The organism is Tahibacter soli, from assembly GCF_025717065.2.
GTDB lineage: Bacteria > Pseudomonadota > Gammaproteobacteria > Xanthomonadales > Rhodanobacteraceae > Tahibacter > Tahibacter soli.
The window spans coordinates 517,390-575,060 of the sequence record NZ_JAOVZO020000018.1; the positions used below are offsets into that span (position 1 = coordinate 517,390).

General features: G+C 69.1%; 39 protein-coding genes and 1 pseudogene (2 of these 40 only partly in view). 15 read left to right on the top strand and 25 right to left on the bottom strand.

Annotated features, from left to right (window positions below):
- From OD750_RS15790 to OD750_RS15800, 3 genes are all read right to left on the bottom strand, one after another.
- Positions 1-7,758, bottom strand: partial view of a putative Ig domain-containing protein gene (locus tag OD750_RS15790; RefSeq protein WP_272842012.1) — the 5' portion only. It extends 987 nt beyond the left edge of the window; the window shows 7,758 of its 8,745 coding nt (coding positions 1-7,758); the start codon lies at positions 7,756-7,758; its stop codon lies beyond the left edge, outside the window.
- A gap of 171 nt (positions 7,759-7,929) precedes the next feature.
- A complete protein-coding gene (locus tag OD750_RS15795; protein ID WP_263541652.1) occupies positions 7,930-10,164 on the bottom strand; it encodes a TonB-dependent receptor in 2,235 nt (744 codons plus the stop codon).
- A 119-nt stretch (positions 10,165-10,283) separates the two neighbouring features.
- Complete coding sequence (locus OD750_RS15800) at positions 10,284-11,606, bottom strand: alkaline phosphatase family protein (protein ID WP_263541653.1); 1,323 nt, start codon at positions 11,604-11,606, stop codon at positions 10,284-10,286.
- Positions 11,607-11,795: 189 nt separating this feature from the next.
- On the opposite strand from OD750_RS15800, the gene OD750_RS15805 reads away from it, so the two are divergent.
- Positions 11,796-12,905: a hypothetical protein gene (locus OD750_RS15805; protein ID WP_263541654.1), complete on the top strand. Its 1,110-nt coding sequence runs from the start codon at positions 11,796-11,798 to the stop codon at positions 12,903-12,905.
- A gap of 232 nt (positions 12,906-13,137) precedes the next feature.
- Here OD750_RS15805 and OD750_RS15810 read toward each other — a convergent pair whose 3' ends face one another.
- The 9 genes and pseudogenes from OD750_RS15810 to OD750_RS15855 form a co-directional block, all read right to left on the bottom strand.
- Positions 13,138-13,701: an ankyrin repeat domain-containing protein gene (locus tag OD750_RS15810; RefSeq protein ID WP_263541655.1), complete on the bottom strand. Its 564-nt coding sequence runs from the start codon at positions 13,699-13,701 to the stop codon at positions 13,138-13,140.
- 89 nt (positions 13,702-13,790) lie between these two features.
- On the bottom strand, positions 13,791-15,299 hold the full coding sequence (locus OD750_RS15815; RefSeq protein WP_263542107.1) for a catalase: 1,509 nt from the start codon (positions 15,297-15,299) through the stop codon (positions 13,791-13,793).
- 128 nt (positions 15,300-15,427) lie between these two features.
- Positions 15,428-16,624 (bottom strand): VWA domain-containing protein, encoded by a 1,197-nt coding sequence (locus OD750_RS15820; protein ID WP_263541656.1) that lies wholly within the window; start codon positions 16,622-16,624, stop codon positions 15,428-15,430.
- A pseudogene (locus OD750_RS15825) lies at positions 16,614-18,925 on the bottom strand (DUF5682 family protein). Before OD750_RS15825 ends, OD750_RS15820 begins: the two are co-directional and overlap by 11 nt.
- A 1-nt stretch (position 18,926) precedes the next feature.
- A complete protein-coding gene (locus OD750_RS15835; protein WP_263541658.1) occupies positions 18,927-20,009 on the bottom strand; it encodes an ATP-binding protein in 1,083 nt (360 codons plus the stop codon).
- 29 nt (positions 20,010-20,038) lie between these two features.
- On the bottom strand, positions 20,039-21,538 hold the full coding sequence (locus OD750_RS15840) for a DUF5691 domain-containing protein (protein ID WP_263541659.1): 1,500 nt from the start codon (positions 21,536-21,538) through the stop codon (positions 20,039-20,041).
- On the bottom strand, positions 21,535-22,887 hold the full coding sequence (locus OD750_RS15845) for an SWIM zinc finger family protein (protein ID WP_263541660.1): 1,353 nt from the start codon (positions 22,885-22,887) through the stop codon (positions 21,535-21,537). The genes OD750_RS15840 and OD750_RS15845 overlap by 4 nt, the downstream gene beginning before the upstream one ends.
- 70 nt (positions 22,888-22,957) lie before the next feature.
- Entirely contained in the window at positions 22,958-23,365 is a 408-nt protein-coding gene (locus OD750_RS15850) for a VOC family protein (protein WP_263541661.1), read from the bottom strand.
- Positions 23,366-23,452: 87 nt separating this feature from the next.
- Positions 23,453-23,665, bottom strand: a complete 213-nt coding sequence (locus OD750_RS15855; RefSeq protein ID WP_263541662.1) for a type I toxin-antitoxin system SymE family toxin — start codon at positions 23,663-23,665, stop codon at positions 23,453-23,455.
- 480 nt (positions 23,666-24,145) lie between these two features.
- Here OD750_RS15855 and OD750_RS15860 point away from each other — a divergent pair, with 480 nt between their 5' ends.
- Positions 24,146-25,027 (top strand): haloalkane dehalogenase, encoded by an 882-nt coding sequence (locus tag OD750_RS15860; protein WP_263541663.1) that lies wholly within the window; start codon positions 24,146-24,148, stop codon positions 25,025-25,027.
- Here the strand turns inward: OD750_RS15860 and OD750_RS15865 are convergent.
- Together OD750_RS15865 and OD750_RS15870 are read right to left on the bottom strand one after the other, a co-directional pair.
- Positions 25,024-27,060 (bottom strand): amidohydrolase, encoded by a 2,037-nt coding sequence (locus OD750_RS15865; RefSeq protein WP_263541664.1) that lies wholly within the window; start codon positions 27,058-27,060, stop codon positions 25,024-25,026. The genes OD750_RS15860 and OD750_RS15865 overlap by 4 nt on opposite strands.
- 251 nt (positions 27,061-27,311) lie before the next feature.
- Positions 27,312-28,061 carry an FAD-binding oxidoreductase gene (locus OD750_RS15870; RefSeq protein ID WP_263541665.1) on the bottom strand — a complete coding sequence of 250 codons (750 nt, stop codon included), beginning with the start codon at positions 28,059-28,061 and terminating at the stop codon, positions 27,312-27,314.
- Between the two features lie 65 nt (positions 28,062-28,126).
- On the opposite strand from OD750_RS15870, the gene OD750_RS15875 reads away from it, so the two are divergent.
- From OD750_RS15875 to OD750_RS15885, 3 genes are all read left to right on the top strand, one after another.
- Complete coding sequence (locus OD750_RS15875) at positions 28,127-29,065, top strand: ABC transporter ATP-binding protein (RefSeq protein ID WP_263541666.1); 939 nt, start codon at positions 28,127-28,129, stop codon at positions 29,063-29,065.
- A 22-nt stretch (positions 29,066-29,087) separates the two neighbouring features.
- Positions 29,088-29,858: an ABC transporter permease gene (locus tag OD750_RS15880; protein ID WP_263541667.1), complete on the top strand. Its 771-nt coding sequence runs from the start codon at positions 29,088-29,090 to the stop codon at positions 29,856-29,858.
- 66 nt (positions 29,859-29,924) lie between these two features.
- The gene (locus tag OD750_RS15885; RefSeq protein WP_263541668.1) at positions 29,925-30,806 is read left to right on the top strand and encodes a DUF2167 domain-containing protein; all 882 of its coding nucleotides are present in this window, start codon (positions 29,925-29,927) and stop codon (positions 30,804-30,806) included.
- Between the two features lie 3 nt (positions 30,807-30,809).
- Here the strand turns inward: OD750_RS15885 and OD750_RS15890 are convergent, their stop codons facing one another.
- The 3 genes from OD750_RS15890 to OD750_RS15900 form a co-directional block, all read right to left on the bottom strand.
- The gene (locus OD750_RS15890; RefSeq protein WP_263541669.1) at positions 30,810-33,623 is read right to left on the bottom strand and encodes an EAL domain-containing protein; all 2,814 of its coding nucleotides are present in this window, start codon (positions 33,621-33,623) and stop codon (positions 30,810-30,812) included.
- Between the two features lie 231 nt (positions 33,624-33,854).
- On the bottom strand, positions 33,855-36,371 hold the full coding sequence (hrpB, locus tag OD750_RS15895) for an ATP-dependent helicase HrpB (RefSeq protein ID WP_263541670.1): 2,517 nt from the start codon (positions 36,369-36,371) through the stop codon (positions 33,855-33,857).
- A gap of 69 nt (positions 36,372-36,440) precedes the next feature.
- Positions 36,441-37,688, bottom strand: a complete 1,248-nt coding sequence (locus tag OD750_RS15900; protein ID WP_263541671.1) for a hypothetical protein — start codon at positions 37,686-37,688, stop codon at positions 36,441-36,443.
- Positions 37,689-37,872: 184 nt separating this feature from the next.
- Between OD750_RS15900 and OD750_RS15905 the strand changes: the two genes are divergently transcribed.
- The 3 genes from OD750_RS15905 (at position 37,873) to OD750_RS15915 (ending at position 40,921) form a co-directional block, all read left to right on the top strand.
- On the top strand, positions 37,873-38,685 hold the full coding sequence (locus OD750_RS15905) for a TatD family hydrolase (protein WP_263541672.1): 813 nt from the start codon (positions 37,873-37,875) through the stop codon (positions 38,683-38,685).
- A gap of 62 nt (positions 38,686-38,747) precedes the next feature.
- Positions 38,748-39,836 (top strand): flagellar motor protein MotA, encoded by a 1,089-nt coding sequence (locus OD750_RS15910; RefSeq protein ID WP_263541673.1) that lies wholly within the window; start codon positions 38,748-38,750, stop codon positions 39,834-39,836.
- On the top strand, positions 39,836-40,921 hold the full coding sequence (locus OD750_RS15915; RefSeq protein ID WP_263541674.1) for a peptidoglycan -binding protein: 1,086 nt from the start codon (positions 39,836-39,838) through the stop codon (positions 40,919-40,921). The genes OD750_RS15910 and OD750_RS15915 overlap by 1 nt, the downstream gene beginning before the upstream one ends.
- Positions 40,922-41,186: 265 nt before the next feature.
- On the opposite strand, the gene OD750_RS15920 is transcribed toward OD750_RS15915, so the two are convergent.
- Together OD750_RS15920 and OD750_RS15925 are read right to left on the bottom strand one after the other, a co-directional pair.
- Positions 41,187-41,936 (bottom strand): class I SAM-dependent methyltransferase, encoded by a 750-nt coding sequence (locus OD750_RS15920; RefSeq protein WP_263541675.1) that lies wholly within the window; start codon positions 41,934-41,936, stop codon positions 41,187-41,189.
- Between the two features lie 12 nt (positions 41,937-41,948).
- On the bottom strand, positions 41,949-42,791 hold the full coding sequence (locus OD750_RS15925; RefSeq protein ID WP_263541676.1) for an AAA family ATPase: 843 nt from the start codon (positions 42,789-42,791) through the stop codon (positions 41,949-41,951).
- A gap of 159 nt (positions 42,792-42,950) precedes the next feature.
- Here OD750_RS15925 and OD750_RS15930 point away from each other — a divergent pair, with 159 nt between their 5' ends.
- Entirely contained in the window at positions 42,951-43,634 is a 684-nt protein-coding gene (locus OD750_RS15930; RefSeq protein ID WP_263541677.1) for a hypothetical protein, read from the top strand.
- A 42-nt stretch (positions 43,635-43,676) separates the two neighbouring features.
- Here OD750_RS15930 and OD750_RS15935 read toward each other — a convergent pair whose 3' ends face one another.
- Both OD750_RS15935 and mnmG read right to left on the bottom strand, forming a co-directional pair.
- On the bottom strand, positions 43,677-46,004 hold the full coding sequence (locus tag OD750_RS15935; RefSeq protein WP_263541678.1) for a Tex family protein: 2,328 nt from the start codon (positions 46,002-46,004) through the stop codon (positions 43,677-43,679).
- A gap of 73 nt (positions 46,005-46,077) precedes the next feature.
- The gene (gene mnmG, locus OD750_RS15940; protein WP_263541679.1) at positions 46,078-47,961 is read right to left on the bottom strand and encodes a tRNA uridine-5-carboxymethylaminomethyl(34) synthesis enzyme MnmG; all 1,884 of its coding nucleotides are present in this window, start codon (positions 47,959-47,961) and stop codon (positions 46,078-46,080) included.
- A 598-nt stretch (positions 47,962-48,559) separates the two neighbouring features.
- Between mnmG and OD750_RS15945 the strand changes: the two genes are divergently transcribed.
- On the top strand, positions 48,560-48,757 hold the full coding sequence (locus OD750_RS15945; RefSeq protein ID WP_263541680.1) for a hypothetical protein: 198 nt from the start codon (positions 48,560-48,562) through the stop codon (positions 48,755-48,757).
- A gap of 132 nt (positions 48,758-48,889) precedes the next feature.
- Here OD750_RS15945 and OD750_RS15950 read toward each other — a convergent pair whose 3' ends face one another.
- Positions 48,890-49,975 carry a membrane lipoprotein lipid attachment site-containing protein gene (locus tag OD750_RS15950; RefSeq protein WP_263541681.1) on the bottom strand — a complete coding sequence of 362 codons (1,086 nt, stop codon included), beginning with the start codon at positions 49,973-49,975 and terminating at the stop codon, positions 48,890-48,892.
- A gap of 131 nt (positions 49,976-50,106) precedes the next feature.
- Positions 50,107-52,740, bottom strand: coding sequence for an aminopeptidase N (gene pepN / locus OD750_RS15955; RefSeq protein WP_263541682.1), 2,634 nt, complete (start codon positions 52,738-52,740; stop codon positions 50,107-50,109).
- Positions 52,741-52,809: 69 nt separating this feature from the next.
- Between pepN and OD750_RS15960 the strand changes: the two genes are divergently transcribed.
- The gene (locus OD750_RS15960) at positions 52,810-53,766 is read left to right on the top strand and encodes a pyridoxal-phosphate dependent enzyme (RefSeq protein ID WP_263541683.1); all 957 of its coding nucleotides are present in this window, start codon (positions 52,810-52,812) and stop codon (positions 53,764-53,766) included.
- Positions 53,767-53,769: 3 nt separating this feature from the next.
- Here the strand turns inward: OD750_RS15960 and OD750_RS15965 are convergent, their stop codons facing one another.
- The gene (locus OD750_RS15965) at positions 53,770-54,642 is read right to left on the bottom strand and encodes a DMT family transporter (protein ID WP_263541684.1); all 873 of its coding nucleotides are present in this window, start codon (positions 54,640-54,642) and stop codon (positions 53,770-53,772) included.
- Positions 54,643-54,737: 95 nt separating this feature from the next.
- Here OD750_RS15965 and OD750_RS15970 point away from each other — a divergent pair, with 95 nt between their 5' ends.
- Genes OD750_RS15970 through OD750_RS15985 form a run of 4 tightly spaced genes read left to right on the top strand, consistent with a single transcriptional unit; the run spans position 54,738 to position 56,742 of the window.
- A complete protein-coding gene (locus tag OD750_RS15970; RefSeq protein WP_263541685.1) occupies positions 54,738-55,196 on the top strand; it encodes a DUF2214 family protein in 459 nt (152 codons plus the stop codon).
- A gap of 13 nt (positions 55,197-55,209) precedes the next feature.
- The gene (locus tag OD750_RS15975; RefSeq protein WP_263541686.1) at positions 55,210-55,638 is read left to right on the top strand and encodes a ketosteroid isomerase-related protein; all 429 of its coding nucleotides are present in this window, start codon (positions 55,210-55,212) and stop codon (positions 55,636-55,638) included.
- Positions 55,635-56,195, top strand: coding sequence for a DNA-3-methyladenine glycosylase I (locus OD750_RS15980; RefSeq protein ID WP_263541687.1), 561 nt, complete (start codon positions 55,635-55,637; stop codon positions 56,193-56,195). Before OD750_RS15975 ends, OD750_RS15980 begins: the two co-directional genes overlap by 4 nt.
- A gap of 7 nt (positions 56,196-56,202) precedes the next feature.
- Entirely contained in the window at positions 56,203-56,742 is a 540-nt protein-coding gene (locus OD750_RS15985; RefSeq protein ID WP_263541688.1) for a cytochrome b, read from the top strand.
- A gap of 7 nt (positions 56,743-56,749) precedes the next feature.
- Here OD750_RS15985 and OD750_RS15990 read toward each other — a convergent pair whose 3' ends face one another.
- Positions 56,750-57,671 carry the 3' portion of a multidrug resistance efflux transporter family protein gene (locus OD750_RS15990; protein ID WP_263541689.1) on the bottom strand. Its footprint extends 65 nt past the window's final position, so the window shows 922 of its 987 coding nt (coding positions 66-987); its start codon lies off the right edge, out of view — the gene reads right to left on this strand; the stop codon is at positions 56,750-56,752.

Below are 57,671 nucleotides of genomic sequence, written 5' to 3' on the forward strand. Positions count from 1 at the left end.
CGATTCCTTCGCGCGGCGCGTGTCGTACGTGCGCGTGACGCGCACCGGGATGCCGGCGACGTCGATGCTCGCGTCCTCGAGCGTGATCGAGAAATGGCCCACCTTCATGTCGCCGTCGACGAGCACCACGCGCACGACGGTCGTGCGATGGCCCTGCGCGTCGGTCGCGCGCAGCGTGACGTGGTACTGGCCGTTGAGCAGCAGCGTCGGATCGATGCGGCCGATCACCGCGTCGGTGACCGTCGTCGTGCCGCTCGATATCGGCGTCGGCGTGCCGCCGTTCGCGTCGACGATCGTCAGCGTCCACTCGACGAGGTCTTCGTCGGCGATCGTCACGCGCACGTCGGTCGGCGCGGTGATGCGCGCGTCGCCGTCCGGCGCGCTCAGCGACACGCGCGGCGCGGTGACGTCTTCGGGCGCGCGCACGAGGAACCGGCCGCTCGCGTTCGCGAGTTCCACGCCGTCGCTGACGCTCGCGGCGAGCGTGTGCAGGCCCGGCGCGGCCGAGGTCACGACGGCCGACAGATCGTCGAGCGTCACCGGCACGCCGTCGAGCTGCAGCGTCGCGTAGAGCTGGCCCGACGCGTTCGTCGGGATCAGGTGTACCGTCACCGGTTCGTTCGGGTTCACGGTGTCGGGCGCGAACGACAGGTTCAGCGCGAGCGCGCCGGCCGGCACCACCGTCAGCGTCCAGCCCTGCTCGACCCACGCGCGGCCGTCGCTGGCGCGCACGCGCACCGGGTAGTCGCCGGTCGCCGCGGGGTTCCAGTCGATGCGGCCGGTCGCGCTGTTGATGGTCATGCCCGACGGCGCCGCTTCGAGCGAGTACACGAGCGTGTCGCCGTCGGCGTCGGTCGCGACGGCGTCGTAGCGGTACGCGCGACCAAGCTTGCCGCCGGTCGGCGGCGTGCTGGCGAACTCGGGTTCGGCGTTCGGTCCGGTGCCGCCACCGCCGCCGGTCGCGACGACGATGTCGTACGCCTGCCACGCGCCGCCGCCATGCCCGTCGGTCACCTCCACGCGCACGGCGTGGGTGCCGACCTGCGACGCGACCGGCGTCCACGCGATCGCGCCGTTCGCGGCAATCGTCATGCCGGTCGGCTTCGTCGTCAGGCGGTACGTCAGCGCGTCGTTGTCGGGATCGGTCGCGATCACGGCGTACGTGTAACTCTGCCCGGCCGTCGCGGCCGTCGGCGCGGTGCTCGTGATGTCCGGCGCGCCGTTCGCGGTCGCGTCGTTGACGAACACGGTGTACGTCTGCCGCGCGACGCCGCCGCGGCCGTCGCGCACTTCGACGTCGAACGCGTGCTCGCCGATCTGTCCCGCGGTCGGCGTCCACGCGATGCCGCTCGCGTCGCCGGTCGCGCCGGCGGGCAGCGTCAGCCAGTGCGTCGTCAGCGTGTCGCCGTCGGGGTCGGTCGCCGTGAGCGCGTACGTGTACGCGACGGTCGGCGACGCGGTCAGCGCCGGCGTGCTCGTGATCGTCGGCGCATGGTTCGCGTTGGCGTGCACGCGCAGCTCGTACGTCTGCGTCGTGCTCGCGTCGCGCGCGTCGGTGGCCTTGACCGTGACGGTGACCGTCGCGGGCGTCGCCGACGTCGGCGTCCAGCGGATCGCGCCGCCGGCCGCGCCGATCGTCATGCCCGTCGGTGCCGCGGTCAGCGTGTAGGTAATCGCATGGCCTTCGTCGTCGACCGCGACGACCGGATACTCGTACGCCTCGCCGACCGTCGCATGCAGCGGCGCGGTCGACGTGATGCGCGGCGCGGTGTTCGGATCGGTCGAGCGCGCGACCGTCACCCACCACGTCTGGATGTACGACAGGCCCGACAGGCTCGTCGCGCGCACCTGGAAGCCCGTGCCGCCCGGAAAGCCCCAGCGCGGCGTCCACGTGATGACGCCGGTATGCGGATCGATCGTCGCGCCGTCGGGCGCCGCCTCGAACCAGTAGATCAGCGAGTCGCCGATGTTCGCCGACGTCGCCTGCACCGTGTAGACGTAAGGCACGTTCTCGGTCGCGGCGGTCGGCGGCGTCGACACGAACGTTGGCGTCGCGAACGTGCCGCGGTCGTAGCCGATCGCCCAGGTCTGGCGCGTGCGCAGGCCGTCGCGGTCGGTCACCGCGATCTGCATCGGCACGCCGGACGACGCGTTGTTGCGCGTCTCGCATTCGGTTTCCTCGGGCGCCGTGACCACGCGCGCGACGAGCGTGCCGGTGCCGAGCTCGCCGGCCGGCAGCGGCGGCAGGATCGCCGTCGCGCTCTTGCCGGGGCCGAGCGCTTCGAGTTCGACGCGGCCGAGCAGATTGCCCGGCGACGCCGGCGTGCCGTTGTGGAACTCGACCGCGAACGCGCGGCTCGCGCCGGTGCCGCGATTGACGACGTCGGCCTTGAGCGTCACCTCGTCCGGGCTGCCGGCCGAATACGGGCCGAACACGCGCAGGTCCGGCAGGTAGCGCGTCGGATCGTGCGCGGTGCTCGGCGCGCCGAACACGTACAGCGGCGCGGGAATCGCGCCGGGCATCGCCGGCGGCACGCGCATGTCGGGGCCGATGCGGTCGGCCGCATACGCCTGCTGGTGCACGAAGCGCGCGCCGATCGACCACGTGCCGAGCGCCGGCCGGTACGCGCTCATGCCGAGCCCGTCGCCGAGCCACAGGCGCGCGTCGCCGCTGCCGGTCGGGTCGGCGAACGTCGCCACCTGCCCGGTGTAGCTGAAGTTCGCGTTGCCGATGCGCGCGGCGGTGACGTAGCCGGTTTCGGGATTGACCACGTTGAGGCCGTCGTCGGCCCAGGTATAGATTTCCAGTCGGCCGTCCGCGTCGGCGTCGGCCGCGCTCGCGCTCATGCCGTTGAAGTAGCGCCAGCCCGACGTGCCGGCCAGCGTCCACAAGAGGCGTCCGTCCGACGCGTACATCTGCTCGGTCGCGGCGAGGAAGATTTCCGGGCCGGGCGAACTTTCCACGAAGTCGGCCACGAGCGGCGGACCGGTGCGCGTGACGCTGCCCCCGGCGATGCGCCACACGGTCGTGCCGTCCGGGCGCAGCAGCGACAGGCGATAGCCCGCGCTCGTCTCTTCGCTGACGACGACGCCGATGCGCGCGCCGCCGTCGACCGGGATCGGCGCGTAGTACGCCGCGTACATCGACTCGTTCGCGGCGAGGCTCGGCGTCGACCACCACAGCGTGCCGTCCGCGCGTCGCGTCTGGCCGCGGTGCAGCACTTCCTGCATGCCGTCGCCATCGAGATCGAGCGCGAGCGGCCGGCCGTATTCGGTGGCGCCGGCCGGGAACCGCCAGCGCAGCGCGCCGTCGGCGTCGAACACCGAGCGGCCGATCAGGATTTCGGCCCGGCCGTCGCGATCGAGATCGGCCAGCTGGAGCGCGTTGTAGTACATGCCGCTCGCGACGGACACGCTCGACCGCCAGCGCAGGCTGCCGTCCGCGCGCAGCGCGACGACGTGGCCCTGCGTGTCGAGATAGACGATCGTCACCTCGCCCGAGCCGTCGATGTCGGCCATCGCCGGCGCGTTGGTCGCGTCGGCGGTGTTCTGCGCCGTCGTCCACCACTCGTCGCCGGTCGCCGCGTCCAGCGCGCGCACGCGCGCATCGCCGCCGCCGGCCGCGATCGACACGACCGCGATGCGGTCGCTCGCGTCCAGACGTCCGTCGTCGTTCGTATCCGACAGCGGGCCGATCAGCGCCTGCGTGCCCGGCGCGCGCGCGGCGACGCGCCACGCGGCGACCGGCTGGAACGGCTTCACCGCCGCGTCGGTCTGCAGGCAGTAGCGGTTGAACACCGCCAGTTCCGCCGGCATCGCGCTTTCCGATGCCCAACCGGGCCAGCTCAGCGTCGGCGGCGTGCCGTTCGTCAGCGTGACGCCGGACGGCACGATCAGCGCGTCCCACACTTGCGTTTCGAACAGGTTCGCGTCGATCGCGGCCGGCGTGTACGTCAGGCCATAGCCGGTCAGCACGCGCGTCGGCGGCACCGTCGTGATCGTCGGCGCCTCGTTCGGCACGTCGCCGAGCAAGGTATAGAACTGCAGATGGTAGCCGCCGAACTGATCGTTCACGCGCAGCGCGATGCGCTCGGCGTCGTCGTCGAAGTCGGCCGGCGCGCCCCAGGTCACGACGCCGCTGACCGCGTCCATCGTCATGCCGGCCGGACCCTCGACCAGCGTGTAGCGCAGCACCGCGTCGGGCTCGCCGGCCGCGGTCGCGGTATACGTGTAGATTTCTCCCTGCACCGCACGGCGGTTCGGCGTCGAGGTGAAGCGCGGCGGCGCGCGGCCCGCGCCGACGGTCAGCGTCACGGTCTGCGTGTCGCTCGCGCCGGCGAGGTCGCGCACGCGCACGGCGACGCTGTGCGGACCGGACTGGTTCGCGGTCGGCTGGAACCGGATCACGCCGGTCAGGCGGTCGATCGTCATGCCGTCGGGCGCGGCGTCGAGCAGATATTCGAGCGCGTCGCCGCGGTCCGGATCGGTCGCGGTCACGGTGTACAGATAGCGGTCGCCGAGCGCGACCGTCGTCGGCGCGGTCGAAGTGATGTCTGGCGCGTCGTTGACGTCGGTCACCGCGACGCTGAACGCGCGTTCGGCCGTGAGCCCGCCGGCATCGGTCACGCGCACGCGCGCCCATGCGGCGGTCAGATCGTTGTTGTCGTTCCGGCACTCGACCGTGCCGGGCGCCTCGATGCGCGCCGAGACGCGCGCCGGTTCGGCGAGATCGGCGGGCCAGTCGACGCTGCGCTCGACCGACGCGCCGGCGGCGAGCGCATCGACCGTCACGCGCGCGAAAGTGGTGCCGTCGGCCGACAGCGCGAGCACGAACGGGCGGTCGACGGCGGCGAGGCCGCGGTTGCGCAGCGTCGCGTGCACCTGTCCGTCTTCGACGCGCAGCGCGTGCACGGTGAGGTCGGCCTGCTCGGCCGTCGGCTGCTGCGACAGGATCTCGCGCACCTTCAGCGCGATCAGCGCGTTGGTGAACGACTCGGCGTAGTGGCCGCCGTCGCGCAGCACTTCGATGTCCCACGCCGCGCCGCCGGTCGCGAGCGCGAGGTTCACGTAGTCGGCGATCGACGTGTCGCCCGGCACCGCGACGGCGCTCGCGTTCGCGCACGTCACGTAGCCGCCGCTGCCGTCGTGCTTGTAGCCGGTGCCGTCGGCGCCGAGGCCCATCGCCGCGCTGCCGTCGCCGCAGCGCAGGCGCACGTTGACCACCGCGTTGAGCATCGTCTTGCTCGACGCGAGCGCGGCGAGCACCGACGCGTACGACAGCGACGTGTCGACCGCGTCGCGGTCCTCGTCGGATACGAACAACACGTTGCGCGCGACCGTCGTGCGCCACGGATACTGCGTCAGCGCGTGCATGATCGCGCGCCAGCCGTCTTCCTCGGCGACGCCGTCGGGAATGTACAACTGACCGGTCGCGCCGATCAGCGCGCGGTAGTCGCCAAACGGCACGCCGCCGACCGGAATCGTCGCGGCCGTGCGCGTGAACCCGACGAGGCCGTAGCGATTGGGCTCGCCGCCGTCGCCGACGCCGTTCGCCGTGAGGTAGGCCTGGAACGGCACCGCGATGTCAGCGATCCACGCGTGCTCGCCGATCATCGACGCCGATTCGTCGACCACCATCGCGATGTCCGCCGCCGGCGGCACCGCGCTGACGGACGTGCCGCCGCCGAAGCACAGCGCGTTGTCCAACCGGCTCGAACCGACCAGCGTATCGTCGGCCGGCCAGTTCAGCGCGCCGCTCGACGCGCCGACCGTCATGCCCGACGGCGCGCGCACGAGACTGAAGCCCAGCGTGTCGCCGGCATTCGGGTCGCTCGCGTCGAGCGTGTGCGCGTACGTGCCGCGCTCGGGCACTTCGGACGGCGGCGTCGCCACCGTCGGCGCGCGGTTCGACGCGGTCACCGTGATCGCGACCGTCGCGGCGGCCGAGTCGACCGTGCCGTCGTTGGCCACAAAGGTAAAGGTATCCGAACCGACGTAGCCGGCATCCGGCGAGTACGTGAGATTCGGTGCGGTACCCGACAGCGTGCCGTGCTGCGGCGCCGTGACGACGCGGTAGGTCAGCGTGTCGCCGTCGGCGTCGCTCGCGTCGAGCACGATCGCCGCCGTGCCGCCGCCGGCCACCGCGACGCTCGCCGCGCGCGCGACGGGGGCCACGTTGCACACCGACGCCACGCTCGCCGTCGCCGCATTGTTCGCCGATCCGCCCGGCGCCGGCGTCGCGTAGCCCGCCTGCACCGACGTGCCTTCGGTGTAGCCCGCGGGCATCGCGATCTGCGCGGTCAGGCCGATCGCGGCGCACTGCGTCGGCGCGATCGTCGCGCCCACGGTGAAGCTGACGGTTGCGCCGGCCGGCAGCGTCACGGCTCCGGCGATCGCGCCGCTGCCGCCGACCGTCGCGTCGGGCGCGCCGCCGGGGCAGCGCGCGCCGCCGGTCGCGGCGCACGTCCAGCCGTTGATCGTCAGGCCCGCGGGCACCGCCTCGGCGAGCAGCGTCGCGATCGTGCGGCTCGCGGTATCGCCGACGGTCGGCGCCGCGGTGCGGTTCTCGTACGTCGCGACGTACACGAGCGGTCCGCCGGCGCGCGCGCTCGCGGGCGCGGCGAGCGACACGGCGAGATCGGCGTCGTTGTCGAGCACGGTCACGCTCGTCGCGGTGATCGGCGCCGCGCCGCAGGTGCGCGTCGAGCTCAACACGTAATTCGTCGGCGACGAGGTGATCGCGAGCGAGATCGTCTCGTTGTCCTCGATCGCCGCGTCGTCGAGCATCGTCAGCGGCAGCGCGAAGTTCGTGCCGTCGTAGACGCCGGCCGGCACCGTCACGCTCAGCGTGTTCGTGCCGCTCGCGGTCGCGTAGTCGCTGCCGCGCGCCGCGGTGCCGCCGTCGATCGCGAGCGTCACGGCGATGCCGCCGGCCGGCACCGTGCCGACCACGCGCAGCTGCGGCAATGCGTCGTTCGCGCCTTCGCGCACCGACGCCTGCGCGCTCGTCAGTTCGACGAACGGGCGCAAGGTCACCTGGATGTCGTCGATGAAGTTGCCGATCGTCGCGGTCGACGCGGTGCCCTTGGCCTCGAAGCCGATCGCCTGCACGCCGGTCGGGCCGTTCCAGGTGAACTGGCCGGAGTAGTCGCGCCAGCCGTTCGGCGCCGCCGCGTTCGCGCAGGTGTTGTTGCCGACGCCCGTCGTCGATGCCGCGGTGCCGTAGCACGTGTGCGCGCCGACGCCCGAGTTCGTCGTCTGCGCGCGCACCACCTGGTTGACGTCGCCGGTGCTGCCGATGCGGAATTCGGCCTGGTCTTTCACGCTCGCGCTCGCGCGACCGCGGTGGCTGAACCGCCAGCCGATCGGCTCGCCGTTCGCGAGGCACACGTTCTGGAAGATCCGCGACGACGCTTCCGCGTTGAGTTCGGCGAACTGCTTGCCGTGGCGCGCCATCACGCCGCTGAAGCCGTTCGCCCAGATCTCGATCAGCGGGCCGGTCGTGTGCGCGATGTTCGGCGCGCAGGCCGCGCCGGCCTGACTCGGATGATTCGTCGTCCAGCCCGGCACGGCGTTTTCGGCGATCTGGAAATAGCAGGTCGACGTGCCCGCGTCGGGCAGTTCGAAACCGAGATTGACGAAGGTGCGCTGCACCTGCGCGGGTGCGGCGGACGCGCCGAGCAGCGCGGCGGCGATGGCGAGACAGCGCGCGGCAAAGCCGACGCGCCGCGATGAGTAACGGCTTCCGGGGTCGTGCATGGCTGGGTCCCTGTTGGGTCGTACTGCGCTCTAAACGAGAATCGGCAGTAAACGTGATCAGGGTCTCAGCGGACGCGACGCAAGCTCAATAATTGTCTACTTTTCAATACGTTGTGGTATGCGCGAACCCGCCGCACCGATTCCGGCACGGCGGATTCGCTCCCGCGTCGATCAGAATTTCGCGTCGACGGTGAAGAACAGCTGGCGCGGCGCGCCCTGCAGCAGCGTGTAGTTGAGGCCCGTCGGGTCCGAAGCCACGAAGCCGTTCGAACCGACCGTGCCGAAGTACTGCTTGTCGGCGAGATTCGTGATGTTCGCCGAGAATTTCAGGTCCGACAGCGGGCCGACTTCGCCGAGCGTGTAGCTCGCGCCCGCGTCGACGACCCAGAAGCCCGGCACCGACGAATCGTTGATGTACGTGATGTAACGCTTGCCCGTGTACTTCGCGCCGACGCTGACCTCGAAGCCGTCGAAGCCGTACTTGAGCTCCGTCGCGAACAGACGGCGCGGCGTGTCGACGACGTCCTTGCCGTCGGTCGGGATCGTGTTCGTGCCGTCCTGGTAGTTCGCGTCGTACTGCGAATCGGTGAACGTCAGCGCGTTGAACCACGAGAAGCCGTCGAACGGCCGCCACACGAACGTCGCTTCGGCGCCCTTCGTGGTCACCGAGCCGACGTTCGCGAACACCGTCGGGCAGCCGGCGATGCCGCTGCACTGCGCGATCGCGAGCAGGCGGTTGTCGAACTTCACCGAGTACAGCGCGAGCGACGCGTCGAACGTCTCGTGCGACGAGCGGATGCCGCCTTCGAACGTCTTCGAACGCTCGGGCTTCAGGCTGCCGCGGATCGCGTTGAACGCATCCTGCGACGCGGAGAACGGACCGCTCACGCCGGGCTGGAACGCGGCCTGGTTTTGCGCGTACGAGAAGAATAGTTCTTCGTTGTCGGCGACGCGGAAGTTCACGCCGGCCTGCGGCAGGAAGTTCTTGTCGGCCTTGAGCGTGCCGCTCGCGCGCGTGCCGATGAGGTTCGTCGCGTCGGTCTTGACGTCCTGGCTCTTGAAACCGACGTCGACCTTCACCTTGTCGTCGAACAGGCTGATGCGGTCCTGCAGGTAGAACTGCGTCGTGTCGGTGTCGAAGCGCTGGCGGAAGCCGCGCGCGTCCGGGTTGCGCAGGAAATAGTCGTCGTCGACCGGGCCGTCGACGAAGTAGAAATTGCGCTGCAGGCCGTGGACGCTCGTTTCGGTCCAGAAGCCGCCTTCGATCGTGTGGTTGTCGATCTGCCAGTTCAGCGCGCCGGTATAGCCCGTGCGCTCGATGTCGTATTCGGTCGTGCGCAGCGAGATCGGCACCGTCGCGGACGACGGCGTGTACGGCGTGAACCAGTGGCCCTGGCCCTTGTTCTGGTGGTAGTAGCTGCCGAGGCGCAGCGTCAGGCCTTCGGCGAGACCGAACTCGCCGGAGAGGCCCACGAGGTCGTCGTCGCGCAGACCGCGGCCGAGGTAGTACGCATCGTCGAGGCTCGTGACGCCGCCGGTGTACACGCCGCGCGCGGCGGCGACGGCGCGATCCCAGTCGGCCGCGTAGTTGTCCCAGTCCCAGCCGAGACGGCGCTGCGAGTCGAGCGAATAGTCCGCATAGTCCACTTCGCTACGGCGCGACGTGGACACGAGCAGCGCCAGGTGGTTGGCGCCGAAGTCGTACACGGCCTTGCCGTTGAACTGCGTCTGTTCCTGGTCGCCCCAGCCCTTCCACTTGTCGGTGTTCGAATACGCGCCCGACACGTACATCGCGAAACCCGCGTGGTCGCCGGTATCCAGGCGCGCATAGGTGCGGCGCGTGGCGTCGCTGCCGACGGTCTGCGCGAGGCGCACCTGATAGTTCGCGAGCGGGTCGGACGAGGCGAACGAGATCGTGCCGCCGAGGTTGCCGGTCGACGCCGTGCCGAGCGCGCCGCTGCCCTGCGCGACTTCGGCGATGCCGAGGTTTTCGGCGATCAGCGCGCGGCTGATGTGCAGGCCGTTGGTGTTGCCGTAGCTCATGTCGCCGAGCGGGATGCCGTCGAGCGTGAAGCCGAGGCGGTTCTGGTTGAAGCCGCGCAGGCTGATGCGCGTCGACCACTCGTAGTTGCCCCACGGGTCGGCGGCTTCGACGTGCACGCCGGGCAGCTTGTCGAGCAGCTTGAGCGGGCTCGTGCCGGCCGGCTTGTCGATCACCTGTTCCGGCAGCACGCGCTGGACCTGGCGCGTTTCGCCCTGGCCGATCACCGAGACGGTGTCGAGCGTCTGCGTGGCCGCTTCGGCCGAGGTTTCCGGTGCGGCTTCGACGGCGACGTTGGTTTCGGCGTGCGCGACGCCGGCGATCATCACGGCGACGATCGCAAGATGCAAAGGATGGCGTTTCATTGTTGTGGTTTTCCGGGGCCAAAGTCAGCGCGCGACGATGCGCGCCGAACGTGACACCCGCTTTGCGCGGCGATTGCACCGCCGCGTTCGTTGCATTTGGACGGATGGACGGCTGGCCGTCAGAACAGCGTCTTGCCTTCCGCGTCGCCAAGTGTGACGCCGAGCACCTTTGCGAGCGTCGGCGCGATGTCGCGCATGTCGATCGCACCGAGATCGCGGCGCGGCACGCCCTTGCCCGCGATCAGAAAACTCGCCTGCATCTGCGGCAGCGCGGGATCGTAGCCGTGCATGCCGCGGCGGCGGCTCGGCGTCAGGAGCGGCGCTTTCGGATCGGGCGACGTTTCGAAGCCGGGTTTGAAATCGACGTGGAAGTCGGCCTGCGGATTGGCGCCGGCCGTCGCGATCGCGTCGCGTTCGATCACGCGCGCGATGCCGTTCGCCGCGTCGTTCGCGAGGCTTGCGAGCAACCCGCGCACGCGTTCGCGCAACGCTGCGTCGGCGCCGTCGCGCAGCACGACGTCGGCAGAGCCGCCGGCGATCCACGGCGCGGCGTCCCAGGCGACGACGTTGCCGGCCGCGTCGAAACGCATGAGGCCCGCCTTCGCGAACGCGTCGACGAGATTCACGTCGACCGACACGCGCGCGAAGCCGTGATCGGACACGACCGCGACGACGGTCTCGGAATCGACCTTGCGCGCGGCGTCGACGAGACGTCCGACGATCGCGTCGATGCGCGCGAGCACCGCGTAGCCCTCGGCGCTGTCCGGGCCGCGCTCGTGCTGTTCGTGGTCGAACGCCGTGAAGTACGCGGTCATGAATTGCGGTTTCTTGCGCTCGATCAGCGCGATCGCGTGGCGCGCGCGCGTCTCGTCGCCGGCGATGCTCTCGTCGATGCCGTCGGCATACGGGCCGGCCGCCGCTTCGAGTTCGTCGACGAGGCCCGGCGTCGCGAGCGCGCGCAGGAGCTTGCGATCGTCGGGCATGCCGGTGCGCCAGATCTGCGGCAGGTTCGCGTCGATCGCGGCGCCGACGCTCGTCGGCCAGTGCACGTTCGCGGTCGCGAGGCCCGCCTTGCGCGCGGCGTCCCACAGCGTCGGCACGCGCACGTCGCTCGCGTACCAGTACCAGCCCTGCGCGTTTTTCAACGACGGATCGAACGTGAGATTCGACACGATGCCGTGGCGCGCCGGCGCGACGCCGGTCAGGAGCGTCGCGTGGCTCGGATAGGTCAGCGTGGGCATCACGCCGCGCACGCCGCTCGCGTGTGCGCCCTCGGCGCGCAGGCGGCGCAGGTTCGGCAGCGGCGCGTCGGCCGGCTTGCGCGCGAGTTCCACCGGGCGCAGGCCGTCGATCGAAATCAGCAGCACGCGCGCGGCCGACGCGGGCGTCGCGAATGCGAGCGCGGCAACGGCGAGCGGTACGAACAGGCGGCGTAGCGTCATGATGGCGGACTCGTGCGGAAAGCGCGCATCGATAGCAGCGGCGCGTGAAACCGCGATGACGCGCGTGCCTTGCGGCTGACATCCGCGCGATCGACACTGCGGGCGGTCCTTCCCCGAGAGCGACCTCGGCACGGGCCGCCCTTCCCGCGCGGGCGGCCCGTGCCGCGCTGTCGCGCGTACACTCGACGCATGAACGCAACGCCGCTACGCATCGAATCCGGCGAACTCGTCGCGCTGCGACTGTTCGACGTCGCGTATGCGATCGACCTCGCGCACGCGCAACGGTGCTGGGCCGAACACCTCGGCGAAGGCGGCAGCCGATCGCGGCTGCGCGCCGCGCCCGACAAGGCGCTCGCGTTCGACGTGCCGCCGCTGCTGCTGACCGTGCGCACGGTCGACGTCGCGCTCGGCGCCTGGCGCGCGCAGGCGACGGTCACCGCGCGGCTGTACGACTTCGGCGTCGTCGCACTCGCGTTGCGCGTCGCGGTCGCAGGTGTGTCGTGGGACGAATTCTCGGCGCGCTTCAACGCGCTCGACGCGGCGGCGAACGACGCGCCGTGGCCGCAATGGCTGGCCGAAGTGCGCGCGATCGTCGCGCCGGCGCTGCAGCGGCCGAGCGTGTCGAGCCTGCAGGAAGACTATCTGTTCGGCATCGTGCAGGCGCTCGACCGCCCGCGCAGCGCGGCCGAACTGCGCGACGAGGCCGATCTCGTGGCGCTGCTCGGCGGCGAGACGCGGCCGTTGTCGGAAGGCGCCGCGCGCGAACTGACGCAGCGCAGCTTTTCGTACTACGCCGACGACCTCGTCGTGCTGACCTGGGATCGCGCATTCATCTACGAGCCGCGCGGCGACTCGGACGTCGCCAACGTCATCGAGGTCGCGAACGCGCAGCTCGTCGAACTGCGCTACTACGACGAACTGCTCGACGACGAACTGCCGCTGATGTACGACCGCGTCGAACACGCGCGGGGCGCCTCGTCGCTGTTCGCGTCGCGCCGCTTCGCGCATCTGGCGCGGCGCCTGTACACGCTCGTCGCCGAAGTGACCGAGCTGACCGAAAAAGTGGACAACGCGCTGCAGGTGACCGAGGACGTGTACCTCGCACGCGTCTACAGCGCGGCGCTCGAACAGTTTCGCGTGCCGACCGTGGGCGCCGCGGTCGACCGCAAGCTCGCGATCATCCGCGACACGTATACGGCGCTGTACGACGAGGCGTCGAGCCGGCGGGCGGAGATACTGGAAATTGCGATCGTGCTGTTGATCGTGACGGAGATCGTGTTGGCGTTGGTGAGGCATTAGCCGTCATAACGGCGAGAACCCGATTCCGATGCGATCGTGGGCGTCGCTCCCTCATCCCGACCTTCTCCCCCAACACGGTTGGGGGAGAAGGCGCCGAGTGTTCAGGCACTGCGTCGCTTAAGCCCTCTCCCCCAAGCTTGTCTTGGGGGAGAGGGTTTGGGTGAGGGGGCGACGCCGAGGTATTCGTTGTGCCAAACCGCAGCGGGCGCAGGCCGGAATGACAAGTGGAGCCTTACCGCCGAGTCAGCTCGCCAATCTTCACCGCAAGCGGTTCATTCCCCTGCTGCACAGCCAGCTTCTGCGCCGTCTGCCCCGCCGCATCCGCGATCGAGAAATCCGCCCCGCGCGCCGCGAGCGCGTCGATCACCGCGTCCTTGCCGAACAGCGCGGCGAACATCGCCGCCGTCTGTCCCGCCGCGTTGCGCGCATCGACCGCCGTGCGCGGTTCGCGCAGCAGCCGCAGCACGATCGCTTCCTCGCCCTTGAAGATCGCGCCCATCAGCGCCGTGTTGCCGCGCTTGTCGCCGACGTTCGGATCGGCGCCGGCGGCGAGCAGCACGTCGACCGACGCCGTGCGGCCGTTGTACGCGGCGAGGATAAGCGCGGTGTAGCCGCTCTCGTCCTGTGCGTCGACGCGTGCGCCGGCGCCGATCAGCTCGACCACGAGCGACGCGTCGCCGGCGCGCGCCGTTTCAAAAAGATACTTCTGCACCTTGTCGGCCTCGATCGACGCCGACGTCGCCGCCGTCGCGATGACGCCCGACCACGCCGCGAACACGAATGCTACGAGTTTCATGGGGAGTTCCTGTCATGCGGCAAAGGTTGCCCGGCGGCGCCGCACCGTCCTGGGAGAGCGGCCACGCGACGCCGCCGGGCTACGCCCGGTTACTCGGTCAGCGCGTCGGACGCGCGGCGCACCGCCGCGAGATCGCCCTTCACCGCCTGCGTCAGACGCGTGCCGTAGTCGGCATCGGCCTTGTAGAAATGCGACAGCATCGCGAGCTTCGTCGCGGCGTCGTCGACCTGGCCCAGGTCGCCCGCGAGATTCGCGATCAAGTGCTTCTTCGCGGTCGCGTCGAGCGTGCGATAGAACTCGCCGGCCTGGCGGAAATTCAGCGTGCGATGAACGCGCGTCTGCTGCGTCGTGCCCGACAGCGGCAGCGCGCTGTACTTCGCGCCGGCCTGCTCGGTCATCGGCACGCGCCGGCTGGGCTGGTAGTTCACGTCGGTGACGGTCGTGCCGACATTCGCCGCGCCGTCCTGGTTGCCGTTGAGCACCGCCGCGCGCGGCCGGTTGATCGGCAGCTGCAGGCCGTTCGTGCCGACGCGGTACAGCTGCGTGTCGGCGTACGAAAAGATGCGGCCCTGCAGCAGGCGGTCTTCCGACGGTTCGATGCCCGGTACGAGGTTCGCCGGCGCGAACGCGCTCTGTTCGGTTTCCTGGAACACGTTCGACGGATTGCGGTTCAGCGTGAGCGTGCCGATCTTCGTTTCCGGCACGCCGGTCCAGATCTTCGTCGCGTCGAGCGGGTCGTAGTCGAACGCGGCGAGTTCATCGGGTTTGAGCACCTGGATGTACAAATCCCATTGCGGGTATTCCTTGCGCGCGATGGCGTCGACGAGATCGCGCGTCAGATGATTGAAGTCGCGCGACTGCACGTCGGCCACGCCTTTGGCGTCGAGCGTCTTGACGCCCTGCCGGCTCGCCCAGCGGAATTTCACGTAGCGGTAGTCGCCGGCCGCGTTGACGAACTTGTAGGCGTGCACCGAGCTGCCGTCCATGAACCGGTAGCCGACGGGCGTGCCGAAGTCGGTGTAGACGCGCGTGAGCATGTGCGTCGATTCGGGCACGTGCGAGAAGAAATCGAATACGCGGCGCGGGTCCTGGATGTTCGTCGCCGGCGACGGCTTCAACGAATGCACCATGTCCGGAAACTTGATCGCGTCGCGGATGAAGAACACCGGCAGGTTGTTGCCGACGAGATCCCAGTTGCCTTCGCTCGTATAGAACTTCGTCGCGAAGCCGTGTGGATCGCGCAGCGTTTCGGGCGAGTGCTGGCCGTGGATGACGGTCGAGAAACGCACGAACACCGGCGTCGTCGTGCCGTTGACGAATACCTTCGCCCTGGTCAGCGCCGAAATGTCGGCCGTCGCGACGAACTCGCCGTGCGCGCCGGTGCCGCGCGCATGCACGACGCGTTCGGGTATCCGCTCGCGGTCGAAGCGCTGCAGCTTTTGAATCAGTTGCACGTCCTGCAACAGCGTCGGCCCGTTCGGACCGGCCGTCTGCGAGTTCTGGTTGTCGCCGACCGGCGCGCCGTTGTCGCGCGTCAGCGTACCTTCCGCGGCGGCCGTTGCCGTGGCGGCGATCATGACCAGCGCCGCCCACCGCATCGTATTCGTCATCAACATGGCATTCCTCAGTGGTGTATCGAGGCGATGCCGCTCTCCCGGTGGCGAGTATCGGCGGTGCGCACGCGCACCGGGAAATCAATTGATGCGATGACTTCGATAGCCGACGACTATCGCTCTGCGCGCGTCGGCACGAGCCCGTTGCCGGACGCCCACTGGTTGACGTCGTCGCGCCGGATCGCCGCGGCCATGAGGCCGGGGAACGCGTCGGGCGTGCACGCGAACGACGGCACGCCGAGCGCCGCGAGTTTCGCCGCGAGCGATTTGTCGTACGCGGGCCTGCCCTCGTCGCTCAACGCGAGCAGGCAGATGAACTGCACGCCCGCGTCGACGAGCTCCTGCGCGCGCGCGAGCAGCTTCGTCTCGACGCCGCCTTCGTACAGGTCGGAAATCAGCACGAGGATCGCGTTGCGCGGTTCGCGGATCAGCGACTGGCAGTAGCTCACCGCGCCGTGGATATCGGTGCCGCCGCCGAGCTGCACGCCGAACAGGAGGTCGACCGGGTCGTCGAGCTTCTCGCTCATGTCGACGACCGCGGTGTCGAACACCACGAGCTTCGTCGCGACGGCGGGCAGCGTCGCCATCACCGCGCCGAAGATGCTCGAGTACACGACCGACGCGGCCATCGACCCGCTCTGGTCGATGCAAAGAATCACCTCGCGCTGCGGCCGGCGCGACTTGCGCCCGTAGCCGATCAGCTGCTGCGGCACGATCGTGCGGTATTCCGCCTGCCAGTGCCTGAGGTTCGCGCGGATCGTGCGGTTCCAGTCGATTTCGGCGTGCCGCGGCCGGCGGTTGCGCCGCGCGCGGTCGAGCGCGCCGCTGATCGCCGAACGCATCGGTTCTTCGAGCTTGCGCATCAGTTCGTCGACGACCTTGCGCACGACGATGCGGGCGGTTTCCTTCGTGTTCGCCGGAATCACGCCAGAGAGCGCCACGAGATTGGCCACCATGTGCACGTCGGGCTGCAGCCCTTCGAGCATTTCCTTTTCGAGCAGCATCTGCTTCAGGTTCAGCCGCTCGAGCGCGTCGCGCTGCATCACCTGCACGACCGACGCCGGAAAATACTTGCGGATGTCGCCGAGCCAGCGCGCGACGTTCGGCGCGGAGCCGCCGCGACCGCCGCGGCGGTTGAGACCGTTCGCGCCGTCGGGTTCGTACAGCGCCGCGAGCGCGGCGTCGATGCCCTGCAGGCCCGCGCCGAGTCCGCCGCAGCTGTCGGCCGCCGCGCCGCCGAGCACCATGCGCCAGCGCTCCTCGCGCGTCGTCGGCACGGCGCCGATATCTTCGTTCGTCTCAAGCGTCATCGGCCACTCCGAGCAATTCGCGCAGCATCGGCAGCGCACGCTGCGCGCGCGCGTCGTTCCAGTCCGGCGCCGCAGCGGCGGCAGCGCTCGCGCCCTGCGGCCGGCGCACGCGTTCGCCGAGATCGCGCCGTTCGGCGTTCTCGAATTCGCTGAACGTGCGGCGCAGCAGCGGTATCACTTTCAAGAAATGCGCATCGCCGAGGCCACTGACCCAGGCATCGATCAGCCGCCACACGCCGTCGCTGTGCAGCAGCACGGCCGCGTTGCGATTCAAGAACCCGTCGAGCCAGTGCGCCGCCGCGAGCGGTTCGGCGCCGGTCGACAGATTCAGCGACAACTGCTGCGCGACGGCGTCGGCGTCGAACGCACCGGCGTCGAGCAACAATCGCGTGGCGAGGCCGCGCAGCAGCGGCGCCGCGCCGTCGGCGAGCGCGATCGTGCGCAGCGCGCGGCGCCACGCGGCGGTCTGTTCTTCGCCGTTGCGCAAGGCCACCGCGCGATCGGCCGCGAGCAGCGTCGTGCGCGCGGCCTGCGCGGGTTCGCCGTCGAGTTCGCGCACGGCCAGCGGCACGCCGACGCAGGCGCGCAGCAGCATGCTGTCGAACAGATGGCCGACGAGCGCGGCGTCGGTATTGCGCACGTTGCCGTAGCGATGCACGTTCGCGAGCGCCGGCAAAGCGCCGAGCAGCGCGAGCGGATCGGCGTCGGTCGCCGCGCGCGCTTCGAGTTCGCGCGACACGCGTTCGACCGCGGCCGGCAGGTTGGCCAGCAGCACGGCGTCGACGAGGCTCGCGAGATCCGACAGCGCCGGCGCCTGCCGCGCCTGTTCGTCCGCGCGCGCGGTCGCGGCGAGATCGAGCGTGTGGCCGTAGCGGCTCGCGACGATGATGTCGACTTCGTAGCGCGGATCCCACGCGAGATCCCACAGCTCGTGGAACGTGCCGCGCGACGAACGCCCGGCCGTGGCGAGCGCGCCCCAGCCGATGCCGATCAGGTTCAGGCGATGCAGCAGCCGGCTGCGCGCGAGATCGGTCTCGTTGCGCAAGTCCAGATCGATACGTCTGGACAATGCCTCGGGCTTCAGGCGCAGGCGCCTGCACTGCGCTTCGAGATCGCGCTGCAGCGGCACGGTCGGCACGGCCGGCGGTACGCTGCCGAGCGCGTCGCCGATCATCAGCGCGTCGGCGATGAGGCGCATCGGCGCGTCGTCGCCGTTGCAGATGACGCTCTTCGTCGCCTCGTTGAGTTCGGCGAGGCCGGGTGCCGGGCGCTCGCGCAGCGCGGCGAGCGCGTCGGCGAGACGCGACGCTTCGATCAGATGCGCCGACGAGCAGTCGAGCTCGTGCTCGCGCAACAGGCGCGCGACGCGCGCGAACCAGCCGACGGCGCGGCTGGCCGGATCGCCGCTGCGCCACAGATATTCGTACCAGCCGGGCGAGGCCACGCCCGCGCCGTAGCCGCTGCGCGCGGCGAGGTGCGCGTACGTCCACGGCACCCACGTCGACTGCGCCTTGAGTTTTTCCACGCCCTTGAGCGTCGCGCGGTCGGCGCTCGCCGTCACGTCGGCGGCGAGCGCCGGCACGTGCCACGCGCCGCAGACGACGGCGATACGCGCGAATTCCTTGCGCGCGTCGCGCAGCGCCGAGCGCATATGCGCCTCGCGGATCGCTTCGTGCGCGTCGTTGCGACGCGACTTGAGCGATGCGTGTTCGCGCACCTCGGTCATCGCCTGCGCGATCGCGTCGAACAGGCCTTCGCCGTCGCCGCGCTCCTCGACCATGTGGTTCCACCAGCTTTCGCCGTCGCCGTAGCCGGCGGCGTGCGCGAGCCAGTCGAGCGGGTCGTCGGGCACGTGCTCGTCGGGCGTTTCGTTCGCGTCGATCGCCTCGTCGGCTTCGCGCAGGTTCGACGCGACCGGTGCCGGCGCTTCGTCGGGCGATGCTTGTTCCGACGCCTCAGCCGGATTTTTTCCGCGCGTTGCCACGCGAGCGTCGTACCGGCCGGCACGTCGATGAAACGCACCGGCACGCCGGCCGCGCGCGCCCACTGCATCGCCTGCCACTCGGGCGAGAACACCGCATACGGATGAAACACCGCGAGCTGCGGATCGTCCGGGCAGTGCGACAGCAGCGCGACCGGCGGCACGAGGCCAACGTCCGCCAGATGCGCGAGCAGGTCTTCGCTACCGGCCGGGCCTTCGATCAGCACGCAGTCGGGCGCGAGCGCGGCGAGCGCCTTGACCAGGCTGCGCGCGCAGCCCGGCCCGTGATGGCGGATGCCGAACAGCGAAACGTCGGCCATGTCAGACCTGTTCGCGGAACGCGCGGTACAGGTCCTTCCAGTCGCCGCGTTCCTTGACGACCGTCTCGAGGTATTCGGTCCAGACCACCTGGTCCTGCACCGGATCCTTGACGATCGCGCCGATCATGCCCGATGCCATGTCGTTGGGCCGCAGCACGCCGTCGCCGAAGTGGCCGGCGAGCGCCATGCCGTTGTTGATGACCGAGATCGCCTCGGCGGTCGACAGCGTCGAACTCGGCGACTTGAGCTTCGACTTGCCGTCTTCGGTCTGTCCGTTGCGCAGCTCGCGGAAGATGCGCACGATGCGCGTGACCTCCTTGATCGCCGGCGGCTCGGCCGGCAGCTGCAGCGCGCGGCCGAGTTCGCCGACGCGCTTGACGACGATCGAGACTTCTTCCTCCTCGCTCGACGGCACCGGCAGGATCACGGTGTTGAAGCGGCGCTTGAGCGCGCTCGACAGTTCGTTGACGCCCTTGTCGCGGTTGTTCGCGGTGGCGATCACCGAGAAGCCGCGCGTCGCCTGCACTTCCGAGCCGAGTTCGGGAACCGGCAGCGTCTTTTCCGACAGCACGGTGATCAGTGTGTCCTGCACGTCGGCCGGGATGCGCGTGAGTTCTTCGATGCGCGCGATCTTGCCGATGCGCATCGCGTGCATCAGCGGGCTCGGCACGAGCGCCTTTTCGCTCGGCCCGTGCGCGAGCAGCTGCGCGTAGTTCCAGCCGTAGCGGATCTGCTCTTCGCTCGTGCCGGCCGTGCCTTGCACGAGCAGCGTCGAGTCGCCGCTGATCGCGGCGGTGAGATGCTCGGACACCCACGACTTGGCCGTGCCCGGCACGCCGAACAGCAGCAGCGCGCGGTCGGTGGCGACCGTCGCGATCGCGATTTCCATCAGGCGCGGATTGCCGATGTATTTCGGCGACACGACGAACCCGTTCGCGAGCTTGCCGCCCATGAGGTACGTCAGCACCGCCCACGGCGACAGCTGCCAGTTTTCCGGCCGTTGCCGGTCGTCGACTTTTTTCAACGCATCGAGTTCTTCGGCGAACTGGTGTTCGGCATGCTGGCGCAGGACGGCGGAGTTCATGGGCACCTCGGCGGCAAATCGGAGAAGGTTCAGGGAACGGAATGGAACAGCCGGCGCAGCGCGACGATGCGCTCAATCGAGTGCAGGCACGTATCCATCGACGGCGTTTCTTCGGCGTGGCGCGGCAGCGCGCGCCAGACGCGCAGGGCGTCGGGGTGCAGGATCGCAGCCAGTTCGACGAGCTGGCCGCGCAGGCCCCAGTCGTTGCGGAAGGCGTCGCTCCCGATGAGCTCGGGCAGGTCCGCGACGAGCGCTCGCGAGAACGCCGACGACAGCGTCGCGCCGAGCGCGCACGAGACGACGACGTCGGCGAGCGTGCCGGTCTTGGCGAGTTCGCCGATCGCCGTGGCCCAATGGCGTTCGCGCTCGCCGGCCGGCAGCCGCGCGAGCAGCGCCGCGCGCTGGTGCTTGAACAGGCCGTGCTTCGCGTCGAGCATCGCGTCGATCCAGTCGGCGTCGTCGTCGCGCAGGCGTTCGAGCCAGCCGCGGTGCAGCGCGCCTTTCCAGTCGCTCTTGCCGCTCCACGCGACGAGTTCGGCCGCGCTCATGCCGGTGTGGCGCGTCCACCACGACAGCGGCACGAGGCGCACGAGCTGGTACAGCCACCACGCGCGCTCGCCGAGCGCGTCGTGCTGCGGGCGTGTCGCTTCGATGGTCGCGGCGGCCCAGCCGGGATCGGCGTCGGCCGGCGCGTCGACGCGCCAGGTGGTCGACATCAGGCCGCGCTTGGCCGTCACGAGCGACGCGAGCCACGCGGCGAGCCGCTGCGCGTGCGCCGACTCGGGCAACAGCGCGAGCAGCGACGCGGCGGTCTGCCGCACGTCGCGCGCGCGATCCTTGAGCAGCGGTTCGAGTATCGATGCGTCGTCGGCATCGAGGCGATCGCCGAGCACGGCGACGAGTTCGTGGCGCTCCTTCGCCGGCAGTTCGGGCAGCTGCGCGCGCAGCATCTCTCTCGCGCGCGCCGGTTCGCTCGCGCGGATCGCGCGCAGCAGCGCCAGGCGCTGCGCGAAGCTGCCTTCCTGCCACACGCGGTCGGGATCGTCGCCGTCGCCCGCGCCGCCGGCGGCGTAGCGCCAGTCGGGATTGAGCGCGGCGAGCCACGCGCCGCGCGCACCGAGCGCGAGGGCCAACGCATCGCGCAGCGCGGCGTTGCGCTGGCCGGCCGTCAACGCAGGCGGCAGCAGCGCGTGCGGCAGCACGGCGCCGATCTGCGCGACGCGGCGGCAGGCTTCGTCCTGCAGGCGTTCGGGACCGTTGTCGAACGCGTCGGCGAGCGCGCGCGTCCACGGATGATCGTGCGGCAGTGCGCGTGCGTCGTCGGGCGCGGGTGGCGGCGGCGCGGCGGCCGTCGCGTCGAACTCGACGGCCGCGCGGCGGCACGCGGCGTAGGCGCCGACGCCGCGCGCGAACGTCACGGCCGCGTCATCGTGCGGCGCGCGTTCGACGAGCGTCGCGAGCGCGCCGTCGAACGGCGGCGCGCCGTTGCCGACGCCGACGAGCGCGTGCTTGAACCAGGCCTGCGTCATAGCGCGTCCTCCGCCGTCCAGCGTTGCCGCGGGCTTTGCGCGGCCCACGCCGCGAGCGGGCGCAGGCGGCGGCCGTCCCATTCGCCCATGACGCTGAGCGGCTGCCCGCCGCCGAACGCGAGCAGCGACCAGGCGGAAGCGTCGCCGATCGCGAGGCGCACGTCGCCGGCGCCGGTATGCAATCGCCATGCGTCGTCGTGACGCGCCGGCGTCGATCCGGCGAGCACGAGCGGCACGCACGGCAACCACGGATTCGCGGCGAACGCATGCGATGCGGCGTCGACCGCGCGGTCGACGTCGGCATCGTTGACGGTGTCGACGGCGACGGCCTGCGCCGTCGCCGCGAGCGCGCGCAGCGGGGCGCTGCCGGGGAAGTAGCGCAGCGTCGTCGCGTACGTCGCGCCGCTGGTCCACGCGCCTTCCCAGCCGCGACCGCCGTAGGCGTAGTCGAGCAGCAGCGCGTCGCGGCCGGTGTCGAGTCCGCGCAGCCAGACGCGGCGTTCGTGCAGGCGGTCGTCGCGTTCGAACTGGCACTGGCCGAGCACGCGCCAGCGGTCGGACACCGGTTCGCCGAGCGCGGCGACGTCGTCCTTGTCGTAGACCCAGCCGAGCGCGGTGCGCACGTCGGCGAGCCGCGCCGGCGACAGCGCCGCGCGGCGCATCACGCCTTCGTGCGCGAGCTGCAGCAGCCCGAATTGTTCGATCGCTTCGCGTTGACGATCGAGGCCGCCGTTCAACGCCTCGATCGCGTCGAGCAGCAGCACGGAAAGACCCGGCGCCTGCGCGTCGACCATGCGCGCGGCCATCGCGCGCGCGTCGCGGCGCTGCTCGTCGCCGAACGACGCCAGGCCGCGGCGGAACTGGTCGGCGATCCAGCGCGAGAGCTCGGCCGTGCCGGCTTCGATGCGTTTCCAGCGGCCTTCCTCGCGCTTCGCCGCGCTCGCGGCGGCGGCGGCGGGATCGGCGGCGACTTTCGCGGCCGCGGTCTCCACGGCTTTTTCTTTCTTCGCCGCGCGATCCTTGCGCGACGACAGCCATTCGTCGACCCAGGCGGGCCGCGCGGCGCCGGCGAACGTCGCCGCCGACTGCACGTACATCAGCAGCAGCGCGAGGCCGTGCTTGCACGGAAACTTGCGGCTGGGACACGAGCAGCGCGTGGCGAGCGTGGCGCGTTCGGCCTGGGCCTGATACGGCTTGGCGCCGCTGCCCTTGCACTCGCCCCAGATCGCATCGTCGTCGGCGCCGAACGACACCCATTTCGCGGCGCCGGTGAGGCCGCCGGCCGCCTTGGCCGAGGCATCGTCGGGCGCGAGCGCCAGTACCTGCTCACGTGTCAGCGCAGTATCCATGCAAGCGGATGCGTCCTTGCCGAAGGTCCGCCGAGCATAGCGCAGCGCAATCTCAATTTATCGGACGGGTTTACCGATCGGAATGGGGCCATTGGAAGCAGAGCGCGTAGCCGTCCGGATCGGTCACGTACAACTGCTTCATGCCGTACGGCGCGACGGTCGGCGGCCGCGCGTCGACGCCGCGCTCGCGCAGGAACGCGTAGGCCGCGTCGACGTCGGGACAGCCGAAATACAGGCCGGTGTCGTCGTGCGCGGCGACGCGCGCGGGATCGGGCGTCGCGGGGCGATCGTGCGCCTCGTAGCGGGTGTTGAGCATCAGGTACGCGTCGCCGAGGCGAAGCTGCACCCAGTCGGCGTGGTCGCCGGGCGACGACGAGGCGTCGATCGAGAAGCCGAGCGTGTCGCGATAAAACGCGAGCGACGTCGGCATGTCGAACACCTGCAGCAGCGGACAGACATGGCGCAGTTCGAGCGGCATGCGGGTCTCCGGCGGCGGCGGATGTGTGATGGTCGCATTGCGGGGTGGCAGGCGGAAGCCTCGAGGGAGGCTTCCGCGGTGGCGGGGCTAGGAACGGGTGATGACGAGGCGGCCGGAGGCGACGCGGACGGTGACGAGGTCGCCGGGCAGGAAGCCGGCGTTGATGAGCCAGATGCCGCAAAGACGGATCTGGGGGACTTCGCGTGGGAGGTGTGCCTGATCCACGGCCGGGTAGTAGGCCGTACCGATGCGGATTTGCTTTGTGGAAGATTCGCGTGACGTATGATTTCGCTTAGCCATGATCCACTCCTTCGAGGTGGTTTGTGGTTAGCGAACGGCGTGGAGGCAACCGCGCCGTTCGCGCTTTGCCCTTCAAGCGATTGGTCGCTGTGGGCGACCTTTCAGAGAGCACCGCGCGGAAGGCCGTCAAGGATTCGGTTTTATCGAACTTGCGCAGTCCTTGACGGCCTGAGCACGGTGCTAGGCTGAGACGACCGCAGCGAGCAGTTGTATTGCGCTCAATGCCGCGAGCTTTGGCTTCTCGCTGAGACAGAATCGCAACGAAGAACTGAGCGCGGCCCCCTCACCCAACCCTCTCCCCCAAAGGCGTTTGGGGGAGAGGGCTATGCGTGGCGTGACTTGGTGTTCATGCGCTTGCTTTGCGTAAAAAGCGGGATACCGGACTTCGCCGGTATGACGGCTCTGGTCGATAGGCCGCGCAAGGCCGTCAGGTCGATGCCATGCGAAACCTGTGAAGCGAACCCTGAACGGAACGACGTCATGACAGAGCCCATCGACCCGACCGACCACCACCCGCGCCACCGCATCAACCTGCTCGACACGGAGCTGAGCTACGTCGACGTGGGTGCCGGCGACCCGATCGTCTTCCTGCACGGCAACCCGACCTGGTCCTACGTCTGGCGCAACGTCATCCCCCACGTCGCCGACATCGGCCGCTGCCTCGCGCCCGACCTCGTCGGCATGGGGCAGTCGGGTCCGTCCGCGACCGGCACCTATCGCTTCATCGACCACGCCCGCCATCTCGACGCGTGGTTCGACGCGCTCGCGCTCGAGCGCGTCGTGCTCGTCGTGCAGGCGTGGGGCTCGGGTCTCGGTTTCGACTGGGCACGGCGGCATCCGTCGCGCGTCGCGGGCATCGCGCATATGGAATCGCTCGTGCTGCCGCGCCGCTGGGAAGACTTCCCCGGCACGCGCGCGCAGGTGTTTGCCGACCTGCGCGGCGAACGCGGCGTCGCCATGGTGTTCGACGACAACTACTTCGTCGAACAGGGACTGCCGCGCGGTATTCGACGCACATTGAGCGACGCGGAAATGGCGATGTACCGCATGCCGTTCGCGCGGCGCGAGTCGCGACAGCCGATGCTCGACTGGGCGCGCGAGCAGCCGATCGGCGGCGAGCCGGCCGACGTGCTCGCGATCGTCGAAGCCTACGGCGCGTTCATGGCGACGACGTCGATACCGAAGCTGTTCGTCAACGCCGATCCGGGTTCGCTCGTCACCGGCGACGCGCGCGACTTCTGCCGCACCTGGCCCGCGCAGCGCGAAGTGACGGTGCCGGGCCTGTTCACGGTGCAGGAGGATTCGCCGCACGCGATCGGTGCGGCGTTGCGTGAATTCGTCCTGGCGCTGCGCGGCGGTTAGTCACCCGGCCATATCGGCGGATCGTTCGCGTTCGGGTTCTCCACGACGTGCCCGTAGCGGATCGTGCGCAGTACGCGCACGGTCTTCAACTGGTCGGGCGCGTTCTCCATCGCGAGCGGATCGGCCGACAGCATCACCATGTCGGCGTACTTGCCGACCTCCAGCGTGCCGCGCTCGTTCTCCATGCCGTACTGCCACGCGGCGTGGACGGTCACGGCACGCAGGCTCTCGCGAATCGAGATGCTCTGGTCGCCGGGCGGCAGATTGTCGTCGATCAGCACCGCCGGGCAGCCGGCCGTCTTCGCGCTGACGTACCACGGCATCTCCTGCGCGCGGCGCGTCTTGGCGACCCACGCTTCGAACAGCGGATACGGCGTGGTCACCGGGCTGTCGCTGTGGAACGTCGAGCGCAGTCCGGCGCGGATCGACTGGCGCACCGGATACATGTTCACGACGCGGTCCTTGCCGAGCACCTGGTGGCATTCGGGCAGGCCCCAGAAATAGACGTTCTGGATCAGATAGCTCGCGGCGACGTCGCCGCGTTTGGCGAGACTTTCGATCTGATCGGTCGTGATCATCGGCGCGTGCAGCACGACGTCGCGCTTGCCGGTTGGCGCCGGCGACGCGGCGAGAATCGCGTCGACCGCTTCGGTGATCGACTTGTCGCCGTTCTGGTGGATCACCATCGGAAAGCCGTGCTTGTGCGAGATCTCGAGCCGCTGGTGCAGGTCGCGGCCGTCGACGTCGGGCAGGCCGGTGTACGGCTGCTTGAAGATGCGCTTTTCGGTGAACGGCCGATACAAGTTCAGGTACGGCGCGTCGAGGTTCGCCGTGAAGCCCTGCGGCGAGCCGTCGGCGAAGCTTTTCAGCGCCGCGACCGAGAGCAGCGGATTCTTCTCGCCGATCAGCGCGCGCGCGGCGAGGCCGGTCTCGAGCGTCTTGTTGAAGTCGGCGGACGCTGCGTCGTACGCGATGATCGCGACGGCGGTCGGGAACGGCGGGTACTGCGTCTGACCCGGCCGCAGGACTTCCTCGTACAGCGCGACGAGGCCGGCATTGGCCGCGCCTTCCTGCACGAGCGTGAAGCCGTGGTTCGCGTAGATCATCGCACCGTCGTGCATCAGCTTCGGGCCCAGGCCCTTGTTGCCCTTGAGCACGTACTTGCTCTGGAAATGGCCGGTGCCGTACAGGCACAGGTCTTCGTCGAGCTGGCCGATCCGCGCGAGCTCGGTTTCCTCCTCGGGGTTCGTCGTCGGCTGGTAGCACGGCTCGGTCGCGCCTTCGACGCCGCAGATGTTGAGCAGATTGAGCGCCGGCGTGTTGACGTAGCCGATATGGCCCGACTCGCTCGCGACATAGATCGGAACGGTCTTGGACAGCTTGTCGAGCTGTTCGCGCGCGCGGCCGTTTTCGAACGTGCGGCACGCAAAGCCGACGCCGTCCTTGGGCTTGCAGCCGTCGCCGCGGCCCAGGCGCGCCGGGTCGTAGTTGAACGCGAGCACCATCTTGAAGTCGGAGCGGCCCGCTTCGATGTCGGCGAGCCTGCGCTTGATGCGCGCTTCGACGTCGGCCTGCGTCTTCACCGGAATGAAGCAGTGCTGCGGATCGTCCGGCGTCTTGCAGCGCGGGTCGCCCGGATGCGGCTTGAAGTACATGTTGACGCTGGAGACGTCGATCCAGTGCACCGGATCGTTGTAGAACGCGTAGCCGGCCGTGTGCGAGTGCGCGTCGATGAAGCCCGGCATCACCGTCGTACCGGGTTCGGCGTGGATGACGACGGTGTCCTTGCCGACGAGCGCCTTGACCGCTTCGTCGGTGCCGATCGCCTGGATGCGGCCCTGCGACACCGCGACGGCCTGCGCCGAGGGCTTCGCATCGTTCATCGTGACGACGTTGGCCGACAGGATCACGAGTTCCGCGCGCTGCACCGGCTCGGCGGGCGGCGACGACGGTGGCGGCTGCGGCGGCGACGATGCGCAGGCGGCGACAAGGGCACAAAACGCGGGCACGGCGAGGCTACTCGGACGGCGCATGGCTGACCTCCGGAGGGCGGAATGGGAAAACCGAACACTTTCCCAAAGTAGCTCGCCGGACGTGAGCGTTTTGTCATTGCGCGCAAAGTCGCAATTGCGTTCTTCCCCCTCTCCCCCGACGGCTGTCGGGGGAGAGGGTCGGGGTGAGGGGGGGGCGCCGGAGTCTTCGTCTAGCTCTACGCAGTGCCGGGCGTCGCCCCCTCACCCTGCCCTCTCCCCCAAGCGAGCTTGGGGGAGAGGGTTCTCCAGGCTCAGCGCGACGAGACGTACTTCTCGCGCCGGATATGCGGCACCGGCAGCCCCGACTCCTTGAGCTGCGCGAAGGCCTGGTCGACCATATTGGGATTACCGCACAAGTACGCAATGTCGCCGGCCGGATCGGGCGCCAGCTCCGCCAGCAGGTTCTGCACGTAGCCGCTGCGGTCGTACAGGCGCGGCAGCGAGCGCTGTTCGCGCGACAGGCACGCGTAGAAGCGGAAGCCCGGGTTCTCGTGCTCGAAATCGATGAAATCCTGCGCGTACAGCAGTTCGCGTTCGCTGCGCGCGCCGAAGATCACGTAGACCTCGGCGCCGCGGTCGGCGATGACCTTGCGGATCTGCGGCAGCATCGCGCGGTACGGCGTGATGCCCGTGCCGGTGCCGACCAGCAGGTAGCGCTTGTTCGCATCGGCGTCGAACAGGCAGAAACGCCCGTAGGGGCCGCTCGCGTCGATCGACTCGCCTTCCTTGAGGTTGGCCAGCAGCTCGGTCGCCGCACCGCCTTCGACGTACGAGACGGCGATCTCGACGCGCTCGACCGGCGTCGCGTCGCCCGCGCCGATCGTCGCGACCGAATAGCTGCGCTTCGTCGGCTTGCCGTCGGCGTAGTGGAAATGCACCTGGATGAACTGCCCCGGCGCGAACGCGAACGGCTGGCCGTCGGCGCGCTCGAACACGAGATGGCGCACGCTGTCGGCCAGCATGTAGCTCGATACGAGACGTAACGGAAAATGTTCGGCCACGGACAGGAACCAATGAAGGGCAAAGGGGGCCGTATACTACCCGCCCCCATCCCGCCGCGCAGCCCATGAGCCCCGTTCCCGCGCTCGAAGTCGACCAACTGACCAAGACCTATGCCAGCGGCGTGCAGGCGCTCAAGGGCGTCTCGCTGACCGTGCAGCCCGGCGATTTCTTCGCGCTGCTGGGCCCCAACGGGGCCGGCAAGTCGACCCTGATCGGCATTCTGTCGTCGCTCGTCAACGCCAGCGGCGGCGACGCGCGCGTGTTCGGCCACTCGATCCACCGCGAGCGGCGCGCGGCGATGCAGATGATCGGGCTCGTGCCGCAGGAACTGAATTTCAACATCTTCGAGACGCCGTTCCAGATCTGCGTCAATTCCGCCGGCTTCTACGGCATCGCGCGCGACGTGGCGATGCAGCGCGCCGAGAAGTACCTGCGCGAGCTGAGTCTGTGGGAGAAGATGGACGCGCCGGCGCGCACGCTGTCGGGCGGCATGAAGCGGCGCCTGATGATCGCCCGCGCGATGATGAACGAGCCGCGCCTGCTGATTCTCGACGAGCCGACCGCCGGCGTCGACATCGAAATCCGCCGCGCGATGTGGCGCTTCGTCAGCGAGATCAACCGCGCCGGCACGACGGTGATCCTGACGACGCACTATCTGGAAGAAGCCGAACAGCTGTGCCGCAACATCGCGATCATCGACAAGGGCACGATCATCGAGAACACGTCGATGAAGCATCTGCTCGGCAAGCTCGACGTCGAGACGTTCGTGCTCGACGTCACGGCGAACGACGCGGCGCTGCCGGACGTGCCGGGCGTGCGCATCGTGCGCCTGGACGAGCACACGCTCGAAGCCGAGATGTCGCGCACGCACGATCTCAACTCGCTGTTCGCCGCGCTGTCGGCGCGCGGCATCACCGTCACGTCGATGCGCAACAAGGCGAACCGGCTCGAAGAGCTGTTCGTGCGCCTCGTCGAGAGCAACGCCGGCGTCGCCGCCGCCTGAGCCACGGAACCCAAAGCACCGCATGAACGCCTCGAACCATCTCGTCGCTCTCGGCACGATCGTCCGCCGCGAAGTCTCGCGCATCATGCGCATCTGGAGCCAGACGCTCCTGCCGCCGGCGATCACGATGACGCTGTACTTCGTCGTGTTCGGCAGCCTGCTCGGCAAGAACATCAAGATCCACGAGCACAGCTACATCGACTACATCGTTCCGGGCCTCATCATGATGAGCGTGATCCAGAACGCGTACGGCAACATCTCCAGTTCGTTCTTCGGCGCCAAGTTCGGGCGCTACGTCGAGGAAATGCTCGTCTCGCCGATGCCGAGCTGGGTGATCCTGACCGGCTACGTCGCCGGTGCCGTCGTGCGCGGCCTGATCGTCGGCGCGATCGTGCTGGGCCTGTCGTATTTCTTCACGCACACCCGCATCGCCCATCCGTTCGCGACGCTCGCGGCGGTGCTGCTCGCGGCGGTCGTGTTCGCGCTCGCGGGCTTCGTCAACGCGGTGTACGCGAAGAAGTTCGACGACGTCGCGATCGTGCCCACGTTCGTGCTGACGCCGCTGACGTACCTCGGCGGCGTGTTCTACTCGGTCGAGATGCTGCCGCAGCCGTGGCACACGGTTTCGATGGCGAACCCGATCCTGTACATGGTCAACGCGTTCCGCTACGGCCTGCTCGGCACGAGCGACGTGAACCTGTGGCTCGCGTTCGGCGTGATGGTCGCGGCCACCGTGATTCTCGGGGCGGTCGCGATGCGGCTGCTGCACCGCGGCGTCGGCCTGCGCGCGTAGCGGGCGCGGCCGGAGCGGCGTAAGCTGCGACGGCCCGCGTCCGATCGGGTTTCATGGGGAAAGGCAATGGATTTGTTCCGCAGTCTCGTCATGGCGGCGGCGCTCGCGTGCGCCGGCACCGCCCACGCTCAGGCGCTCGCCGAGCGCGCCGACGTCAAGGCGTTTCTCGAAGGGCTTCACTTTCAGTCCGGCACCGTGACGGTGCCCGAGGCGCATGCGACGCTCAAGCTCGCGCCGGAATACCGCTATCTCGGCGCCGCCGACGCGCAGAAGGTGCTCGAGCAGCTGTGGGGCAATCCGCCCGACGCCGATGTGCTCGGCATGCTGCTGCCGGGCGGCGAGAAGGCGCTGGTCAGCGAAAAATCGTGGGCGGTCGTGCTGACGCGGGAAGACGAGGGTCACGTCTCGGACGCGGACGCGTCGAGCACCGACTACGACAAGATGCTCAAGGAAATGCAGGCCGCGACGCGCGACTCGAACGCCGAGCGCAAGAAGCAGGGCTATCCGACGGTCGACCTCGTCGGCTGGGCCGCCAAGCCGCACTACGACCAGGCGTCGAGCAAGATCTACTGGGCGAAAGAACTGAAATTCGAAGGCACCGACAGCAACACGCTCAACTACGACATCCGCGTGCTCGGCCGCAGCGGCTACCTGAGCCTGAACGCCATCGCGCCGGTCAGCGAGCTCGCGACGGTCGAAACCGGTATGCAGCGCGTGCTCGCGATGACCGAATTCGACGAGGGCTATCGCTACGCCGACTTCAATCCGTCGACCGACAAGATGGCCGCCTACGGCGTCGCCGCGCTCGTCGGCGGCGCGCTCGCGTCGAAGGCCGGCCTGTTCGCGAAGCTGCTCGCGCTGCTCGTCGCCGGCAAGAAATTCGTCGGCATCGCGGTGGTCGGTCTGATCGCGCTGGTCGGCAAGCTGTTCGGCCGCAAGAAGGACTGAGGATCAGACACGGTCGGTCGCGTTGCGGCCGACCGTGAAGGGTCGCGGACGCGACACCGCGTAGCCCTGCGCGTAGTCGATGCCGATCGCGCGGGCGTCGGCGAGCGTCGCGGCGTCTTCGACCATTTCGGCGATCGTCGCCTTGCCCATGACCTGACCCACGCGCGCGATCGCCTCGACCATCGCGCGGTCGATGCGGTCGTGGCGCATGTCCTTGACGAACGCGCCGTCGATCTTCAGAAAATCGACCGGCAGGTTCTTCAGGTAATTCAGCGACGACATGCCGACGCCGAAGTCGTCGAGCGCGAAGCGGCAGCCGATGTCGCGCAGCTGCTGCATGAACTCGCCGGCGCGCGCCAGATCGGCGATCGCGACGGTCTCGGTGATCTCGAAACACACCGTCGACGGCGCGACGCGAAAGTGGCGAAATTGCTCTTTGGCATAGTGGATGAAATCGGCGTCGGCGAGCGACGCGCCCGAGAGATTGATCGCGCACAGCGCGACGCGTTCGGCGCCCAGCTCCTGCGCCACGGCGAGACGATGCAGCGTCGCGCGCAAGACCCATCGGTCGATCAGAGGCATCAGGCCGTAGCGCTCGGCCGCCGGAATGAACGTCATCGGCAGCACCGTGCGGCCCGACTCCTCCAGCCGCAGCAGCACTTCGAAATGCGCGCCCGCCGGCGCGATCGTCGACAGCGCGAGTATCTCCTGGCGGTACAGCCGCAAGCGGCCCTGGTCGAGCGCGCGATGCAGGCGGTCGACCCATTCCATTTCGCCGCGGCGCAGATTGAGCAGCGCGTCGTCGGGGTGGTAGCGGTAGACGCGGTCGCGGCCCTGGTCTTTGGCGACGTAGCACGCGGCGTCGGCGAGGCCGAGCACGTCGTCGCGCGTCAGCGGCGCGGCGCCCAGATCGAGGAGGCCCACGCTCGCGCGCACCGCGAAGCTGCGCTGGCCGAAATGGAACGGATGCTCGGCGATCGACTGGCGCAGCTTGTGCGCGACCTTGAGCGCGGCTTCCGGCGGACAGTTGTCGAGCAGCACCGCGAACTCGTCGCCGCCCAGGCGCGCGATCGTGTCGTTCTCGCGCACCTGCCGCTGCAGCAGCTTGCCGATCTGGCGCAGCAGCTCGTCGCCGGCCGCGTGGCCGGCGGTGTCGTTGACGAGCTTGAACTGGTCGAGGTCGATGTACAGCAGCGCATGCGGGCGCTGCGACAGGCGCGCCTGCTGCAGCGACTGATCGAGGCGCCGCTCGAATTCGTGCCGGTTGACGAGGCCGGTCAGGAGGTCGTGGCTCGCCTGGTACGACAGCGTCTCGGAATACTGCCGCTCGCGGCTGACGTCGCGAAACACGAGCACGACGCCGTCGATCTCGCCGGTGCGGTCGCGGATCGGCGTCGCGGTTTCGTCGATCGGCGTGCTGCCGCCGTGACGGCGGCGCAAGAGCAGCTTCGTGCCGAGCGCCACCGTGCCGCGCTCGCGCAGCACCGCTTCGACCGGGTCGCGCACCGGCGCACCGGTTGCCTCGTCGAGGATGTCGCACACGCCGGCGAGCGGCAGGCCGCGCGCCTGCGCGTTGGTCCAGCCGGTCAGCGCCTCGGCCACCGGATTGAGGTATTCGACCGACCCTTGCACGTCGGTCGCGACGACCGCGTCGCCGATCGACTCGAGCGTGACCTGCGCGCGTTCCTTTTCGGCGAACAGCTGCGCCTCGGCACGCTTGCGATCGCCGATGTCGGCGATCGATCCGCCGACGCGCACGACGCGACCGCTGTCGTCGCGCTCGGCATGGCCGCGCGCGCGCACCCAGGCGTGGTCGCCGTCGCGGCGGCGCAGGCGGCACTCCATGTCGAAGCGGACCCCGCGCCGGAAATGCCGGCGCAACAGGCGCAGGAGCGGCGCGCGATCCTGCGGGTGCACGCGCGCGAAGATCTCGACCGGCTCGCGCGGCGCCTGCGTGGCTTCAAGATCGAGCAATTCGTAAAAATGCGGCGAAAGATACAAGCTGCGTTCGACGCGGTCCCATTCCCACAGGCCGTCGCTCGAATCGGACACCGCGCGCTCGAAACGCGCCTCGCTGCGCTTGGACGCGCGTTCGAACGCGTCGCTTTCGAGCAGCAGCCGGCGCGTGCGCAGCACCGCGAACGCGACGAGCACAACCGCGATCGCGGCGATCACGAGGTTGAGCAGAAAGCGCGTGCGGCGCGACAGTTCGCCGAGCGCCTGCGAGAACGCGTTTTCGAGCGGCGTGAGCCGGCCGTCGAGTTCGACGAGGCGCGCGCGCGCCGCCGCGAGGTCGTAGTCGGGCGGCGTCGCGTCGGCGATGTGCGCGTGGATTTCCTTGCCGAGCGCGACGGCCTCGTCGATCAGCGTGTCGGCGCGCGTCCAGATCGCGACCGCTTCGGCGAAATCCGCGGTGCGGCTGAAGTTGCGAAACAGGCGCACCAGCGCCGGCACGTCGTCGGGATGGTTGCGTCCGCGCAGGAAACCGTCGCGCGTCGCCGCGTAGTCGGGGTCGCGGCGCTCGAGTTCCGCGCGTGCGGCGCGGTCGCCGAGCGAGACGTCGATCTCGCGCAGGAACGCGCGATGGTCGGCCGGATCGCGCGACCACGTATAGCGCTCGAGCGTCGCGAACGCCTGTTTCTGCGCCTTCGACCACAACCCTTCGCCGCCGACGTACGCGCGCGCGGCCGAGAGGATGTCCATGCTCGCGCCGAACAGCAGCACCAGCACCGCGACGATGCCGACGAACGGCCAGGCCAGCCGAAACAGCCGGCGCGCGCCGACGCGTTCGGGCGACAGCGGCGGGCCGACGAACATGCGTCAGGCGCTCCGGACCGGCAGGCGCGCGTGCTGCCCGCGATGCGCAAGGATCGTTTCGACTCGACGCGGCGACGGCATCGACGCTCCCCTGACATTCGTCGTTTCGACGCCGATATTAATTCACGACGGCGAATATCCCGTAAATGCGAAAACGGGAATTTGCCGCACTACCCTGTAAAATCCGACGGGATAATCGGCGCCGACGTGAAAGGCGCGTGAAGGCGATCGTCACGCTCTCGGTTTGGCGCGCGCGGTCGGCGTGGCGCTCCACGGATCGTCGGGCCACGGGTGTTTCGGATAGCGGCCTTTGAGTTCTTTTTTCACTTCCGGGTAGGTGCGCTCCCAGAAGCCTTTCAGATCCTGCGTGACCTGGATCGGCCGCTGCGCGGGCGACAGCAGGTGCAGCGTCACCGCGACGCGGCCCTGCGCGATGCGCGGCGTGTCGGCGAGGCCGAACAGTTCCTGCAGCTTCACCGCGAGCACCGGCGGCTGGCCCGGCACGTAGTCGAGCCGGCGCTCGTTGCCGCTCGGCACGCGCAGCGCGACCGGCGCGTGCGCGTCGAGCGCGCGGCGCTGGTCGTAGTCGAGCATCGCCGCGAGCGCCTGCGACAATTCGTCGGCGCGCAGCGCTTCGAGCCGCGATTTGCCGTCGAGATAGGGCGCGAGCCAGTCGTCGAGCCGTGCGAGCAGCGCCTCGTCGCTGACGTCGGGCAGGCCGAGTTCGGGACACCATTGCCGCAGCGATTCGACGCGGCGGCGCAGTTCGCGTGCATGGTCGGACCACGGCAGCGCGTCGAGCCCTTGCGCCTTCACCGCGGCGATCAGCGCCGGCACGGCGTCGGCGGCGGTCACGCCGACCTGGCGGCGGTCGAGCAGCAGCGCGGCGAAACGGCGCTCCTCGAACGCCTCGACGGCTTTCTTCGCGCCGTTCCAGCGCACCACGCGTTCGCGCCGGAAACGCTCGGCGTAGTCGCGCTCGAGCAGCGCCGGATCGAACGGCGCCGCGGAAAGAATGAGGCTGTCCTTTTCTTCGTAGCGCAGATCGAGCGCGACGAGCCACGGCTCGCCGAACAGCGCGGTGTTGTCGTGCAGGCGCACGCCGCGGCCGTTCGCGAGCGCGTAGCGGCGCGGATTGCCGGCGTCCTGCTTCGCCACGCGATCGGGAAAGGCATGCAACAGCAGGTCGCCGAGCGCATGGCTGTCGGCGACGCCGCGCGCGGGCGCGGCGTTGCCGAGCCGGCGGCGCCAGCCCTGGCTCGCCTGGTCGAGCGCGGCGAGCGCGCCGGCGTCGGCGTCGCGCGCCGCGCGGGCGCCGCCTTCGCGCCACGCGTGCAGCGCGGCGATGCGCGTGCGGAAGTCGTCGCTGCGTGCCGACTCGCCGCGCAACGGCGAACGCGCGTCGATCGCGGCGAGGATGTCGGCGATCAGCCCGCGCTGCGCGGCCGGCGCGCGCACGGCCGCGGCGGCGAGGCGCGGCGCGGTGCCGACGCCCAGCATGTCGCGTCCGAGCGCGGTGATGCGGCGCGCGTCGTCGAGCGCGCCGAGCAGTACGAGCAGTTCGCGCGACTGCGCGAGCGCGCCGGCCGGCGGCGCGTCGAGCCAGGCGAGCGAATCGGCGCCCCACGCGGCGAGTTCGAGCGCAAGACCGGACAATTCCACTTGTTCCAGTTCCGGTTTGCGCGACGGCTCCAGCCGCTGGCTCTGCGGCCACAGCCGATACGCGACGCCCGGCGCGACGCGGCCGGCGCGGCCGGCGCGCTGATCGGCCGACGACTGCGCGATCGACACCGTTTCGAGCCGCGTGAAGCCCGAGTTCGGATCGAAGCGCGGCTCGCGCGCGAGGCCGCTGTCGATCACCGCGCGGATGCCGGGCAGGGTGACGCTCGACTCGGCGACGTTCGTCGCCAGCACGATGCGGCGCGTGCCGGGGTCGGCCGGGCGCAGCGCCGCGCGCTGCTCGGCCAGCGACAGCTCGCCGTGCAGCGGCACGAGCGCCAGTCGCCCCGTGTCGACGCCGGGCAGCGCGCCGAGCGCGCCGCGCGTGCGGTCGATTTCGCGCTTGCCGGGCAGGAACACGAGCACGTCGCCGTCGGTTTCGGCGAGCGCGAGTTCGGCCGCGCGGCGCACCGCGAACGGCAGGTCTTCGTTCGGCCGCGGTGCGGGATGTTCGATGCGCACCGGAAAGCTGCGCCCGGCCGAGGTCAGACGCGGCGCGTCGAGCCAGCGCGCGACGCGCTCGCCGTCGAGCGTCGCCGACATCACGACGAGCCGCAGGTCCGGCCTCAGGTTGGCCTGCACGTCGAGCGCGAGCGCGGCACCGAGATCGCCGTGCAGATGGCGTTCGTGGAATTCGTCGAACAGGATCGCGCCGACGTCCGCGAGTTCCGGATCGCTCTGCAGGAGGCGCGTCAAGATGCCTTCGGTGACGACCTCGATGCGCGTCGCGGCGGAAACTTTCGCCTCGAAGCGGATGCGATAGCCGACGGTGCGGCCGACGTCTTCGCCGAGCTGGCGCGCCATGAACTCGGCGGCGGCGCGCGCGGCGATGCGGCGCGGCTCGAGCACGAGGATCTTCTTGCCGGCGAGCCATGCGGCGTCGGCGAGCGCGAGCGGCACTTGGGTCGTCTTGCCGGCGCCCGGCGGCGCTTCGAGCACGAGGCGCGTGCCGGCGGCGAGCGTCGCGAGCAGTTCGGGCAGGATTTCGCGGATCGGAAAGTCGGGCGAGGCGGGCGCGTTCACCGGCATAGGGTATGCGAAAACGCGAACGCCCCGCGATGCGGGGCGTTCGGTGTGCTTTGTATACTCTGTCGCCGGTCAGTTCGCCGGCGGCATATCGCAGGTCAGTCCGTTGATCGTGCTGCCGCGCTTCCAGGTGCGGCTGCCGCTCGTGCTCGAACCGCCCGGACCGCGTCCCGGCGTGTTCTCCGGCAGGCCATTCGCGGTCAGCCAGCTCATGCGCACGGTGTTGCAGTCGATGAACTCGAACGAGACGTCGCCCCAGGTCGCGCGCTGCGTATCGCCGCCGAAGCCGCCGGCGAAACCGCCGCCGGTGCGATAGATCGCCGGCGCCGTGATCGAGCGCGTCGGCGTGGCGGCGTTGGCGTTGCTGAGCGCGCCGCCGCCGCTGATCCAGTACGGCAGGCCGAGGCCGTCGAACGTGAACCACGCGAAGAAGAGATAACGCGACTGCGTGCCGACGACTTCGCCGACTTCGAGGTTGATGCCCTCGCCGACGTGATTCGGGTCGGTCCAGTTGCCGCTCATGTAGCCGTTGATCGGCAGCGGCAGCGCGGCGTCGGGATACTCCGACGGGCGATACGGATCGAGCGCCGACAGATCTTCGACGCTGTTGTTGCGGTACACGGACGTCAGACGGAACGGCAGGTTGAAATCCCAGTACGCCGTGGCCGAGCTGTTGCTCGGGAAGTTCTCGAGGACCAGCGTCGTCGAGAAGATCAGCGGCGTGTCGATGTCCTGGTTCGTGATGACCGTGTTCGGCTCCTGCGCGACGCGCACGAACTTCGCCGTGTTGCCGCCCTGCGTGAGGCGGAACAGCGGGAACAGCGGATAGAAGCTCGAGTCGCCCTCGTACTGCGACAGACGGCGCAGCGTCAGGAGCGTCACCGAATCGCCGCCGGAGCACGGCAGACGCCAGATGAACGCGTTGACCTGTTCGGTCTGGAACTGGCCGTTGGCGGTGTTGTACGCGTCGAACGTGAACGTGCGCGCATAGACGCGACCGCCGACCTGGTTCGCACCGGTCGGAATCGGCAGCGGATCGGCGATGCAGCTCGGCGGATACGCGCGATAGCTGTTGGCGATCGGCGAGGTGGCCTTGGCGACCGGCGCCGACGTGCTCGTCGCGCCTTCGAGCGCGAGCTTCGGCATCCGCGACGCGTCGAGTTCGGTGCGGCTTTCGCGCATCAGCGCGTTGAGCTCGGCCGCCACGCTGCGCATCGATGCGCCTTCGCGCGCCGGACCGCGGCCTTCGCCGTCGGCCGCGACCGCCGCGAACGCACCGCTCGCGAACGCCGCCGCGAACAACCATTTCAGTGCATGCATCTGTCTCTCTCCTTCAGAACTTGCGTAGCCCGCCGCGCGCGGCGGGATTCGTCCACAATGCCGATGAACCGCCGGCAGCATGGTTGCGAACGCATGAATTGCCTATGAACTTTGCCGCAATTCCGCGGTCGCCGCACGCGCGTGAAAGTGGCGGATAATCGGTTTCTTTGCCACGGCGTGCCTCATGCAACTGGTCGACATCGGCGCCAACCTGACCCACTCCTCGTTTCGTCACGATCTTGCGCAGGTGCTCGACCGCGCACGCGCCCACGGCGTCGCGCAGATGATCGTCACCGGCGCGAGCCGCGAAGGCAGTCCCGACGCGCTCGCGCTCGCACGCGCGCATCCGGGCCTCCTGTACGCGACGGCCGGCGTGCATCCGCACCATGCCGCCGAGTACGACGCGGAAACCGACGCGCTACTGCGCGAACTCGTCGCAGCGCCCGAAGTGCTCGCGGTCGGCGAAACCGGGCTCGACTACCACCGCGACCTCTCGCCGCGCCCGACGCAGCAGTTCGCGTTCGAGGAACAGCTCAAGATCGCGCTCGACTGCGGCAAGCCGCTGTTTCTGCATCAGCGCGACGCGCACGACGATTTCATGGCGATGCTGCGCCCGCTGCGCGACCGGCTCGGGTCGATCGTCGTGCACTGCTTCACCGGCACGCGCGAGGAAATGTTCGACTACCTCGATCTCGACTGCCACATCGGCGTCACCGGCTGGATCTGCGACGAGCGGCGCGGCACGCATCTGCGCGAACTCGTGCCGCACATCCCGGCGAACCGGCTGATGATCGAAACCGACAGCCCGTATCTGTTGCCGCGCAACTTGAAGCCCATGCCGAGCCATCGCCGCAACGAGCCGATGTTCCTTGCGCACATCTGCGAGGAGATCGCGCGCGACCGCGGCGAGACGGTCGAGGCGGTCGCCGCGTCCAGTACGGCCACCGCACGCGCCTTTTTCCGCCTCGAGACGGACAACGAAAGGAACCATCCGTAAAGCAACCGGTCAGAACGGCTCGGCATCCTATGCCGGTACCCACGCGACTCAGGCCAGCCCTCATGACCCGACCGAACCGCAGTCTTCTCTGGATGGGCGGCTTTCTCGCCGCCGTCGCCGTGCTCGTGGCGCTGATCGCGCCGCGTCTCGCCGGCGCCTTCCAGGCCAACCCGTTCTTCAACGGCGTGATTCTCGCGGTACTCGCGGCCGGCATCGTCGTGAACCTGCGCCAGGTGCTGATCCTCAATCGCGACATCGACTGGATCGAGCATTTCCGCCGCGCCAACCCCGACCGTCCGGTACCCGGCGAACCGCGGTTGCTCGCGCCGATGGCGCGCATGCTGTCCGGGCGCGAGCGCGGCGCCCGGCTGGCGCTCAATCCCAGCTCCATGCGCACGCTGCTCGACGGCGTCTATCTGCGCCTGGAAGAATCGCGCGACCTGTCGCGCTATCTGATCGGTCTGGCCATCTTCCTGGGCCTCCTCGGCACGTTCTGGGGCCTGCTCGCGACGATCCGCTCGGTGTCGGACATCATCGGCTCGCTCAGCATCGGCGGCGACGCCGCGGCGATGTTCGCGAACCTGAAAGACCATCTGCGCGAACCGCTCGGCGGCATGGCCACGAGCTTCTCCACGTCGCTGTTCGGCCTCGCCAGCTCGCTCGTCATCGGCTTTCTCGACCTGCAGGCCGGCCACGCGCAGAATCGCTTTTACAACGAAATGGAAGAGTGGCTTTCCGGCGTGACGAAGCTCTCGGCCGGCGGCGGGCTCGCATTCGAAGCGGACGCCTCGGTGCCGGCGTACGTGCAGGCGCTGCTCGAACAGACCGCCGACGGCCTCGAGCGCATGCAGCGCGCGATCGTCGACAACGACCGCGAGCGTCGCGCCGCGAACGAGCACATCGGCGAACTCAACGCACAGCTCGCCCGTCTGACCGAGTTCCTCGGCCGCGACGCGCGCGAGCGCCATGCGGGCGTCGAGGCCCAGGAAGAACTGCGCACGGTGCTGAAGACGCTCGCGTCGCAGCCGAACGGCAGCCAGCAGCTGTCGGACGACCTGCGCGCCGAGTTCCGCCTGCTGTCGCGCACGATCGCCGCGGCGATCGACGGGCAGCAGCGGCGTCCGGCGGCCGGTCCGGTCGAGCGCCGCTGATGCGCAGCCTCGCCGCCCGCCGCCGCGGCCTCGACATCTGGCCCGGCTTCGTCGACGCGCTGACGTCGCTGATCATGGTGATGGTGTTCGTGCTGATGCTGTTTGCGATCGGCCAGTTCGTGCTGTCCGACTCGCTCGCCGGCAAGAACCGCGCGCTCGACGATCTCAACGCGCGTGTCGCCGAACTCGCCAAGACGCTGTCGCTCGCGCAGAACACGAACCGCGCGCTCGATACGAAGGTCAACGAACTGTCGGCGTCGCTCGGCAGCGCGACGACCGAGCGCGATTCGTTTAAGACCGCGCTCGACGCCGCGCAGGCGCAGGCCGCGCAGCTGTCGACCGACATCGGCGCGCTGCAGGCGCTCAAGGCGCAGCTCGAAGCGGAAGTCGCGAGGCTCGCCGGCGAACTCGGCACGAGCCAGGACGAAGTCGCCAAGGGCAAGGAGCTTTCGACGCAGCAGATCGCGCAGATCGAACTCCTGAACCGCCAGCTGGCCGCGCTCAACGCGCAGCTCGCGCAGATACAGGCCGCGCTCGACGTCGCGAACAAGGACGCCAAGGCGAAGGACGTCAAGATCGCCGACCTCGGCAAACAGCTCAACATCGCGCTCGCGAACCGCGTCGGCGAACTCGAACGCTACCGTTCCGAGTTCTTCGGCCGCCTGCGGCAGGCGCTCGGCAACCGGCCCGATGTGCGCATCGTCGGCGACCGTTTCGTCGTGCCGACCGACATCCTGTTCGACACTGCGTCGGCGGAGCTGTCGGGGCCGGCGGCCGAACAGATGCAGAAGCTCGCCGACACGCTCAAGGAAGTGTCCGCCGAAATCCCGTCGACGGTCGACTGGGTGCTGCGCATCGACGGCCACACCGACCGGCGCCCGATCCACACCGACCGCTTTCCGTCGAACTGGGAGCTGTCGTCGGCGCGCGCGGTGTCGATCGTGAAGTATCTCGTCGTGCAGGGGATACCGGCGCCGCGGCTGTCGGCGAACGGTTTCGGCGAATTTCAACCGCTCGACGCGGGCGAGACGCCGGAGTCGTGGGCGAAGAACCGGCGGATCGAGATTCAGTTGACGAATCGGTAGGGCGCGTCGGCGTTTTGCGTCTTCTTTTCCGTCATCACGGGCACGCCGCAGCGAAAACCGAAACTCGAAGCAATCCTGCGCCGCGCCCCCTCATCCCATCCTTCTCCCCCAACGCGGTTGGGGGAGAAGGAGCCAAGGATTCAGGCGCCAGGCCGCTTGAGCCCTCTCCTCCAAGCTTGCTTGGGGGAGAGGGTTGGGTGAGGGGGCGGCGCGGAGGTCTTCGTCGGGGGCAATCAGTGCAGTACGAGGCAAAAAGCGGTTCGGCTCAAACCCGCCCCACCCGCATCGCCAGATCCCACACCACCTCGCGCGCCTGCGCGGCGTCGCCCCACGCCGCCGCGAAATCGTCTTCCATCTCACCGACCGGATCGACGCCGTGCGCCGCGAGGTATTTCTGCGTCGCCGACCACGAACGCAGATAGCCGAGAAACTGTGCGAGATTCCACGACACGCGCAGTTCGAACGCCGGCGCTGCGATGCGTTCGAACGGAAACGCGAGTTCGCGGTAGCCCGATTCCACCAGCCGCCGCTCCGGCGCCCAGTAGCTGTCGAGCACGTCGACGTAGAGCCGGTTCTTGACCGCGTCGACCGCCGCGTCGATGCGGCAGTCGGCATACGACCACTGCGCGACGACGCCGCCGGGCCGCAGCACGCGCCGCACCTGCGCATGGAACGCGTCGAGGTCGAACCAGTGCAGCGCCTGCGCGACCGTCACGAGATCGGCACTCGCATCGGGCAGCGAGCACGCTTCGGCGCGTTCGACGCGATATTCGACGTTCGGCGCGGGCTGCGCGTTGTCGATCTGCGCCGAACTGGGATCGGTGCCGACGACGCGCGCGTAGTGCGCCGCGAGCGCGACGCTCGCCTGACCGTTGCCGCAGCCGGCGTCCCAGGCGAGATCGCGTCGCGCGCATTGCGCGGCGAGCCACGCGAAGAGCGCGGGATCGTAGTGCGGGCGCGCTTCGCGATAAGTCTGCGCATGCCCCGAAAAGTGGTCCTTGAACGTGCCGGTCATCGCGAACGCCCGTCAGTTGCCGCGCCGCGCGAGAAACGCGATCTTCTCGAACAGCTGCACGTCGGCTTCGTTTTTCAACAGCGCGCCGTACAGCGGCGGAATCGCCTTGCGCGCGTTGCGCTCGCGCAGCGCCTCGACGCCGATGTCTTCGGCGAGCAGGAGTTTCAACCAGTCGAGGAGTTCGGATGTCGTCGGCTTCTTTTTCAGCCCCGGCGTTTCGCGCAGCGCGAAGAACGCGGTCAGCGCCTCGTGAACCAGGTCGCGGCGCAATCCCGGATAGTGCACGTCGACGATCGCCGACAGCGTGTCGGCGTCCGGAAAGCGGATGTAGTGGAAGAAGCAGCGGCGCAGGAACGCGTCCGGCAGCTCCTTTTCGTTGTTCGACGTGATGACGACGATCGGCCGGTGCTTCGCGCTGACGGTTTCGCGCGTCTCGTAGACATGGAAGTCCATGCGGTCGAGCTCGCGCAGCAGGTCGTTCGGAAACTCGATGTCGGCCTTGTCGATCTCGTCGATCAGCATCACCGCGCGGCGATCGCTGACGAACGCCTGCCACAGCTTGCCCGGCACGATGTAGTTGCCGATGTCCGACGCGCGCGCCTCGCCGAGCTGCGAATCGCGCAGCCGCGCGACGGCGTCGTACTCGTACAGGCCGTGCTGGGCCTTCGTCGTCGACTTGATGTGCCATTCGACGAGCGGCGCGTCGAGCGCGCGGGCCACTTCCTGGGCCAGGAGGGTCTTGCCGGTGCCGGGTTCGCCCTTGACCAGCAGCGGGCGCTGCAGCGTGACGGCGGCGTTGACCGCGAGTTTCAGCTCGTCGGTGGCGACGTAACGGTCGGTGCCTTCAAAACGCATGGATGACTCGCGCGGCGGAAAGGCGCAAGCATAGCGCCGGGCGGTCGCGGCCGCTCGGCGCCGGGCGAATGTCCGGCGCATCGACAACGCATGAAAAGCGCATGCGCCCGGCACGGCGCGGGCGCACGGTTACGGTCCCGTCCCCTGCGAGTCATCGCCATGAAACGAGTCGCCTTTCTCGTCGTTCTCGCCGCCGGCCTGGTTCCGGCGCTTCCCGCCGCCGCGCAGACCACGGTCGTCACGCTGGAAAACGGCGCCGAAGGCTGGGACGGCAACGCGCCGATCGAGCCGACCGGCGGCAATCCCGACGCCAACGCGCATTTCCTGCTCGAAACGTTCGGTATCCGGTACTCCACCGAGACCCACCCGGCGTTCATCGGCAACATGACGCTGCATCCGTCGATCACGGTCGGCGTCGACGCCGTGGCGCACTCGATCACCTATCTCGGCAACGAGGTGTCGCGCGACGTCGTCGTGGAGTTCCGCAGCCGCACGCTGGCGCAGAACGGCTACCCGTGGACGTCGGTCTGGTTCAATCTCGGCACGATCGCCGCCGGTACGCCATGGCAGAGTCTGTCGGTGACCGTCGCCCCGAACAGTGCCACGCTGCCGGCCGGCTGGGGCGGCTACGGCGACGAGGATCCGAAGACGTTCGAACCGCGCCTGCCGCCCGGCGTGACGTTCGCCGACGTCATGGCGACGGTCGACGAGGTCGAGTTCTCGACGTTCGTGCCGGGGTTTTTCTACGGTTTCACGATCTTCGACGCGCGCTTCGACAATTTCCGGATCGAACGCGCGCAAGGCGACGCGATCTTCGCGAACGGCTTCGAAACGGAACTCTGAGCGCGCGGGAAACGGGCGATCGCCCGTTTCCCGCCACCGTCTTCAGGTACGGCGCGCCTTCGCGAACGCGTCGGCGAACGCGTTGTTCGCCGGCGGCGCGGCGGCCGGCTTCGGGCCGTTGCCGCGCGGCTGGTCGCGACGCGGGCCGCGATCGTCGCGGCGCTGCGCCCCCGGCGCCATCGCGCTCTCGCGCGCGTCGCCGATCGGATCGTCCAGGCGCATCGTCAGCGCGATGCGCTTGCGCGGAATGTCGACCTCGATCACCTTGACCTTGACGACGTCGCCGGCCTTGACGACCTCGCGCGGGTCCTTGACGAACTTCGTGGACAACGCGGAAACGTGTACCAGGCCGTCCTGGTGCACGCCGATGTCGACGAACGCGCCGAACGCCGCGACGTTCGACACGCGGCCTTCGAGCACCATGCCGGGTTTGAGATCCTTCAGGTCCTCGACGCCTTCGGCGAACGCCGCGGTGACGAACTCCGGACGCGGATCGCGGCCCGGCTTTTCCAGTTCCTTCAAGATGTCGCGCACGGTCGGCACGCCGAACTTCTCGTCGGTGAACTGCTCGGCTTTCAGCGTCCTGATGAAGCCCGTGTCGCCGATGATCTGGCGTACTTCGCGACCGCAGGCCTTGATGATGCGTTCGACGACCGGATACGCCTCGGGGTGCACGGTCGACGCGTCGAGCGGGTTGTCGCCGTTCGCGATGCGCAGGAAGCCCGCGCACTGCTCGAACGCCTTGTCGCCCAGGCGCGGCACTTTCTTCAACTGTTCGCGCGTGCGGAACGCGCCGTTCGCGTCGCGGAACTTCACGACGTTCTCGGCGACGGAGCTCGACAGGCCCGCGACGCGCGCCAGCAGCGGCGCCGAGGCGGTGTTGACGTCGACGCCGACCGCGTTGACGCAGTCCTCGACGCGCGCATCGAGCGCGCGGGCGAGCTTCACCTGGTTGACGTCGTGCTGGTACTGGCCGACGCCGATCGCCTTCGGCTCGATCTTCACGAGTTCGGCGAGCGGATCCTGCAGGCGCCGCGCGATCGACACCGCGCCGCGCAGGCTCACGTCGAGTTCCGGAAATTCCTTCGCCGCGACTTCCGACGCCGAATACACCGACGCGCCGGCTTCGCTGACGACGACTTTCGCGAGTTTCAGTTCCGGATGCTTCTTCATCAGCTCGCCGGCGAGCTTGTCGGTTTCGCGCGACGCCGTGCCGTTGCCGATCGCGATGAGGTTCACGCCGAGCGTCTTGCACACCGTCGCGAGCTGCGTAATGGATTTGTCCCATTCGTTGCGCGGCTCGTGCGGATAGATCGTCGTCGTGCCGAGCACCTTGCCGGTGCCGTCGACGCACGCGACCTTGCAGCCCGTGCGGATGCCGGGATCGAGGCCCATGACGACCTTCGGGCCGGCCGGCGCGGCGAGCATCAGGTCTTTCAGATTGTCGCCGAACACGCGGATCGCTTCGTCCTCGGCGGCTTCGCGGCACTTGCCGAACAGGTCGAGCGCCAGGTGCAGGTGCAGCTTGACGCGCCAGGTCTGGCGGCACGTCTCGAGCAGCCACGTGTCGGCCGCGCGACCGCGCTGCGCGATGCCGAAGTGCGCCGCGACGCGGCCTTCGGCTTCGGCGTGGCCCTGGTCCGGCTCGAGCGTCGGTTCGAGTTCGAGATCGATGATGCCTTCGTTGCGCGCGCGGAACAGCGCGAGCAGGCGGTGCGACGGAATCGCCTTGATCGATTCGACATGGTCGAAGTAGTCGCGGAATTTCGCGCCCTCGTTCTGCTTGCCCTCGACCACCTTCGCACGCACCTGGCCGCGCTCGTGGAGCCAGCCGCGCAGCTCGCCGACGAGCGCTGCGTCTTCGGAAAATTCTTCGAGCAGGATCGCGCGCGCGCCGTCGAGCGCGGCCTTGACGTCGGCGACGCCCTTTTCGCCATCGACGAACGTCTTCGCGAAATCTTCCGGCGAGAGCGTCGGATCGCCGCGCAGGCCGTCGGCGAGCGGCTGCAGGCCGGCTTCGCGCGCGATCTGCGCCTTGGTGCGACGCTTGGGCTTGTACGGCAGGTACAGGTCTTCCAGGCGCGCCTTGGTATCGGCTTGCAGAAGTTCCTTTTTCAACTCGTCGCTGAGCTTGCCCTGTTCGGCGACGCTCGCGATGATCGCGGCGCGGCGCTCTTCGAGTTCGCGCAGGTAGCGCAGGCGCTCCTCGAGATTGCGCAACTGCGTGTCGTCGAGACCGCCGGTGGCTTCCTTGCGGTAGCGCGCGATGAACGGCACGGTGGCGCCGCCGTCGAGGAGTTCGATGGCGGCATTCACTTGCGCCGGCTTCGCGGCGATCTCTTCGGCGATCTTCTGTTCGATATTCAGCATTGGGCGTTCTTCGTGAACCTGAGGTCGGTGCGCGGCATCGATGCCGGCCGCGCAGTTTAGTGCATGCGCGCGCTCAGGCGACGCGACGCGCGCCGCGCTTGAGATGCACGAGCAGCAGCGAGATCGCCGCGGGCGTGACGCCGGCGATGCGCGCGGCCTGGCCGATCGTCTGCGGTCGCGCGCGAACGAGCTTCTGCGCGACTTCGGCGGAGAGGCCCGAAACCTTCGCGTAGTCGAACGCATCGGGAATCGCGGTTTCCTCGTGCCGGCGCGCGCGTTCGATCTCGCCCTGCTGGCGTTCGAGGTAGCCGGAATACTTCGCGGCAATTTCAACTTGTTCTGCCACGCGCGCGTCGCCGACGCCGGGACCCAGGCCCGGCACGCGTGCGAGCTTGGCGTAGTCGAGCTCCGGCCGGCGCAAGAGATCGAGCCCGTTGGTTTCGCGCGACACGGCGACGCCGAGCACCGCTTCGACCTCGCGTCCGAGCGCGTTCGTCGGCGCGGCCCACACGCCGCGCAGGCGCTCGGTTTCGCGCGCGATCGCGTCGCGCTTGATGCGGAACGCGTCGTAGCGCGCCGCATCGACGATGCCGAGCGCATGGCCGTGTTCGGTCAGACGCAGGTCGGCGTTGTCTTCGCGCAGCTGCAGACGATATTCGGCGCGCGAGGTGAACATGCGGTACGGCTCGGTCGTGCCGTTGGTGATGAGATCGTCGACGAGCACGCCCAGATACGCCTCGTCGCGGCGCGGCGTCCACGGCGCCTTTTCTTGCGTCGCGCGCGCGGCGTTGAGGCCGGCGAGCAGGCCCTGCGCGGCGGCTTCTTCGTAGCCGGTGGTGCCGTTGATCTGCCCGGCGAAGTAGAGACCTTCGATCGCCTTGGTTTCGAGCGACGCCTTGAGGCCGCGCGGATCGAAATAGTCGTATTCGATCGCATAGCCCGGCCGCGTGATGTGCGCGCGCTCGAAACCCTTGATCGACCGCACGAGGTCGAGCTGCACGTCGAACGGCAGCGACGTGGAAATGCCGTTCGGGTAGATCTCGACGGTATCGAGGCCTTCGGGCTCGATGAAGATCTGGTGCGCGTTCTTTTCGGCGAAGCGGACGACCTTGTCTTCGATCGACGGGCAGTAGCGCGGGCCGACGCCTTCGATCTTGCCGGTGTACAGCGGCGAGCGGTCGAGCGCACCGCGGATGATGTCGTGCGTGCGCTCGGACGTGTGCGTGATCCAGCAGTTGACCTGGCGCGGATGCTCGCGCACGTCGCCGACGAACGAGAACACCGGCATCGGATCGTCGCCGGGCTGCGCGTCGAGCCCCGAGTAGTCGATGCTGCGTCCGTCGATGCGCGGCGGCGTGCCGGTCTTCAGGCGATCGGTGCCGAGCTTGAGTTCGCGCAGGCGCGAGGCGAGCGTGGCGGCGGGCGGATCGCCCGCGCGACCGCCGGAATAGTTCGCGAAACCGATGTGGATCTTGCCGGCGAGAAACGTACCGGCGGTGAGCACGACGGTGCGCGCGCGAAAGCGCAGGCCCATCTGCGTGACGACGCCGGCGACGCGGTCGCCGTCGAGCATCAGATCGTCGACCGCCTGCTGGAACAGCGCGAGGTTCGGCTGGTTCTCGACCATGCGCCGGATCGCGGCCTTGTACAGCGCGCGGTCGGCCTGGCAGCGCGTCGCGCGCACGGCGGCGCCCTTCGACGCGTTGAGCATGCGCCACTGGATGCCGGCCTGGTCGGCCGCGCGGGCCATCGCGCCGCCGAGCGCGTCGATCTCCTTGACGAGATGCCCCTTGCCGATTCCGCCGATCGCCGGGTTGCAGCTCATCTGGCCGATCGTTTCGATGTTGTGCGACAGCAGCAGCGTCTGCGCGCCGCAACGTGCCGCGGCGAGCGCCGCTTCGGTGCCGGCGTGGCCGCCGCCGATCACGATGACGTCGTAGGTTCGGGAATAGTCCATGGCATCGGGTCGATTGCGTCAGGCCGCGAATTTTAGGCGCTACGGACGTCGCGCGCGACCGTCGACTCGGAAAACGATGCCGTGCCGGCTCACCATTCGTCGCCGTTGGCACGGCATGTGCACTATCTTTCTCGCACTCCCACCGACGCACGGCGTTTGCGAGCACGTCGATAGTCGGAATTCAGGGGCCGGCTCTGCGTCGGTGGGAGGACGCACCACGGCTGGCCGAGGCGAGGTCTTTCTTCAGGGGAGAGGCTGGCGCCCGGCGGTCGTAGGAACAGGGGGAATCCAAGAGGACCGTGTGCCGGGCGCCAGAACCGGTAGGACGCCGCAGATCGCGCAAGCGACTGCGGCGTTTTCGTTTGTCTGCGCCGCGCAAGAGTACCCTTCGCCCGCATTAGGAAACTGTGAACATTCTCTTAGATCGGTGTCAGGTGCACCGTACGGGTCTAGGTGCCCAAGCTGTCAAGAAACGACGATCGTCGTCAACACAATGTCATAGCTTTTCATCCGTGACCGATTGCGCAAATTTCCGCTGCTGGCACGCGAACTGCATCACAGTTCGCAGTCGAAGCACGACAGCAGTACGGAGTTTCCCATGGGTACCGTCGACACCATGATTCGCGTCAATCCGCTCTTTTTGCGACAGGACCTGCTGATCGAAGTCGGCCGCCTGGAGCTTGCGATCGAAGATATCCGCTCGCACCGCGCCGCGAACGAAGTGAGGCCGCTCGTCGCGCCGCTCGAATCGCGCATCGCGCGACTGAATGAAGCGCTGGGCCGTCTGACCGCCTGATCGCCGCCGATCGCCGGCAGGCGATCGCCCGCAAAACCCTCTCTCTCATCCGTGCCTCGGCTCGGATTTTCCACCAGCCTCGCGGCCTATACCGCGAGGTTTTTTTGGCCCCGAATACCGGAGGCGGCCGTCTCAGCGATCGCCTTCGCCGCCGCGACCGGCGGAACTCGGCGCGCGCGACGGCGCACTCGGCGCCGAGCGCATCGCGGGCGCCGGCGCGGAGCGCATCGCGGGCGCCGGCGCGGAGCGCATCGTCGGAGCCGGCGCCGAACGCATCATCGGCGCGCCGGCACCGCCGCGCTCCACGGGCGCCGCACGGAACGACGGCCCGTCGCCGCGACCCGATCGCACCGGCGCGTAGCCGCCGCGATCGCTTGAACCGGCGCGGAAACCGGCGTCGCGCTGCGGCGGGGTCGGCTGGCGCCAGGCGCGGTCGGGACCGCCGATCGCTTCGCGTCGCTGCGGCATCGATTCGTTGTAGCGGCCCGGCGCGGAAGCATCGCGATTCATCGGCGCGCGAAAACCGTCGCCGCGATCGTACCCGCGTTCGACATACGCCTCGCGTCGCGGGCCTTCGCCGCGCTGCACGCGCGGCTCGCCGTAGTACCGGTCGGGCGCACCGACACGGCGTGTCGGAACCTGCCCATCCATGTCACGGCCGTTGTTACGCAGTGACGCGCCGCCCGCACCACGCTCGCCGGCGAAGCCGCCGCGCGACGGCGCGAAACCGCCTCGACCCTCGTCGCCGCCGCGCAGCGACGGCGCCGCGGCGCCGCGACCGTTGATCGGCGCCGCATCGCGGCGCATCGAGGCGATCGCCGCCGATTCGGCGCGCCGGCTGCCGAAACGGTGGTAGTCCGAGTGACCGTCGCGATGGCGATTCCAGTACGCCCAGTCGTAGTAGCCGTCGTACCAGCTGTGCCGCCACGGCGAATACGCCCAGTACGGATAGCCCCAGCCGCCGCCGAAACCGTACCAGTTGGTCGGAAACCACGTCACGCCGTAGCGGAAGCCCGGCGCGTAGAACGGGTCGTAGTAGTTGTGATAGATCGGCCACAAGGCGTCGTAGTACGCGCCGTAGGCGATGTAGTCGGGCACGTAGTCGGTCGTCGCGCCGTAGTAGTAGTCGGCGCCGTCGTCGTGATAGGCGTAGCGCGGCTGGGTCGCGCAGCCGGCAAGTGCCAGCGCGGCGACAAAAGTAAGAAGTAGGCGGCGCATGACGGTCTCCCGGTGACTGCGTTGAGGCTAATCCCTGGCCGGTAAATTCGTGCTGAAGCGCGCATGAAAGTTATTTCAGCGGCGCCGGCGCGACGTTCCGAACCGATAGATGCCTTCTTGCGCCGACGGATTCAAGCCAGCGAACGTCGCAGGATGTCCGTCAGTTCAGGCGAGCGCGCCTGCGCGACGAGGCGTTCGAGGCAGCGGCGCATGCGCTCGCGCCGGTCCGGTTCGAGGCGGCGCCAGTCCTTGAGCGCGGTGGCGAGGCGCGCCGCGGTGGTCGGATTGATGCGATCGAGCCGTTCGAGCGCACTTTCCATCAGCGCGTAGCCGGCGCCGTCCGCGCGATGGAACGCGACGAGATTGCGCGCGGCGAACGTGCGCAGAAGCGCATGTACGCGGTTGGGATTGCGCAACGAAAACCGGGGGTGGTCGATCAGCGCGGCGACGCGTTCGACCGCGTCGCGCTCGGGAATCTGCGCCTGCAGCGCGAACCATTTGTCGAGCGTGATCGCATCGTCGCGATAGCGCTGTTCGAAATCGGCGAGCGCCTTGTGCGCCTGCGGCGCGGCCCGCAGCACGAGCTGCGCGAGCGCGGCCTGGCGTTCGGTCATGCCGGCGGCCAGCACGTAGCGCGTCGCGGCGACTTCGGCGCCAGCCTCCGGCTGCCAGCGCATCCACAGCGCGAGGCAGCGGTTGAGCAGACGCCGGCGGTTCTGCGACGCGCCGTCGAGCGCGCCGCGTTCGACGCGCGCAAGCGCCTCGTGCCGTGCCGCCGCCTGTGCGCCGACGCGCAGCGCCAACGCGTTCTCCAGCGCTTCCCGCGCGGCATGCACCGCGAGCGGATCGACCGGCGTGACGCGCTCGGTCAGCTCGATCACGTCGGGCGGCGTGACGAGTTCGGCGAGCAGCGCCGGATCGAGCGACGCGTCGTCGAACAGCGGCGCGAGCGCGTCGGCCCACACGGCCGTTTCGCGCTCGCCGCCGCCGCGCATCAGCGCGTCGAACGCGAGCCGCGCGAGCTGTTGCGATGCGTCCCAGCGATTGAACTCGTCGCCGTCGTGGCGCAGCGCGAACGCGAGGTCGTCGCCGGTGTACCCGGCCTCGAGCCGCACCGGCGCCGAGAACCCGCGCAGCAGGGACGCGACGCGCGGCTTTTCGATGCCGAGAAAACGGAACGCGCGCGACGCGCCGTCGAGCTCGACGACGCGCTCGGCCACGCCGCCGGTTTCACCGGCCATGCGCAGCGGCAGCGGCCGGCCGTCGTGGCCGAGCAGCGCGAGCCGGACCGGTATCGGCAGCGCGCGCTTGTGCGCCTGCCCCGGCGTCGGCGCGGTGTGCTGCTTCAGCGTCAGCGTATACACCTTGCTTTGTGCGTCGTAGTCGCCGCGCGCGCGCAGTTCCGGCGTGCCGGCCTGCTCGTACCAGTCGAGATACGGCGAAAGATCCGCGCCGTTCGGCTCGCCGAGCGCGGCGAGAAACTCCTCGATCGACGCGGCATGGCCGTCGTGACGGCGGAAGTATTCGTCCATGCCGCGGCGCCAGCCTGCGCGGCCGAGGCGGCCGGCGATCATGCGAATGAGCTCGGCGCCCTTGTCGTACACGGTCGCGGTGTAGAAGTTGTCGATCGCGCTGTAGCTCGGCGGCCGCACGGGATGCGCGAGCGGACCTGCGTCTTCGGGAAACTGCGCGCGGCGCAGGAGCTGCACGTCTTCGATGCGCTTCAACGCATGCGAGCCCATGTCGCCGCTGAACTCCTGCTCGCGGAACACCGTCAGGCCTTCCTTGAGCGACAGTTGAAACCAGTCGCGGCAGGTGACGCGGTTGCCGGTCCAGTTGTGGAAATATTCGTGCGCGACGATCGCCTCGACGTGCCGGTAGTCGTCGTCGCTCGAGCGCGCCGGATCGGCGAGCAGGTATTTCGCGTTGAAGATGTTGAGCCCCTTGTTCTCCATCGCGCCCATGTTGAAGTCGTGCGTGGCGACGATATGGAAAACATCGAGATCGTAGTTGCGCCCGTAGTGTTCTTCGTCCCAGCGCATCGCGCGCTTGAGCGCTTCCATCGCGTAGCCGCAACGGCCGATCGCATCGGGCTCGGCGTAGATGCGCAACGTGACCGCGCGACCCTCGGCCGTGACGTACGGCTCCTCGATCGATTCGAGACGACCGGCGACGAGCGCGAACAGATAGCTCGGCTTCGGATGCGGATCGTCCCAGCGCGCCCAGTGGCGTCCGTCGGGCAGCTCGCCGGCGCCGGCCGGATTGCCGTTGGACAGGAGCACCGGAAAACGCGCGCGATCGGCGCGCAGCGTCACGGTGTAGCGCGCGAGCACGTCGGGACGATCGGGAAAGAACGCGATGCGCCGGAAACCCTGCGCTTCGCACTGCGTCACGAGAAAACCGTGCTCGTCCGAGCCCGACAGATACAGGCCCTGCAGCGCGCTGTTCGCGGACGGGTCGAGTGTCGCCACGCTTTCGAGCACGCTGCCGTCGCGCGCGCGCGGCATGCGCAGCTCGCGGCCGTCCCATGTGTAGTCGTTCGCGCCGAGCTGCGCGCCGTCGAGCGCGAGCGACTGCAGCGCGAAGCCTTCGCCGTCGAGCGTCAGCACCTCGTTCTGCGCCGGATCGCGCGCGAGCGTCAGGCGCGAACGCACGATCGCCTCGCGCACCGAGAGGTCGATATCGAGTTCGATGCGCTCGACGCGCCAGGCAGGCTTGCGGTAGTCGCGCAGATGCACGACGGCGTCGCGGGAGGGATCGGTCATTCGGGCAATCGCCAAGCTGTGACTTCCGAGGCTAGCACGATAAAAATCGAGGCTGTATGGTCGTCGACCATGAACGCACAAATCATCACGCTCGATACCATTCGCGATGCGGCGGCGCGCATCGCGCCGCACGCCCACGTCACGCCGCTTCTGAACTCGCGCAGCATCGACGCGATCACCGGCGCCACGCTGCTGTTCAAGGCCGAACACCTGCAGCGCGTCGGCGCCTTCAAGTTTCGCGGCGCCTGCAACGCCGTGTGGTCGCTCGACGACGAAACGGCGCGACGCGGCGTCGTGACGCACTCGTCCGGCAACCACGGCGCGGCGCTCGCGCTCGCGGCGCGCACACGAGGCATCACCGCCCACGTGGTGGTGCCCGAGGACGCCGTCAAGTCGAAGGTCGCCGCGATCGAAGCCTACGGCGCGACGCTGCACTACTGCGCGCCGACGATGGCCGCGCGCGACGCGACGGCCGAGCGCCTGCAGCGCGAGACCGGTGCCGAACTCGTGCACCCGTACAAGGATCCGCGCGTCATCGCAGGCCAGGGCACGGCCGCGCTGGAACTCCTGACCCAGAGCGGCGGCGTCGACGTGCTGGTGACGCCGGTCGGCGGCGGCGGCCTGACGTCGGGCTGCGCGATCGCCGCGCACGGGCTCGATCCGCAGATCAAGGTGTTCGCCGCCGAGCCCGAAGGCGCGGCCGACACGTACGAATCGCTGCGTCAGGGACGCCACGTCACCGACATGGTGCCGAACACGATCGCCGACGGTCTGCGCGCGAACATCGGCGCGATCAACTACGACCTGATGCGACAGCACCTGGCCGGCGTGCTGGTCGTCAGCGAAGAAGAAATGATCGCGGCGATGCGCCTCGTGTGGCAGCGCATGAAGCAGGTGATCGAACCGTCGAGCGCGACGGTGCTCGCGGCGGTGCTGCGCTATCGCGAGCATTTCGCCGGCAAGCGCGTCGGACTCGTTGTTTCCGGCGGCAACGTCGATCTCGACCGACTGCCCTGGGTCGCCTGACCGCTACTTTTTCAGCACGCTGATGCCGACGAGCGCCGCGCCGATCAGCGCGATGCCGAACGCTTCGACCGCGCCCGGGCGCTCGCCGAGGATCGCCCAGGCGAGCAGCACGCCGGTCAGCGGCACGGCGAGGCTGGTGATGCCCGCGACGGTCGTCGGCAGGCGCTGCACGATCGTCGCCCACATCACCCAGGCCAGGCCCGACGCGAGGACGGCGTTGTAGGCGAGTGCGGCACCGAAATACGGCGTCCACTCGATCGCGCGCTCGGGCACGCATGCGGCGATGAGACACAGGCCGATTGCGCCGGCGAGCATCTGCCAGGCCGTCAGGCGCAGCGGCGAAATTCCCGTTTTCGCAAAAGTGCGTTTCGATACGACGACGCCGACGCCCCACGACAGGCCGCTCGCGAGCGCGAGCAGCGAACTGCCGAGCGTGCCCATGCCGTGCCACGGCTCTAGCACGAGCGCAAGCCCGAGCGCGGCGAGCGCCACGAACAACCATTGGCGCCGCGTCGGTTTGTCGCCGTAGCCGAACGCCGCGAGCAGCAGCACCCAGAACGGCATCGTGTAGGCGAGCAGCGCCGTCTTGCCGGCGCCGCCGTCGACGAGCGCCCACTGCACCATCGACTGGAAGCCCGTCGTCTGCGCGAGGCCCACCAACACGACCGGCAGCCACGGCGGCGGTTTCGGCGATTCGCGCTGCAACACCACGACGGCGAACAGCACGAGCGTTGCGAGCACGGCGCGCAGCGCGGCGAAATAAAACGGCCCTGCGTACTGCAGCACCTGCTTCATCACGATCCAGTTGTAGCTCCAGATCAGCGTGAGGAAGACGAGCGCGATCAGCGCGCCGCGGCGGGAGGCATCGGAAGTCATCGCCCCATTGTCGCGCGAACGCCGTGCGCGCCGCACCCGACCATCGGCGCATTGCTATGCTTGCGCATCGCCAGTCCCTGCCGGAGCCCGCCGCCTTGGTTACCGAAGTGATCCTCGCGTATCTGCATTTCGCCGCGATCCTGACGTTCGTGTGGTTCGTCGCCAAGCAGTGGACGCTGCTGCGCGCCGGGCCCGCCGCACTCGACCTGCGCCGCCTCGCGCTGTCCGACGTCGGCGTCGGCCTCGCGGCCATCGGCGTCGTCGCCACCGGCGTCGCGCGGCTCGCGTTCGGCGCCAAGCCGCTCGCGTTCTATCTGAAGAACCCGGTGTTCCATGCGAAGATCGGACTGTTCGTGCTGGTCGGATTGATTTCGATCGTGCCGACGATGCGTATCCTCGCGTGGCGCCGCGCGCACAAGGCCGACCCCGCGTTCCGCCCCGACGAGGCGGCTTGGCGCCGCGTCTGCCGCTGCGTGATGATCGAACTGCACGGCATCGCGCTGATACCGCTGCTTGCCGTGATGATGGCCCGCGCCATCGGCTATCGACCGTAGACGGAGAGAGACCATGATCATCGACGGCGTGCGCGCCATGGACCGCGCCACCGAACTGCTGTTGCGCTATTACACCGCGTTCAATCGCGGCGACTGGGAGGGCATGCTCGCGTGCCTCGCGCCCGACGTCGCGCACGACATCAACCAGGGCGAGCGGGAGACCGGCCGAGAGGCGTTTCGCGCGTTTCTCGATCGCATGCACGCAAGCTACCGCGAACAGCTGCGCGAGATCGTCGTCATGGCCAACAGCGATGGCTCGCGCGCGGCGGCCGAGTACGTCGTGCACGGCGAGTACCTTGCGACCGACACGGGCCTGCCCGAAGCACGCGGCCAGCGCTACGTGCTGCCGGGCGGCGCGTTCTTCGACATCGCCGACGGCGCGATCGCGCGCGTGACGAACTACTACAACCTCGACGACTGGCTGCGGCAGGTGCGCGCGTGACCGGCCGCTGCGCCTGGGCCGAGCACAGCGACGCCGAGCGCGACTACCACGACGCCGAATGGGGAGTACCGCAGCGCGACGATCGCGCGCTGTTCGAGATGCTGATACTCGAAGGCGCGCAGGCCGGCCTGTCGTGGCACACGGTACTCGTCAAGCGCGAGAACTACCGGCGCATCTTCCTCGGTTTCGACATCGCAGCTTGCGCGAAGCTGACCGACGCGCAGCTCGAACGCGCGCTCACGGACTCCGGCATCGTGCGCAACCGGCTCAAGGTCTTCTCGGTGCGCAAGAACGCGCAGGCGGCGCTCGCGGTAATCGCCGAGCACGGCGATCTCGCGTCGTACCTGTGGTCGTTCGTCGGCGGCGCGCCGATCGTCAACCGCAGGCGCGGCATGGGCGACGTGCCGGCGCAGACGCCCGAGTCCGACGCGATGAGCAAGGCGCTCAGGAAACGCGGCTTCAGCTTCGTCGGTTCGACGATCTGCTACGCCTTCATGCAGGCGACCGGCATGGTCAACGACCATCTCGTCGGCTGTCCGTTCCGGCGCGCAAAGTGAGGCCGCGATGACCCCGACGACGCATTATTCGCGCCTCGTGCGCGTGCTGCACTGGACGAGCTTCGTCGCCATCGCGACCGCCTGCGCGCTGGCCGAGCTGCGCGGCTTCGTGCCGCGCGGCACACCCGAACGCGCGGCGATGATGCAGTGGCACATGGCGCTCGGCCTTCTCGTGCTGGTGCTCGTGCTGCCGCGCATCGGCATCGCGCTGTCGCGGCCGGCGCCACCGATCGTGCCGCCGTTGTCGCGCGCCGTGCACTTCGTCGCGAAGGCGACGCACGTCGCGTTGTATGCGTTCCTGATCGTTCAACCGCTGCTCGGCGTGATCCTGACGCAGGCCGGCGAGCGCGCGATCACGCTGCCGCTCGTCGGCTGGCGGCTGCCGGTGTTCATCGGCGCCGACCACGACCTGCACGAACGCGCCGAGGACGTGCACGTGTTGCTCGGCAAGATTTTCTATTTCGTGATCGGCGCGCACGTTCTCGCGGCGCTGTGGCATCACTACGGCGCGAAGGACGACACGCTCAAGCGCATGCTGCCGGGCTGATCCGGCGTCATGCGCCGCGATCGCTTTCGAGCGCCTGCGTGCGGCGCTCGTTGCCGGCCGAGTCGGCCGCGACGACGAGCGACAGCCCCACGATGCCGAGCATGACGACGGCGGCGCCGACCGCGGCCCAGCCGTGCGGCCACGCCTCGGCGAGAAACCACACGCCGAGCACCGTCGAGAACAGGATTTCCGCGGCCTGCATCGCCTCGACCGCGCCCAGCGCCGTCGCGTCGTTCCTGACCATGCCGGTCGCGTGGAAGAACAGCACCGTCGCGATCGTGCCGGCCGACAGCGCGACGCCGGCGGCGAGCAGCGCTTGGCCGCCGCTCGGCCAGCCCGCGTCGGCGAAACCGTATAGCGCCACCAGTATCCAGAACGGCTGGCTCGCGAGCGTCATGCCGAACACGCGCTGCGTCGCGTTGAGCGACTCGCCGGTACGCTCCAGGTGCAGAAGGATCTTGCGGTTGCCGAGCGGATACAGGAACGCCGAGACGGTAACGGACGCGAACGCCCACCACGCGGTCGCATCGAAACCGCCTTTTGCATGGCCCCACTGCATCAGCACGACGCCGCCGACGATGACGACGCCCAGCCCCAGCGAGCGCTTGGGCAGCCGCGCGCGCGCGTCGCGGTAGATCAGGGGCGCCATCAGCATGCCGGCAATCACCGTGAGCTGGAACGTGCCGGCGATCAGCCACGACGGACCGCTCGCCGCCGCCCAGGTCAGGCACACGCAGAACGCGGTAAAGCCGATGCCGCTCCACACGAGCCACGCGACGGGATGCGCGCGCAGCGCGCGCCACACCGGCGCGAAACCGCCCTGCCAGCGCAGCACGAGCGCGAGCATCGGCAAGGTCAGGAAATAGCGCAGCGCCGCGGTCCAGGCCCAGTGTCCGCCGCCGACCGCCGTCGCGCGGTTGAGCACGTAG

What these genes read in the sequence shown, in the direction of transcription:
- OD750_RS15795 (WP_263541652.1), bottom strand. Translation starts at nt 10,164, where the DNA reads ATGAAACGCCATCCTTTGCATCTTGCGATCGTCGCCGTGATGATCGCC.
- OD750_RS15800 (WP_263541653.1), bottom strand. Translation starts at nt 11,606, where the DNA reads ATGACGCTACGCCGCCTGTTCGTACCGCTCGCCGTTGCCGCGCTCGCA.
- OD750_RS15805 (WP_263541654.1), top strand. Translation starts at nt 11,796, where the DNA reads ATGAACGCAACGCCGCTACGCATCGAATCCGGCGAACTCGTCGCGCTG.
- OD750_RS15810 (WP_263541655.1), bottom strand. Translation starts at nt 13,701, where the DNA reads ATGAAACTCGTAGCATTCGTGTTCGCGGCGTGGTCGGGCGTCATCGCG.
- OD750_RS15815 (WP_263542107.1), bottom strand. Translation starts at nt 15,299, where the DNA reads ATGCGGTGGGCGGCGCTGGTCATGATCGCCGCCACGGCAACGGCCGCC.
- OD750_RS15820 (WP_263541656.1), bottom strand. Translation starts at nt 16,624, where the DNA reads ATGACGCTTGAGACGAACGAAGATATCGGCGCCGTGCCGACGACGCGC.
- OD750_RS15835 (WP_263541658.1), bottom strand. Translation starts at nt 20,009, where the DNA reads ATGAACTCCGCCGTCCTGCGCCAGCATGCCGAACACCAGTTCGCCGAA.
- OD750_RS15840 (WP_263541659.1), bottom strand. Translation starts at nt 21,538, where the DNA reads ATGACGCAGGCCTGGTTCAAGCACGCGCTCGTCGGCGTCGGCAACGGC.
- OD750_RS15845 (WP_263541660.1), bottom strand. Translation starts at nt 22,887, where the DNA reads ATGGATACTGCGCTGACACGTGAGCAGGTACTGGCGCTCGCGCCCGAC.
- OD750_RS15850 (WP_263541661.1), bottom strand. Translation starts at nt 23,365, where the DNA reads ATGCCGCTCGAACTGCGCCATGTCTGTCCGCTGCTGCAGGTGTTCGAC.
- OD750_RS15855 (WP_263541662.1), bottom strand. Translation starts at nt 23,665, where the DNA reads ATGGCTAAGCGAAATCATACGTCACGCGAATCTTCCACAAAGCAAATC.
- OD750_RS15860 (WP_263541663.1), top strand. Translation starts at nt 24,146, where the DNA reads ATGACAGAGCCCATCGACCCGACCGACCACCACCCGCGCCACCGCATC.
- OD750_RS15865 (WP_263541664.1), bottom strand. Translation starts at nt 27,060, where the DNA reads ATGCGCCGTCCGAGTAGCCTCGCCGTGCCCGCGTTTTGTGCCCTTGTC.
- OD750_RS15875 (WP_263541666.1), top strand. Translation starts at nt 28,127, where the DNA reads ATGAGCCCCGTTCCCGCGCTCGAAGTCGACCAACTGACCAAGACCTAT.
- OD750_RS15880 (WP_263541667.1), top strand. Translation starts at nt 29,088, where the DNA reads ATGAACGCCTCGAACCATCTCGTCGCTCTCGGCACGATCGTCCGCCGC.
- OD750_RS15885 (WP_263541668.1), top strand. Translation starts at nt 29,925, where the DNA reads ATGGATTTGTTCCGCAGTCTCGTCATGGCGGCGGCGCTCGCGTGCGCC.
- OD750_RS15890 (WP_263541669.1), bottom strand. Translation starts at nt 33,623, where the DNA reads ATGTTCGTCGGCCCGCCGCTGTCGCCCGAACGCGTCGGCGCGCGCCGG.
- hrpB (WP_263541670.1), bottom strand. Translation starts at nt 36,371, where the DNA reads ATGCCGGTGAACGCGCCCGCCTCGCCCGACTTTCCGATCCGCGAAATC.
- OD750_RS15900 (WP_263541671.1), bottom strand. Translation starts at nt 37,688, where the DNA reads ATGCATGCACTGAAATGGTTGTTCGCGGCGGCGTTCGCGAGCGGTGCG.
- OD750_RS15905 (WP_263541672.1), top strand. Translation starts at nt 37,873, where the DNA reads ATGCAACTGGTCGACATCGGCGCCAACCTGACCCACTCCTCGTTTCGT.
- OD750_RS15910 (WP_263541673.1), top strand. Translation starts at nt 38,748, where the DNA reads ATGACCCGACCGAACCGCAGTCTTCTCTGGATGGGCGGCTTTCTCGCC.
- OD750_RS15915 (WP_263541674.1), top strand. Translation starts at nt 39,836, where the DNA reads ATGCGCAGCCTCGCCGCCCGCCGCCGCGGCCTCGACATCTGGCCCGGC.
- OD750_RS15920 (WP_263541675.1), bottom strand. Translation starts at nt 41,936, where the DNA reads ATGACCGGCACGTTCAAGGACCACTTTTCGGGGCATGCGCAGACTTAT.
- OD750_RS15925 (WP_263541676.1), bottom strand. Translation starts at nt 42,791, where the DNA reads ATGCGTTTTGAAGGCACCGACCGTTACGTCGCCACCGACGAGCTGAAA.
- OD750_RS15930 (WP_263541677.1), top strand. Translation starts at nt 42,951, where the DNA reads ATGAAACGAGTCGCCTTTCTCGTCGTTCTCGCCGCCGGCCTGGTTCCG.
- OD750_RS15935 (WP_263541678.1), bottom strand. Translation starts at nt 46,004, where the DNA reads ATGCTGAATATCGAACAGAAGATCGCCGAAGAGATCGCCGCGAAGCCG.
- mnmG (WP_263541679.1), bottom strand. Translation starts at nt 47,961, where the DNA reads ATGGACTATTCCCGAACCTACGACGTCATCGTGATCGGCGGCGGCCAC.
- OD750_RS15945 (WP_263541680.1), top strand. Translation starts at nt 48,560, where the DNA reads ATGGGTACCGTCGACACCATGATTCGCGTCAATCCGCTCTTTTTGCGA.
- OD750_RS15950 (WP_263541681.1), bottom strand. Translation starts at nt 49,975, where the DNA reads ATGCGCCGCCTACTTCTTACTTTTGTCGCCGCGCTGGCACTTGCCGGC.
- pepN (WP_263541682.1), bottom strand. Translation starts at nt 52,740, where the DNA reads ATGACCGATCCCTCCCGCGACGCCGTCGTGCATCTGCGCGACTACCGC.
- OD750_RS15960 (WP_263541683.1), top strand. Translation starts at nt 52,810, where the DNA reads ATGAACGCACAAATCATCACGCTCGATACCATTCGCGATGCGGCGGCG.
- OD750_RS15965 (WP_263541684.1), bottom strand. Translation starts at nt 54,642, where the DNA reads ATGACTTCCGATGCCTCCCGCCGCGGCGCGCTGATCGCGCTCGTCTTC.
- OD750_RS15975 (WP_263541686.1), top strand. Translation starts at nt 55,210, where the DNA reads ATGATCATCGACGGCGTGCGCGCCATGGACCGCGCCACCGAACTGCTG.
- OD750_RS15985 (WP_263541688.1), top strand. Translation starts at nt 56,203, where the DNA reads ATGACCCCGACGACGCATTATTCGCGCCTCGTGCGCGTGCTGCACTGG.